Consider the following 57,671-nt stretch of genomic DNA (forward strand, 5'->3'; position numbering starts at 1 on the left):
AGGGAGTGTTCGGCAAAAAGATTACGCCGTTTGGCCGGGGGATCGTCGGTTTCCTGGTCAGCGCACTGGTCATTTGGCTGGCGCAATTCATTGTAAGCGGCGTGTCGACAAGCATCATCGGTGCAATCTTGGCCGCTCTGGTCATCGGGATCATCGACCTGTTCATTCCGGTGAAAACGCCGTTTGAAAGCGGGATTTCCGGACGCGAACGAGCCAAGTAAGAAAATCAGCTGCGGCATTGTCGCGGCTGATTTTTTTTATTTCTTTGTTTCATGTATATATCGTTACTGCATTCGCCGCTGCGGATCAAGGGAAAAGTCCGTTTTTATATAAAAAATACATATCGGCCGCCTGAAAAATGCCAAATTCGCCGCGATACCCGTTCCATCGACCGGAAATGATTAGAGATCTTCCGTTTCGTTCATCAGGAAACTGTCTGTGATCCTACTCACATTCCGCTTCATCGTTCACCAGAGGTTCAAGATGTTGTCACCGGTTCGTCACTGCAATTTATTTTATTTTTGTTAATATTAGGGATGTAAGGCACAGATCAAACCATGGAAGTTGAGAGGGGACTTATTTTATGAAAAAATCGATCGTTTTGGCCGTAGCCATCGCGTTGGTATTCGCATTATCCGCTTGCGGAACGAAGGATCAGGCAGCTCCTGCCTCCACACCTCCGGCAGGAAACAGCACGCCGGCAGCAGGCGGCGCTGCAGCCGACGTGAAGCTTGTGGCGAAAAACTTTGAATTCGACCAAAAGGAATACAAAGTGAAAAAAGGGCAAACTGTCAACATTTCGCTTGAAAACAAGGAAGGCATTCACGGCGTCGAAATCAAAGGCCTGAAAGTGAAGCTGGACAACAATGCGAAAACCGCTACCTTCAACGCCGACAAAGAAGGCTCGTACGATATCATTTGCACGATTCCTTGCGGCGCCGGTCATGTCAACATGAAAGCAAAACTGATCGTAGAAGCGTAATTTGCACGCGATCGCCTGGCATAAGCAGAAGACTTCCTCACGAGCGCTTTTCTTGAGGAAACGAAGTTTTGCAATCGCAAAAAGGACCTTTATCCCACTGTAGGTGGAGATGGAGGTCCTTTTTGCGAGCTGTACATAGGAAAGGCGAGCCGCGTGCATCGCCTGCCAGATCGGTGTAGTGCGGCGGAAAGTGCCGATCCGGCATAACAAGCTGCGGTATAACGCCATGTGCGAATGATCGCATCATACTTTCACTTTATCGGCCGTTCCCTTATGGTTATTCCACAGCTCCTGCAGTTTATCCGTAAGGATCGGCGTATGCTCCAAGATGTAAGGGGCGAGCTGCGACTGCTTCAGCAGCTTTTGCGCCGTGTCGTTCGGCAGCACCGTCATCACGTGAACGGCGATGACCGCGATCAACAGCGCTTCGGCCAGCCCGAGCGCTGCGCCGCTCCATTGATTGATCTGCTTTAGTCCGGGCGCGGATGCGAGCAGGTTGAGCAGCCGTCCGGCAATGCTGAACGCAATCTTGACGCCGAACAGCAGGACGGCAAACGCAAGCGCATTGTATATGTATGTATCGAGCTTCAAGTCCTTGGCCAAAAATTCGTACTGCTGGTACGTCTCATACCCGGCCAAGCCGAGCGTGTCTCTCAGAAAAGGGGCGACATCATCGTAAAACGCGAAAGCGACGATATATGCGATGAACAGGCCGACAACCGACACGATTTGGGCCACGAATCCACGGGCGAAGCCCAAAACCGTGCCGGCAGCGACGATGACCAGAACGGCCCAATCCAATCCGTTCATTGCCCAGTTATTCCTTCTCTACGAGCTCGATCCACTCGTTGTATTCGACCTGCAGCTTCTCGTATTCCGATTGGAGCAGCTGCAGCTCATGGAACACTTGCTCCGCCTTCTCCTGCTGCACGGTATAATCCGCTTGAAGCGCATCATACCGCTTCTTGTGCTCCTTTAGTTCATCCTGCTGTTCGTCAAACAATTCGCTTTGCACTTCGATCTCCTCACGCAGCAGGGCAATCTCCTGCTGCAGCTGCTCTGCCCCGACTGCCTGCCGGAGCAGCTCCGCTACGCGGGCTTCCTGTGCCGTGAGCCGCTGGTGCAGCTGCTCACGCTCGCCAACCGCGGCTTCCTGCCGCTGCTCGAGCGCAGCGCATTGCTCCTGCAGCGCGCGTCCGAGCTCCTCAGCCGCTTCCCGTTCGCTGTGAAGCCGCGCAAGCTCGGCTTCGCGATCGGCCAGCAGCCGTTCGATTTCGGCACTGCGTGCCTGCTGCTGGTCGGCAGCCTGGAGCGCCCGCGCCTCCTGCACCGTAAGCCGCTGTGCAAGCTCCGTATGCTTCTCCTCCAGCTCGCTGTAAATCTCCAGCTGCAGCTCCAGCTCCTCCTGCTGCTCATGCAGCTTCAGGCGCAGCTCGTCCGCATGCGTAGCCTGTTCCTCGCTGCGCTTCTGCCATTGACTGCTGCTCTCTTGCAGCTGCAGGTTGTACGCCTGTTGCTGCGCAAGCTGCTGTTCCAAGCTTCGCGCACGCTCTTCGCGTTCCGACAGCTCCTGCTGCCGCTCCGCCAGCTCACGCAGACGTTCGGCTTCGCTGGCCTCCAGCCTCCGTTCGAGCTCGGCCAATCGCTGCTCGTGCGCTTCCTCTTGGGTCCGGGCGCGCTCCTGCGCTCCCGCAAGCTGCCGCTGCAGCTCCCCGGTGCGTTTGGCAAGCTCCCGCTCCAGCTCGGACTGCCTGTCTACACTGCTAACCTGAAGCGTTGCATGCTCCGCTTCGAGCTCGTCATACAGCTCCTGCTGCAGCCCAAGCTCTTCCTGCTGCTCGCTATACCGGCGCTGCAGCGCTTCAAGCTCCTCTTGCAGCCCGTCCCCGCGCAGCAGCAGATCCCGCGACTGTTCCAGCTGTTCGCCCAGCTGCTGCTGCAGGCGGCGGCGCTGCTCCTGATGCTCCGTCCGCTCGGCCTCCTGCTGTGCGAGGGCTTCGCGCAGCTCGGTTTCGCGCGCCGCGAGTTCGGCCGCGGCCGTTTCTTTCTGCTGCGCGAGGGCATTGCGCAGCTCGGTTTCCTTCGCCGCGAGTTCGGCCGCGGCGGTTGCTTCTTGCTGCGCGAGGGCTTTGCGCAGCTTGGTTTCCTTCGCCGCGAGTTCGGCCGCGGCGGTTGCTTCCTGCTGCGCGAGTGCTTTGCGCAGCTCGGTTTCCTTCGCCGCGAGTTCGGCCGCGGCGGTTGCTTCTTGCTGCGCGAGTGCTTTGCGCAGCTCGGTTTCCTTCGCCGCGAGTTCGGCCGCGGCGGTTGCTTCTTGCTGCGCGAGGACTTCGCGCAGCTCGGTTTCCTTCGCCGCGAGTTCGGCCGCGGCGGTTTCTTTCTGCTGCGCGAGGGCATTGCGCAGCTCGGTTTCCTTCGCCGCGAGCTCAGCCGCGGTGGTTTCTTTCTGCTGCGCGAGTGCTTTGCGCAGCTCGGTTTCCTTCGCCGCGAGCTCAGCCGCGGCGGTTTCCTTCTGCTGCGCAAGTGCTTCGCGCAGCTCGGTTTCGCGCGCCGCGAGCTCAGCCGCGGCCGCCGCTTCCTGCTGAACGAGTGCCTCAAGCAGCTCGGTTTCACGCGCCTCGAGTTCGGCTGCGGAGCTTTCCTTCTGCTGCGCAAGTGCTTCGCGCAGTCCGGTTTCACACGCCTCTAGCTCGGCAACGCGCGATGACTCCGCTTGCAGCGCTGCCGTCAATCGGGTGCGCTCGTCTTCGAGCTGCCTCTGCAACTCGCTTACCTTGCTGTCGCTTGTCTCCTGCAGTTCCTGGTAGAGCGCCTCCTGCAGTTCCGTCTCTTGACGCAGGCTCGTCAACTGCTCCTGCAGCTGGTCGACTTGCACGCCAAGCTCGCCATACAGAAGCTCCCGCTCTTCCAGCTGCCTGGTCAGCTGCTCCCGTTCGCCCAGTGCTTCCAGCAGTCTCCGGTCGAGATCGGTTGTACGCTTTTCCTGCGAAGCCAGGCGTTCCTTGAGCTGCTTTTCCGATTCGGCCAGCTTGGATAACTGCGCGTCGCGATCCGCCAGACGGGCCCGCATGTTCTCGCGCTCCAGCGTCTGCTCCGCGGCCCGATGCTCGAGCGTCCGCTTCGCCTTCTCCAGCTCGGCAATGCGCTGTTTGCGCTGCGCCGTTTCTTGCTCGTTCGTTGCCGCGGCCGTCTCGAGCTCCTGCGCCCGAGCTTCGGTCTCGAACAGCTTCCGCTCCAGCTCTCCCGTCAATGCCTGCAATCCGGTCAAGCGCTCGCGATCCGCCGCGTGCTCCGTCTCCAGCATTTCCCTGCGCTTGTCGAGTTCGCTAAACTGCGCCGTTACCCGGGCGAGCTCCTCGGCGGTCGCTTCGCGCTGCTGCTGCAGCGCATCCCGCTCCGCCGTCAACGCTTTCAAGAGCTCCTGCCCGTCGCTCAGTTCCTGCTGCAGCTGCGCATGCTTCTCGCTCAGCGCGGACAATTCCTCCTTCGCCTTCTCCAGCAGCCGCAGTCTCGCTAACGACTCCTCCAGCTCCTGCTGCATCCGGCTCCATTCGTCCGCCATGTTGACCGCGGCCAGCACGGCAATTTTGGGCAAGTCCAGGCGGGGGCTGCTTTGTGCAATTCTATGCATTTGGTCGTTTACAATCGCGACCACTCGTTTTATATAAGAAGGGCTGGATTTGGAAACCAGCTTATACTGGGTGCCATAGATGTCGACGGTCATCTTGACTTTCTCTTCACCGCTCACAGACGTTGCTCCCCTTTCCACGACAAAAAAAATTCTCCGTATCCAAGAACATTCGATACGGAGAATCGTTTTTCCTGCTCATAACACTAATGTTTTGTCGAAGCTTTTCCAGTTTATTTCCTAAGCTCGGCGCCGAAGGAAGTCTCCAGATCGGCCACGACGCGGGCATGCAGCTCGCTGACTTCCTCGTCCGTCAGCGTACGCTCCGGCGTCCGGTATACGAGCGAGATCGCAACGCTTTTCTTGTCCGCTCCAAGCCGCTCGCCTGTGTAAATATCGAATACTTGAATCGATTCGAGCAGTGCTCCGGCAGTTTGCTTCGCTTTGTCCGTCAAATCGCCGACCGCCACGTCGATCCCGACCACAAGCGCCATATCGCGGCTGATCGCCGGATAGCGCGGCAACGGCTGGTATGTGAACGACTCCTTGGCCAATGCGGCAAGCGCGTCGAACTCGACTTCGAGCACATACGTGTCGGAGAGATCCTTCTTCTGCTGCAGCTCGGGGTGAAGCTGGCCGATCGTTCCGATCACCTTGCGCACGCCGTCCAGCTCCACCTCAATATTCGCCGTGCGGCCCGGGTGGAATCCTTCCGGCTGGGATTTGACATACCGCAGTCCCTCGATACCGAGATAGCTGACCAGCCCTTCGAACACGCCTTTCAAATCGTAAAAATCGACAGGACCCGGTTTGCCTGACCAGTGCAGCTCGCTGCGTTTGCCCGTTAACAATATTCCCAGCAGCAGCTTCTCCTGCGGCAAGCCGCTCAGCGTCTCTTCGCCGGTGACGAACACGCGGCCCAGTTCGAACAAAGCGACATCGTCCGTGTTCCGGTTGCGATTGTACGCCGCCGCATCCATCAAGTGCGGGATTAGGCTCGTGCGCAGCGTACTGCGGTCCTCGCTCATGGGCATGGCAAGCGTAACCGGCTTCGCCTCGCGGTAAGCGCCGGCATATTCGCGAATTTGCTCGGGATGGGTGAACGAATACGTGATCGCCTCATGCAAGCCGCTGTTCGTAAGCAATGTGCGGGCGATACGCCGGATTTGCTGTTCTTTCGTCAGTGCCCCCGGGGTCGTCACGACGTTCATCAGCGTCGTTGGAATGTTGTCGTAACCGTTCAGCCGCGCAACTTCTTCAATCAGGTCGACGGCGCGCGTAATGTCTCCGCGGCGGCTTGGCACGTGTACAAGAAGCGTATCCTGGCCCGAAATCTCCAACGGAAAGTTCAATCGCTCGAATATCGCCGTCACTTGATCGGCCGTCAAGCTGGTGCCCAAATAACGGTTAATGCGGTCGACCGTGATTTCGATCTTCACCGGCTTATGCTCCGCGCCTACCGCTTCGACAACGCCGGACGCCACTTGGCCGCCGGCCAGCTCCGCCATTAATGCGGCCGCGCGGTCCAGCGCCGGAATGACCGCTTCCGGGTTCACTTCCTTCTCGAAGCGAAGCGACGCTTCGGAGCGAAGCCCGAGCTGGCGGGACGTTTTGCGCACCGTACCGCCGTCAAACTTGGCGGATTCGAGCAATATCCGCGTCGTGCCGTCCGTCACTTCCGAGTTCAAGCCGCCCATAACGCCGGCAAGCGCAACCGGTTTGACGCCGTCGGTAATAAGCAGCATATGCGGCTCCAGCGTACGCTCCGTCCCGTCGAGCGTCACGAGCTTCTCGCCCTCGCTCGCAAGCCGAACATCGATATGGCCGTTCGCCAATTGATCGGCGTCAAACGCGTGCAGCGGCTGGCCGTACTCGAGCATCACATAGTTGGTGATGTCGACAATATTGTTGATCGGACGTATGCCCGCCGCCATGAGACGGTTTTGCATCCACAGCGGGGACGGCCCGATGCTTACGCCCTCGATCAGACGGGCCGCATAGTGCGAGCACTGCTCCTTGGCGCTGATGGCCACGGAAATGCGATCCGCCGCTTTTACCGAGCTATTCTCGCCTTGTTCGCGTTCCGGCAGCTTTACGCCGCGACCGAGAATCGCGCCGATTTCGTACACGGCGCCCAGCATGCTCAAGCAGTCCGAGCGGTTCGGCGTCAGATCGAGCTCCATGACTTCGTCACTGATCGCAAGCACATCCAAGATGCTGTCGCCGACCGTCGTGTTCTCCGGCAAGACGAGGATGCCTTCCTGGATTTCCTTCGGCAGCAGCTTGTCGTTCAATCCAAGCTCCTTCGCCGAGCAGATCATCCCTTGCGACTCAACGCCGCGCAGCTTCGCCCGCTTGATCACGAGACCGTCCGGCAGCTTCGCGCCGACGATCGCCACCGGCACCTTTTGGCCCGCCGCCACATTTTTCGCGCCGCAGACGATTTGCAAATCTTCGCCCTGCCCCGCATCGACGATACATACGCTGAGCTTATCGGCATCCGGATGCTTCTCGCGCGATTTGACGAAGCCGACGACCACCTTCTCCACACCTTTGTTGCGGTTTTCCACGAAATCGACTTCAATGCCGCTGCGGGTGAGCTTCTCCGCCAGCTCCGACGCCGTAAATCCGCTCACATCCACATACTGCGACAACCATTGATAAGATACTTTCATCGCTACTTCACGCTCCTCTCTTATAACGATAAAGAAAGCCTGCGTTCCGGCCGTGCCGGACACTATTTCTTTATCTTGCAGAACAACTGCCTTTTAGACGCGGTTCATCGCCGCTGAATCCACCTAAGTGTGAAAGTGTCATGCGACATTCTGAACCAAGAAAAACTTCCGCTACAACGTTCTGCACTTGAAGGACAGCCCTTGGGAGTTTTTCTTATAAATGAACAAACTGCTTCAGGAACCGCAGGTCGTTCGTATAGAAATGACGAATGTCTTCAATGTCGTATTTCAGCATGGCGACCCGCTCTACGCCGAGGCCGAAAGCAAATCCGCTGTATTCTTCCGGATCGTAGCCGGCCATCTCCAGCACGCGCGGATGCACCATGCCGGAACCCAAAATTTCCAGCCAGCCCGTATGCTTGCACACTCGGCAGCCATGGCCGCCGCACATCGCGCACGTGACGTCGACCTCCGCGCTCGGTTCCGTGAATGGGAAGAAGCTCGGGCGCATCCGGATTTGCGTCTGTTTGCCGAACAGCTCCTGCACGAACTGCAGCAGTGTCCCTTTCAGGTCGCTCATGCGAATGCCGCGGTCGATCACAAGCCCTTCGATCTGCGTGAACATATGGGAATGCGTCGCATCGTCGTCATCACGCCGGTATACACGGCCCGGGCAAATGATTTTGACCGGCACATGGCCTTTCATTTTTTCCATCGTGCGCACTTGCACCGGGGACGTATGCGTCCGCATCAAAATCTCGTCCGTAACGTAGAACGAATCCTGCATATCGCGCGCCGGGTGGTTTTTCGGCAAATTGAGCGCTTCGAAGTTGTAATAATCCTGCTCCACTTCCGGCCCCTCGGCGACCGTGTAGCCCATCCCGATGAAAATATCTTCAATCTCCTGGATGACCTTGCTGATCGGATGCACCGCACCGCGGCCAACCGGACGCCCCGGCAGCGTAACGTCGATCGTCTCTGCGGCAAGCCGCGCATTCGTCTCCGCTTTCGTATACTCGGCCTGCTTCGCTTCGAGCACTTCCTCGATCGCGGCGCGCACCTCGTTGGCCACCTGTCCGATCACCGGACGCTCTTCCGCGCTTAATGCGCCCATGCCCCGCAGTATTTCGGTGAGCGGTCCTTTTTTACCCAAATATTTGATTCTGAATTCGTTCAACTGCTGCTGGTTCTCTACTTGCCCGAGCTCCTGCAGCGCCTGTTCCTTTAAAGCAAGCAACCGTTCCTTCATGTCTCATGCACCCTCCTTAATTTCGTTATGCCGCTGGATCGCCGAACGCCAAAAAAGGCCTTTCCATCCCCGTTGTCGACAACTGACTCTGCTTCGCAGCATGAGTAACAGTTGCAACGTAGTTGACAACTGACTCCGCTTCGCACGAGTAACAGTTGCAACGTAAGGGACGAAAAAGCCGTGGTACCACCCTTGTTAGAAGACGGACGTAATGCCCGTTTCTCACTTCATTCTAACATAACGGTTCGTTAAACGACCGGTTCCTCCTACTTGCCGCGCGGCGGGGCCGCGGGTTTCAAAGGACTGCTCGGGAGCGAACTTCGGCAGCCTGAATTCTACGGGGACGCTCTCAATCTTCGGCGTTCCCTCCCTGTGAAGAAGCACTGCTTACTTTTCTCCGTCAAAGCATTTTGGCTTTATGGATTTAACAAGTATTATATGCAAACGCAAGGCCGGATGCAAGGGCAGTTATGGGAACTTTTGCTCGAGAAGACACATCGGATAATTGCCGCGACGACGTTGTGCTGCGGTTCTGTCATATGGAATAACCATTCCACCCACGCGGATCTTGCAGAAAACGGTTGTTTATATGAGAAAGGGAAGCCGTCTCCCCAATACATTTTCGCCCATACCATCGTTAGCTGAATTAACGGCTCATTTTCTAATGTAAGTTATTCAGGTAGCTAATGTTAAATAACATCCAGTTTTTGTGTATAATTAAGAAGAATAAACCTAGGAGGTGAAGGTAATGAGTCTAGAGGAGAAGTTGATACAAGACTTTTTAACCTTACCAGAAGATAAGAAACTTGAAGTTATTGATTTTGTTGAGTTTTTAAAGACAAAAATTCAGAACAATCTTGAAAACATGATGGACGATATTATTAGTGAGAACCGAGAAGCTCTTGAGGAGCTGGCAAAATAATGAAAACTCTTGAAGTTGCTCAAATCGTTACTTTTCATAAGAAGATCGTAAAGGCAACTGGTGGATCAGACGGTATCAGAGATCTAGGACTGATTGAAAGTGCGCTTAATAAAGCATTTACAACATTTGATGGCCAAGATTTATACGAAGGAATCTTAAAGAAAATTTCTGTAATTGTCTACGCTCTAATCAAAAACCATGGTTTTGTAGATGGAAATAAGCGTGTTGGCGTTTCGACAATGTTACTGTTGCTGAAATTAAATGGAATAACTATAAAATATAGTCAGCAAGAATTAATTGAGGTTGGGCTAAGGACAGCAGAAGGTGTATATAAGGAAGAGGATATAGAACAATGGATATTGAGACATCAGGTTTAAGTGAACTTGATGTCTTTATTATTATAAGGGTATTTTTGGAAGCAAACTTGGAGAAGGCCGTTACATCATCTAACACCGTATTCACGCTGCGGTCGCTAAACTCTCTTGGTTGCCCGGGGTTTTTCAGTGATGTAATATTAGACAACCCTGTGAGCTTAAGTCCTTGCGGACCCGGCGCTGTCGCGTCATAAGGCTCTCGGATTCTTAAATACAAGGTTAATCAAACAGCTGATTCACCTGCGTGAGCTTCCGGTACGATTGCAAATTATTTCGAAAACGAAATCGTATCTGCGTCATCATTCACAGAGGAGGCGATGGTTTTTATGACGGAAATTATGGTGATTCGACACGGCCAATCGGTTGCGGACATTGAAAAAAAGTGCGAAGGACGGGCTGACTTCCCGCTCACATCGCTCGGGATGGAGCAAGCACATGCATTAGCCGAGTGGATGAACGAGCGCTGGCGGCCCGACGCGATCTATTGCAGTCCGCTGAAACGGGCAAAAGAAACCGCTGGCGTCATTACCCTCGTAACCGGAATCGAAGTCCGGTACGACGACGACCTGATGGAGCGAAACAACGGCGTGATCGCCGGCATGCCGATTGAAGAAGCGCGCAGGCTGTATCCGATTCCTCCGGGAGGCCACAAGCGGCACTACGCCCTCGAGGGTGGAGAGACCGAAATCCAGTTTCGTGCCCGGGCGGAAACCTTCATCTCCAAGCTGCAGGACGACATGATCCGGCACCCGGAGCGGACGAAGCTGTGCATCGTTTGTCATGGGGGTACGATAACGATGCTTTTCCGCAGCTTCTTGAACCTTCCTTATGATTCCAACGTCGTTCTGCGAACGGGTGACACCGGTTTTCATCTCTGGGCGATCGATAACGGCAACAAGTTGATCCTTGCCACGAATTCGCAGGAGCACTTGCCGCACCATTTGCGGTTATAAACATGTTGACGGCCAAGAAGGAGTGCCTATTCGCATGGAAAATGCAACAACCCTTTACTTTGTCCGGCACGGGCAAACGGAATGGAATACGCAGCATCGGATGCAAGGGCGAAAGGACTCGCCGCTGACGCCGCTTGGCGTTAGGCAAGCCGAGCAGCTCGGTGAAGCGCTGCGGGACGTCTGCTTCGACATCGTCTGTGACGGACGCCCAAAATTGTCTTATATGGGGATGTTCGATATGATGAACGATAATACCGTTATACCCCCACTCGCTCGAATAGAAAGGGTCCCATACAAGAAGCCGCCCCACGGTATTCCCGGAGGCGGCTGTTTGATCATTTTAGTACCTGTCCGTCATTTCCCCACATGCAGCAAGAACGTCTTTATCTCATAAGGCTTGATGAAGCATGCGACTTCATCGCCATCATTCACATCTCCGATCGGCCGTTCCATCAGATCTGTCTCCTGCCAGCCGGCAATAGCCGCATCGCTCGTGAGGCGAACGTCCCCACGGATACCGGCGAACTCGTGCAGCCGGACGATGATGGCGTCGTGATCCTCCGCTTTTTTGACGGCATCGATCATGACGTGGCCAGCTGCCGCTTCCGACAAACGAAGCAGCGACATGGATGGCTGGCGAGGCGCGCCTAGGGCCGCAGTCAACGGATTATTCAACGACCAGGCGGCTTGCACCGTCCCGGCTTCGTGCCAGTCGCCGGCATGCGGGAACAGCGCATACGTGAATTCGTGAAGCCCCTGATCCGCGCGCGGATCAGGTACCATGGCGGATTTGATCAGCGACAGGCGCATGACGTTTCCTTTCACATCGTAGCCGTATTTGCAGTCGTTCAGCAGGCTGACGCCGTAGCTCCGTTCCGACAAATCGGCCCACTGATGGCCGACCGTCTCGAATCTCGCATAATCCCAGCTCGTATTCCAATGCGTTGGACGCTTCACATTGCCAAACTGAATATCGTACGTCGCTTCCGTGGTCCGAACGTCTACCGGGAATGCGACCTTGAGCAGTTGGCGCTGCTCATGCCAGTCGACGCGCGTATCGAAGTCGATGCGCCGATTGTCGGCGTACACGATCATCCGCTGCACGATCGACGAATTGCCGTATTTCCACTCAAACCGTACCACGGCACGGAGCGGACCGTTCTCCTCGACGGCCAGCTGCTGCAGATCGGCGATCGAGCGCATTTTTTCCGTGTAAAAAATATCAATATCCCATGCCTCATGGCGCCCCTTCGGCTTATCCTCGAATACCTGCAATTCGTTGCCGAGCGCGCCGGGCGACAGCACCTCGCGTGCATTCTCCTTGTCGTAAATACGCGTCAACCGTCCGGATACGTCCCACGCGATAGCATACAGCGGGGTTTCGATGCCATGCTCCGAGAGTTGAAACGGATTAACTTCCGGGTTTGCCGCCGCTTCCGGAACGAAGCGAACGGACGTGTACCCCATCGGAGGCACCTCGTCTACACGAACCAGCCAATCGCCTCCAGCGCGCTGTGCCGACAGCGGCTGCCCGCCCGCAGCAAGCCACACGCCGTCTTTTTCCAGATCGCCGATCACTGGAACGACGACCAGATCGCCGCGCTGCCAGGAAGCGCTATTGAAGACTGTGACCGCCGTCTCTTCTTTCACGGTTAACGCTTGCTCCGCAAGCTCCCGGGCCGTGCCGGCGATGCGGAACGCTTCCGCATACTCATGGCGGCTGTCCTCGTACACCTCGCCGATCGAAGAGCCGGGAATGATATCGTGGAACTGATTGCGCAGGATGATTTTCCACCCTTCGTACAGCTCCTTCTGCGGGTAGGATTCCCAGCCGGAGCGAAGCACGCTGCTCAAGACGCCGAGCCATTCGGTTTCGCGGTACAGCAGCTCAAGCTTCCGGTTCGCGCGTTTATTGTACGCCTGGCTCGTGTACGTTCCCCGATGAAGCTCCAGGTACAGCTCTCCATCCCATGTATGCACGTAGCGGTCCGTCGAGGTGATCCGCTCGCGCAGACGGTCGAAGTAATCGTCCGCCCGCCCTGTCGTCACGTTCGGTAAGCCCGGCATGCGGGACAAGCGCCTGCGCATCTCCAGCATCGGTCGGTTCACGCCGCCCCCGCCGTCCCCGTAACCGTAAGACAACAGCAGCTCGCGGTTCAGCTCCTTGTCGCGGTACGCGTCCCATATGCCCTGCACCGAATTCGGCGTAATGCTGCCGTTGTATGTATAATAAAACGCGCCTTGGCTGCTGCCGTTGTCGGGGGTCGTGATGAAATGCGTCAGCACCTCGGTGCCGTCGATTCCCTTCCAATGGAACGTATCATGCGGCATGCGATTGTACTGGTTCCAGCTGATCTTCGTCGTCATGAACATGTCGATGCCGGATTTCTTCAAAATTTGCGGCAGCGCCCAGCTGTAGCCGAAGACGTCCGGCAGCCACAAATACCGGCATTCCGCGCCGAACTGCTCGCGGAAAAAACGGGTACCGTACAAAAGCTGCCGCACCAGCGACTCGCCCGACGTCAAATTGCAGTCGGCTTCAAGCCACATGGCGCCGCCTGCTTCCCAGCGGCCTTCTTTCACGCGCGCTTGAATCTGCTCGTAGATGGCCGGGTAATCGGACTGCAAATAATCGTACAGCTGAGGCTGCGTCTGCAAAAAGACGTAGTCCGGGTAAAGCTCCATCAGGCGCAGCACCGTGGAGAACGAACGGGCCGCCTTCTCCCGCGTATGCTTCAGTCTCCACAGCCACGCGACGTCGATATGCGTATGGCCGATGCACTGCACGGTCACCGGATGATGCTTCGGCATCGCGTCAAGCTGCTGCTGCAGCACGTTTTGGGCAGCGTATAACGATTCGTAAAAACCATCAGAGCCCGGCACCGACCAGTCGATTCGCAAGAATGCACGGTCCAGCGCGGACAGCAGCTCATGGTGCTCGGGGCGGTTCTCGCCCAGCAGCTGAACGGTCTGGAGTGCCGCAAGACTTGTGTAATACAAGTCGTCAACCGCTTCGTCGAGCCAGCCGACCTTGGCCATGCGGATTTCGTTCTCGATCGGCGCCGCCTTGCCATAGCCGTTCAGTCCGGACCACAGACGCGCATGAAATTGCAGCGTATGACCGGCCGTGTCAGTGGGCAAAAATACTTCCTCATGATTGCTGTCGACCCCTTGGTACGGCTTGCCGTTAACAAACAACAATGATTCAAAACCACTGTTGTTGCCGCCGCCTCCGCTGCGCCCGAAGTCGAACCGGCCGACGATTTTCTTACCCTGCCATGCTGCAGGGACATCGAATTCATACGCGAGCCACACATACAGGTCCCGGCCCTTGTACCGGTCTCCTGGCACGACAGGCTCCCACAATCCGTTATCCGGCGGCGGGTACGCTCCGATCGCTCCGTCCGGGTCGGTCTGTTTGCGCAGGCCGGTTACCGGCCGCTCCTCCCGATAGCGGAACCCCGCCAATTCGTTAATGCGGGCGGCAAGCTTTTCTTTCGTCCAAAACATGGGCTTCATCCTCCATCCATAATATAACACGTGTTATATATGCTTAAAATGTTGTTTGTAATGCGTTTGCGGCACTGCGCGTCTTTCGGTCAAGCAAGATTGGACGTTGCCTTGCGACAGCCGCGCAGCGCCGAAAATTGCGCTTGGGGTACTTGTTCGCGCTCCCTTTACCGCGACCTGCGCAGCGATGGCAGTCGGGCCGGGCGAGCGACCAAGCCGGTTCCAGCGGCGCACAGCTCTTCCTGTTCTTCTATGCTCGGAGAAAGGCAGCTTTGGCGCTTCAACCTTAGCCGCCGATGGTACGGCCGCGCCTGTCTCCTGCTCCCAATGGACTTTTGCCATATCGCTGCAAACAGGCAAGCCGCTGCGGCATCGTACGAACCGCATGACTTACATGCTTTCTCTTCGCATCAGCTTCGCCGGCAGCCATATACGCTCGGTATCGTCCAGGCTCCGGGCACCTTCGATGTATTCAATAATTCGTCGGCCGGCGGCTTCCCCCATCTCCGCATAAGGCACTTCCACGGCGCTCAAGGAAGGAACGAGCCCTTCGTTCAGCTGCTCCGTATTATCCGCCGCCATGATCCGCACGTCTTCGCCGATGCGCAATCGCAGCTCGTACGCCGCGCGATACACCGCCACCGAAGCGCGAGACCAATTCGTGATCATGCTCTTCGGATGCGAATCATGCCGCAAAAGATCAAGCCACCACGTCCGGTCCTGCGGCCATTCCTTCCACTTGCGGCGGATGAGGCGCGGCTCAAGCCCCCTCTCCTTCATCCAGTCGCCATAGGCTTGAACCCGGCAGCGGTCTCCCCAGTTCGGTGTATACTCGGCCCGGCTGTAAATTTCAACATATACCGGCGGCAAACCTGTTCGCGTCCAAGCGTAGCCTAGCGCCATGCGGATGCTCTCGGCATAATCCATCTGAACGGACGCGATCTCGCCATTCTCCGGGTAGCCCTCGACAGAAACATACGGAATACCGAGCCGCAGCACCTCCCGCTTCCATTCCTCATCGCAATAGCCCGTCGTATCCTTCGTAACGATCCCGTCGATCCGGCGCTGCTGGAACAGTTCGAACAGACGGTCCCGGCTATCTCCTCCAGCCCCTGCGCTGCACAGCAGCACGTAAAATCCGCGTTCGCCGCATACTTTCTGCAAGCCCTGCAGCATCTGGGCAAACAGCGGATTTTGCAAATCGCCGTAAGCAGCAATGCATTGGCTGCGCCCGGTTCGCATGCCTTTGGCCTGGACATCGACGGCGTAACCCAGCTCCTCGATCGCTTTCAGCACCGCGCGCCGCTTCTCCTCGCTTACGCCGATCCCCGGCGTATGATTCAGTACGGCGGACACGACGCTGCGGGAAACGCCGGCCCGCCGGGCCACGTCAAAACTGGTGACTCGCTTCATCAATAACACCTCTTCTCATAACATAACACGTGTTATAACGCGCGTCAATCCGACGTAGTACCGCGGGTGTTTGAAGCGAACACTTTTTCAAGGGATGGGGGAATATGATTTTCATTGTGCGCGAACGTCAGTATCGCACTACTGCACTGCAGCGCTGCGCCCCCGCAGGTCGAGCCCGGGAAGCGCAGCGCGCGCGGCCCTCGACGCGCATTGCGGTACTGCGCAGCGGTCGATCGAACCCAGCGTACAAAAAAAGGAAGCGAGGAAGCCGCACCGCTCCTCCTCGTTTCCCTCTACTTTACTGCTGCGCTCCCAAGCTTTTCAGCAGCCGAGCCATATCCGGCTTGTCCCGACGTTCCGCTAGTTGCAGCGGCGTAGCGCCGTCTTTCGGAGCGGCTGCATGCAGATCGGCGCCGCGTCGCACCAGCAATTCCACCATCTCCGCGCTGTCTCCACCGGCCGCCCAGTGCAGCGGCGTGCCCCGGAAGTGGAAGCCCGACGGCATCGCGTCGATTGCGGCTCCGCGATCGAGCAGCGCAGCGGCGCTCTCGATCCGGTTGTTGATGACGGCATAGATCAGCGCCTGCTCCAGCCGCTCGTCGCCGGGCGTTTCAGGCGGGAGCGCGCCGTTGATCGGCGCCGCATGCGCACCGGCGCTCGGAAGCAGCCGTCCGTCTGCGCCGAAGAAACGCGGCAGCATGCCGGTGAGTCCGAGCCCGGCGGCGAATTCCAACGTGACGACCGCGCCGCGTCGTACCAGCATTTCCGCCGCATCGCGGCAGCCGTAGAAGAGGGCTTGCGCCAACGGGCGCATATCGCCGTCCAGCCCGTCTGCCGATGCGCCGTTATCGATCAGCAGCTCGGCCATCGCAGCATCGTTCGAGCTGACCGCCCACTGCAGCGATGTCTCCCCTGTGTCCGGGTCGACGGCGCGTGCATTGACGTCGGCCCCCGCGGCGAGAAGCGCACGGCCGGTCTCCAGCTCGCGCGGAAAATGTCCCGGCCAGTCGCATAAATGGTTCAGCAGCGTACGGCCTTTTTGCGACCTTGCGTGAGCCAGCTCTGGATGCTCGTGCAGCAGCCGCTCGAGCGTTTGGACGTCCCCCGTCTTGACAGCATGAACCGCCGATGCAAATCTTTCCCCCAGCTCACCTGCTCCCAGCGCGTCTTCGATCTCGATCATGGATTCATCTCCCGTATTTCTTTTTCATGGACCCGCCGCGCTTCTCTCGATAAACTCTTTTTTCCATCATATCACGCCGTATCTGCCTATCCTATTTTTTTATCGGCCGCAGGCTATTTTCGCTCCAACGCTTTGCGGCCTCGCGGCCAGAGCTTTCGGACGATCGCGGCTCGATTGTGCCGAACGATGAGCCCGATCACAAGCGCTGCCGCCGCAACGGCCGCCGCCATCCCCGCATACCGGGAAATCAGATGGAGCAGCTGCTCGATGTTCCGGCCGAACACATGGCCAAGCGATACATACAGCATAACCCACGCCAACCCGCCGATATAGTTGTAGATGAAAAACGTGCTCCGCTTCACTTTCAGCATACCGGACACATATCCGGTAAAATGCCGCAGGCCGGGGATAAAGTAACTGACGAGAATAAGCTTGTCTCCGTACTTGTTAAACCAGCCGGATATTTTCTCTCTGCGCTCCCGGTTCATGAACATATATTTGCCGTATCGGTCAAAAAAAGGCGTTCCGAGCTTATAGCCCAAATAATACGTAAGCGTCGTCCCTGCGATTGCGCCTACATAAGAGCAAAGGACGATGACAGACAAATGAAAGCTTCCGTAAGTCGCCATATGACCGGATATGGCCATGGCCAGCTCTCCCGGAAACGGCAGTGCCAACGATTCCGCAAACAATCCGAAAAATAAAACGAAGTATCCGTACTGCTCAAAAAGCGCATTCATCGATTCCATAGAAAACTCCTCCAGGCTGATTCGATCCTCTTTCCTCTGCCTAGTTTAGCTAAAATGGACGCTGTTCTGAACGGTCTGCGGTTTAGTTTGGAAGCTGGACCATGGTCTTGGAGGAGCTATGACTTGAGGCTAATGGGGATGGTTTGCCGGAACAACGGCATGCCCAAACAACCGGCAGCACCATGCAGCCGGTTGTTACGTGCGTCGTCTGATGAAATTTAGAAGCGAAAGATTTAGCCAAGCAGCTCAGCCAGCCTTGGCTCAATGCGCGGAAACAGCTGCAGTGCGTTGCGATAAAATACTTCTTCATGATGCTTTTCCGGTATGAGCCGTTTCACGAAATCGATATACACGTCGATCGGGGCGAGCGGCCAGTCGGTGCCGAACAGCATTTTCTCATAATGGTCGGCATACACGAGCGCTCGGCGAAAATGGTCCATGAACAACGGCTCGTTCATGAAACGGTCGAATTTGTGTCGGTTGCCTACGACGAGGCCGGACAAATCGGCGTACACGTTCGGATTCTTGGCGACGACTTCGGCTGCGTCCATCACCCATGGATCTCCAAGATGGCAGATCATGAAGCGGACATCCCGCTGCTGGTAAGCCAGTTCATCCACCGTGAGCGGGTGCGAATATTTCAGCAGCCCGTTCATGGAATACGTGTCTCCCGTATGAATGACGACCGGGACGTGGTACCGCTTCGCCAGTTCATAGACTGGTCCGTACACATGATCGGTGACGAAGTAATGGTAATATCCCGCATACAGCTTGATGCCGGCAACGTCGGCGGAAGCGAGGCGCTGCTCGATCTTATCCAGCTCCTTCTTGCCTTCCGTCGAAGCGAGCCGGACCGGATTGATCCCGACGCACTCCATAAGAAAGGGCGGCATCGTTTCGACGAGGTCGAGCCCCATCGGGTTCGCCGCCTGGGAGTCGGGGAAGGCACCGCGCGTCCGTTCCTGCACGCCCATCCCGATCCCGAGAATGACGTCATTGCGGTCGAATTCCCGTTTCAGACCGCTTGCCGAGTAATCGACGCCGGAAAGGTCCCGTGCGGTGGAATGAAAGCTCTCGATGTCGGATAAATGGATATGAATGTCGATAATCGGCATGACTACCCCCTATAATTGATCTTCAAAACGAAGCTCCGCCAATGCCCGCAGCTCTTTGTATGTCAACGGCATGTCGGCAAAAGCGAAAAACACGGGAGCTGTCCATGCGGATGCCCCGGCAGGCAGCGGGCGGCTCTGCGAAGCGCTGTATTCCACAAGCTGGTTGTTCGTGTACGCCTGAGCGTTCGAGCCCGGATACCGGCTGACGGCATGCACGATCGTCTGCCGATGATCGGAGCCGTAGCGGATCAACCCTTCCGATGGCAAATCGCCGCCGACTTTGCCGCAGCGGTGGCGAAATTCACCGCTGGCTTCCATCCAGCCGTCAGCCAGCGACCGCCCGGGATGGATGAAGCTGTTGATCGTGCTTCGGAATGAAGTGTAGGACATTCCGGAGCGGTTCGTCAAGCGCGTGCAGCAGCAAAGCACAGGCGCTCCCGGAAGCAGCAGCGCGAACAAGCTGAGCTCGATGCCGCGGTTTTTCTTATGCTTCTCGATATGCGTATGCAGCGCGACGCCGCTCCACGCGTTCCCCAGGCTGTCGGTAAAAGTGACGAATTCGGCGCTCCGCCGCTCTTCCTGCTGACTGAGCGGCGACATCCCTTGTACAGTGGCGGAAATGCCGCCGTGCCAAGGGTTCCACCACGAACGCGGGCCCGCTTCCGGGAAGGAACTGTCGAGCCACGGTTCGCCGTTGAACGAGAGAGAATGCAGCGCCGCGCCGAACTGCGGCGACGCCTCGAAAGCGAGCGGACCGTTCGAGCAGCAGTACGTGTCCCCGGCAGCACTGCGGCGAATTTCCTGTACCACGGGATCTTGCGTGACGGGAATGAACGCAGTACTTCGTTCGAAGCGCAGCTCGCCGGTTTCAAACCGCATGCGAACCGGCTCGATCGTCCCGGGCTGCCGCTGCGGGAGTGCGAATGCCGCCGTAGAAACGGCATCCATCTGACGGAATGTCTCCTGGATCGTCTTTGCCGCAAGCGCATCGCTGTGGAACGACAAGGTCATGCTGCCGTTCAGCGGCTGGTTGCGGTGCTGCCGGATATGCAGCTTCGCGTCTGGACCGATGAACGGATTCCCTTCGTTCACGCTTAATTCAAAGTGATCTTTCAGCAGCGGCCGCACCGGGTCTCTCCGCTTCTGCGCATACGAGCGGAAATCCCACCAATCCGTATACGTGCCGGTGGCAAGGAAAGTGGACGGAGTACGAATCGTTTCCCCGGCAGCGAGCCGGCCAAGCTCATGCTCGATACCGAACTGCCACTCAATCCGTACAAGCTTTGCGGAAGGATGCCAGCAAAATCCCGAGGACAGCTTCTCGCCGCGGCTGAACAGCCAGTTCTCGGAGATACGCTCGACTTCCCAATCGTCGAAGCCCGAAGCGTGCCGGTCCTCCAGATCATAGTAATGCCCGTCATACGGCAGAACCAATCGGTTTGATCGGTGATAGAACGGTTCGATAAAGTACAGTTCCTCATCGATCGCCTCCGCCGATTCGTTCCGTATTTCAAAATAACGCTCCGCCATCCCGTTGGCACCGAGCTTCGCGACGAACTTAAAATGAACCGACGGGTAATCGTCCGAACGATACTCCGCCTCCAGCGCCATGACGTCCCCATCTTCGTACATGCGGACCGATTCCGCCTTCTTCTTGGAAAATTCCGCCGAGTACGGTTTTCCGATGCGCGGAAACGTCCATACCGTCTGGTTGCTCCCTTGGAAATGGGACGGTCCCACATCATTGTTCGTCTTGTTCAGCTTCAGCGTATGCGGACCGTTCACAACAATCCAGTGATCGACCGCATCGCCGCCGAAGCGACCGGTATTTCCTTTAAAAATACCGTGGAGCCTGCGATTGAACGTGATCGCCGCTCCGCCGGCGCTACCCGGCGCGGCTCTCATCTCTATAGTTTGGGAGTAGAGCCCGAATCGGTGCAAAGTATATGCGATCGGCACGGTCGCCTTTTCTTGGGCAGGAATGCGGACAGATACGCGGGCATCTTCGAATTCGATAAATTCGGAGGAGGGAAGCTCGAATTCGAACAGCGCCGGCTCTTTGAAGTTATTTTCGAACGTCAGCAGCGCTTCTCCCGGAACTCCTGCGTATTGCTCCTGCCCTTTGACCTCCAGCTTCACGTTGGCCGGAAACTTGGGCTCGATCCCAGTACGGAACTCGGCCTTTTTCCCATTGATCGTCCAACGAGACACAACGGCCGGGTGCGTTTTCCAATCGCTCTGCTCCTCCATCACCGGATCGAGCTGAAACTCGCCGACCACGACCATGATATCCGGCACTGTCACCGACTGCTCCAGCTCGAATCGGATGTTTTTGTCATCCTGCCCCCGAATCGCGCATGTCAGCGGCGCGCCGGATTTATTGCGGATCACGTAACGGACCGGATACGCGCCGCCGAACACCAGGTCATGGGTATCGATTTCGGTATGAATCGAATAGTCCGGCGTTTCGATCAGCCGTATGCCTCTGCCTGTCTTCTCGAATTCCACGCGAAGCGATGTTTCGTCCTTGCGCCATACGTATTCGAAATAATCGAAGCCGTGCTCCGACCGTCCGTCGGGCCGGATGTCCAACGGTCGAACACTATCGGCGTACCAATCGATTCGTTCCAGATAAGGCTGTAACGCTTCCGTCTTCAGTACGGTCGGGATGAAATTCATCAAGTGCACGGAGTTGTCTTTCTTTTCCCAGAAAAATCCGCACTTCTTGTACATCGGAACCGCTTTCGTATTGCCGGCCCAAGTGAACAGATCCAGCCTCGGCCATCCCATGTCCACCGTCGTCTCAACCGCTTTAAGAATAAGCGCTTTGCCGACCTTGCGGCCGTGATAGTCCGGCCTCACATTGAGCAGCGGTACGTACAGCGCCCCTTCGTCCTGCTTGTAGTGGGAGAAGCTGCAAAAGCCGACGACCTCCTCACCGTGCATCGCAAGGAATACATTTAGGTTGCCTGCATTGTCCAGCTCCCGGGCAACGCTCTCGGCGCTGCGGACGCGGCTGCCCCCGCCCCAGCTTTCCTGACTCACATTCCACATATCTGCGACAGCTTGGGCATAGCGCGGCTCGTATTCTACGATTTGTACAGAGTCCAGCACATGTACGGATTTCATGATCCACCTCTCATCCGGATATTTAATTTTCCATTTTAAGGAATGAACTTCCTTTCATTGTAGGTTTGGCCGATGACCCGGTAAAGTGAATTTTTATTTATAACGATGTGGCCCCCATGAATGCCATGAATGCCCCCTCATTTTCTAAGCAATTTCTAATTTACGTTTGCGAGAATGGGTTCAGAGGAAGGAGGTAACGATTTGTGTTAAGACGCTTGCGCAACCGCGAGGGACTGACCGCGCTGCTGTTTCTGCTGCCGAGCTTAGGCGGGTTTGCCGTATTTTTCCTAATTCCGTTCATTATGGGGATTTATTATTCGCTGATGGACAGCCCTGTTGACGGCTCGTTCGCGGGACTGGCCAATTACCGCGAGCTGTTAAGCAATCCGGTATTCCGGCGTGCGGCTGTGAATACGCTGGTGTTCACGGCGCTCTGCGTACCGCTGAACATGGCGCTGTCGCTTGGGCTGGCCATGCTGCTGAACCGCAAGCTGCCGTTTCGCCAGACGTTCCGGATCGCGTTTCTGGGGCCGCTCGTCGTACCGGTCGCCTCGGTCGTGCTGGTCTGGAAAGCGCTGTTCGATCTGCATGGATCGCTCAATGGATGGCTCGTTTCGTGGGGGATCGCGCCGAAGGATTGGATGGAAAGCAGTGCGGCGTTATTCGTGGTCATCGTGGTCTATTTGTGGAAAAATATCGGCTACAACATGCTGCTGTTTCTTGCCGGGCTGCAAAACATTCCCGCGGATTACTACGAAGCGGCGTCGATCGACGGCGCCGGGAAATTCCGGCAGTGGCGTTCGATTACGCTCGTCTATTTGACCCCTACCGCCTTTTTCGTATTCATCATGTCGATCATCAATTCATTCAAGGTGTTCCGGGAGACGTACTTGATCGCGGGCGATTATCCGGACTCGAGCATTTATATGCTGCAGCATTACATGAACAATATGTTTAAATCGCTCGACTATCAAAAGCTGACCTCCGCCGCGTTCCTGATGGCGATTGCGATCGTGCTGCTCGTCTGGATTTTGTTTCTGGCGGAAAGACGCATCAGCAGGACGCTCGGATAACGGGCTGCGCCGCTTGGAAAGGAGATTTCGATGGAAACAAGCAAAACGCAGTGGACATCCTCAGTCCGAAGCCCTATGAACGGAAAAAGCGGCGGTCCCGGCGCTGCGCCGGTCATTCGCCCGATACTGCGCTTGTCCCGTTTCGGCCGGAATGCCAGGCAAATCGCGCTGGCCGTCATTCTCGCAGCGATCACGCTCATCCTGCTGTTCCCGATGGCGCTGACATTCGCGAATTCGTTTATGACGGAGTACGAAATTACGAACCATTATGCCCCTCTGTCGGGAGACATGACAAATTCGGCAAATGGAAACGAGAGCGCATTCGTCCATATGAAATGGATTCCTGAACGGGTGACGCTTTCGCAATATTATACGGTGCTGATCGGCAGGCCGCATTTTTTGTTCATGTTCTGGAACTCGGTCAAAATGACGGTGCCGATCATCGCTGGCCAAATTGTCGTCGCCTCGCTCGCAGCGTATGCCTTCGCCCATTTGCGGTTTAAACTCCGCGAGCCGCTGTTCTTCCTGTACATCGTCACAATGCTGATGCCGTTTCAGGTGACGCTCGTGCCGAATTTTATCGTAGCGGACCGGTTGGGCTTGCTCGGCTCGCATTGGTCGATCATATGTCCGGGCATCTTCAGTGCGTTCGGCGTCTTCCTGCTGCGTCAGTTCATGACGTATGTCCCCGGCAGCTACATCGAGGCGGCGCGGGTGGACGGAGCGAGCCATCTGTACATATTCGCCAAAATTATGATGCCGATGTGCAGCACGGGGGTGGCCTCCCTCTCGATTCTCGTGTTCATCGATAACTGGAACATGGTGGAGCAGCCGCTCATCTTCTTGAAGGAAGCGATGCAGCAGCCGTTGTCTGTGTACTTGTCCGTCATCGGCGAAGAGGAGCGCGGAATCGCTTTTGCCGCTTCCGCGATTTATATGCTGCCGCTGCTGCTGATCGCCCTTTATGCGGAGCGGTATTTGGTCGAAGGTATCCAGTTGTCCGGGATCAAAGGGTAGTTGCAGAAAGCCCCCAGCGTACACCCTTGGCAAAACTCAGCTGTTGCTTACGAAGTGGCTTTCCTTACAGAAAGCCACAGCGTATGCTTTCGAAGCCATTTTTGCCCCTGGCAAAACTCTTAGGAGGAAAAAAATCCATGAACACAACAATGGCCGTTGCAGACGAAGAACGCGTCAAGAAGCAAGCCATTCGGCGGGCCATTCTCATGTTCGTCCTGGTTATGCTCGCATTGACGTTCTTCTCGAATACGCTGCTGAGCCTGTCGCTCGCAGAGGTGACGGTGGAGCAAGCCGTGGCCGGCGTCTTGTCGCACGAGGTGTCGGGCACGGGAACGGTAGAGGCTGCGGAAATGGCCGATCTGTACGTCGAGACGAACTGGGCCGTGCAGGAGGTGAACGTCGAGGCCGGCGATCAAGTCACAGCCGGACAAGTGCTGGCCGTGCTCAAGACGCGAGAGGCCGAGGATTCGCTACAGGACAACGAAGCGAGATATGCGCAAAAGCAGCTGAGCCTGCAAAAGCTGCAGGACAGCTATGCGGAAGCGTTCCGCAGTGCGGACGACAAGCAGCTGCGCAATATCGCCCGCGATATCGAGACGGCGAAGCTCGACATGCAAATTCTTGAGCGGCAAATCGCGAGCACACGGCGCCAGCTTGCGGAATTTTCGCGGATCACAGCGCCGGCCGCGGGGATCGTCACCGAGGTAAATGCGGTCAAGGGCGCGCCGGTCCCCAGCGGAAAGGCGGCCGTGCGCATCGCCGACTTGTCCAAAGGCCACAAGCTGAAAGCGACGATTGCGAGCGTCAAAGCACAGTACGTGATTGCCGGAGACACAGCGGAACTGATGTTCTCCGCGCTGAACAACGCGAAGATCAAAGCGACGGTCACCGAGATTCGGGATGCGGCCACCCCGTCCGGTTCGGCCGGTTCAGGCTCATCCGCGTCGTACGGACAAGAACGGAAGGAACTGACCTTCCGGCTGCATGACGATCGACTAAAGGGCGGAGAAACCGGCGAGTTCAACATCGTCAAGAAAACGTCCACATTCCGCGCGCTGCTGCCAAACGATGCGATCCGCGAAGACGATCAAGGGAAATTCGTGCTTATCGTCAAGGAAAAAAAAGGACCGCTCGGCACCGAATACATCGCGCAGCGCGCTTCCGTACAAACCGGAGATGCCGACGACAGCAAAACCTCCATCGACAACGGCGTTACGCCGCTCGATAAAGTGATCGTCTCCAGCAGCAAGCCGGTGGCCGACGGCGAACGGGTGCTGCTGACCGTTGGAACATAACGATGCGTAAGGAGATCAATGCTATGCCGCGTTTCCGATTAGCCGATTGGCTGGTGTTCGCCGGCGTGCTGCTGACGCTGGCAAGCGTAGGGCTGCTATCGTCCGTAATTGCCGACTGGGAGCACGTGAACGGCCCGCGCGGGATGCAGAAGCTGACCGTCCATCTCGACCGGTCCGCCGTATCCTCCGGCACCGCAGGGCTTGAGCTGAAAGCGGCTGAGCAGCTCGCCGCCAAATGGAGCCCGCTGCCGGTCGCCTATTCAGCCGAAGGACACACCGGCGCGTCGTTCGACGGTGTCACGGTGAACAGCGATGTGTTCGGCGTAAGCAACAATTATCGTGATTTCACCTCATTTCCGATGAAGGCCGGCACGTTCTTCACGCCGACCTCCGTCGCCGAGCATAGCCGCGTCGCGGTCATTAGCACGCAAGCGGCCGACAAGCTGTTCCGTTCCGCGCAGGTAATCGGCAAAACGATCGAGCTGTACGGCGTGCCGTTTTCCGTCGTCGGCGTGTACGACAACAACGTCTCCCTGCTGCGGCACATGTCCGATGACGGCGTCCCCGACCTGCTGATTCCGGTCACCGCCATGTTCGGCGTGAACCGCGAAGCGCGGATCGATACGCTGCAGCTGGCTGCGAAGCCGGGCACGGCGGCCGTGAACGGGGAGGCTCAAGCGGCAGCGGCGCTCAAGGCGATCGGCGCCAATCCGTCGCCCTATCGCACCCAGAACGACATGCTGTCTCACGTGCGAATCATCCAGTGGCGGTCCTTGCTGCTATTCCTTTGCGGCGCCGCCGCCCTCCTCCTGCTCTTGCGGCTTGCCGTCAGGCAGTGCGCAGCGGTGTATACGTCCTTGTGCCGCAAGCTGACAGCGCTGGACTGGCTTGATGCGATCCGGAGCGAACGGCGCATGCTGCTGCTGCGCGGCCTCGCCGTCCTCGCCGTCCTCGCGCTGGCCGCCGGTGCGGCGGGCTTGTGGGGGCTGATCCGCTTCCGCCTGTACGTTCCGCTGGACTGGATCCCGGAGCAAATCATCGACGTCTCGTTTTACTACGAGAAGCTGCAGCGCTTATGGCACCAGCAGGCGATGCAATCGGGCTATGTTCCCTCGCCGCAGGAGCGGCTCACCAGCGCCGCCGGCCAGCTTGCAGGATATCTCTTTTTCGCAGGAACGATCCTCGGTTTACCACTGCTTCTGCTAGGCGTCCGCTTATGGACAATGAGCCGGGTGCCGGTCGTATTGCAGCTGCAGCGGCTGTTTCTCCATATTCCGGTGACCGGCGCCGCCGCATTCGCCATCGCCCGCTGGGCCGGCATGGATTATTTGATCGACCCGCGGGAATACGCCGTGTGCTGCCTGCTCTATATCGCCGCGGTTTTTCATTATAACAACCTTAAAGGGAGTGAATGATTCACATGTTAAATATCCCAACACGTAAACCTTCGGTCGCCATATGCTCGCTTGCATCCATCCTGGCCCTTGCCGCTTGCTCGGGAAATCAGGCCGTTCCCCCTTCCTCCAATCCAGGCGGCGCATCCGCAGATTCGGCAGCGAAAACCGTCACGCTGTCCGTCATGACGTCGGATCGTTTTCTTGAGCTGGCCAAGCAGCAATTCGAGCAGGCGCACCCGAACATTACAATCGAAATCAAAGAATACGTCGCCGCTCCACCCGCTCCGGCAGCAGGCAAAGGGCAAAATATGGTCGTCATGAACAAACCCGACCCGCAAAACACCGAGAAATTCGTCAGCTCGGTAGGCTCAGAGCTCATGAGCGGCAAAGCATCGGACCTGATTGTCATGAACGGACTGCCTTACAAAAAGTATGCCGACAAGAAGCTTTTGGAAAATATAAGCGACCTGATGAGCAAAGATTCCTCATTCCCAAAAGACAATTACTATACATCCGTGTTTGATGCGATGAAATACAACGGCGCCTTATACACGATTCCGGTCAAATTCGGATTAAACATGTGGCTTGGCAATCAGGCCGTTCTGGACAACGCCAAAATAGACGACAGCAAATGGACATGGAGTGATTTCAAAAAAATCGCAAGCGGCTGGCTGACGGATAAAAATAATGACGGAAAGCCCGATACGTATCCGCTCGGTAAAATCGATCCCGCTCAGCTGGTTACGACCATGCTTGGCAGCAGCTTTTCCAAGTTCGTCGATACGAACGGGAAAAAGGCGAAGTTTGATTCGCCGGAGTTCATCAACCTGCTGAAGCTGGCCAAATCGATGTACGACGATCAAATCATCCCGGCCGACAATGTGGACAATGTCATCATCCAACCGAAATCCAACATCATGATGTACATGGATATGTACTCGATGCCGAAGATGTCGTTCGATGGAAAAGCAGGCTATTATAACTTGCCCTCGGAAAACGAGGCGAAAGGCACGGCATTTACGACCTCCATGCCGGTTGCGATCAACAGCAAATCGGCGAACAAGAAGGAAGCGTGGGAATTCATCAAGTTCTTGCTGTCGGATGAAATGCAGTCCGCCAAAGAATTGAACGGCTTTGCCGTCAACAAAAACGGAGCGAAAGCGCAGCTGAACAGCTTAAAAACGTTAGGTACGGGCGAAGGCGGGGCCGGTAAAGGATTGCGGCTCAATTTAAACGGCAAAGAATTGGCGCTGCAAGCCGCGACCGATCAGGAAATCGCTGCGATGGAGAAGGTGCTGAACAACGTCAAGGTATATGCCGAGACCGATTCAAAAATTACAACAATCGTGTCCGAGGAAACCGCCTCGTTCTTCCAGGGTCAGAAATCGGCGGAAGACGTCGCGAAAGTCGTTCAAAACAAAGTGAGCACCTATTTGCAGGAGTAACAGCCGCAGGCGCGCACGCATCGGCCCGCAGCCGTAGGCGGCAACTTGCTTCCGCTAGCGGGCCCGCGCTGCCATGCGACGTGCGAAGAAGGAGGATGGTTCATCATGAAGGTTCAACGTTCGATCGCGGTTTGTTTCGTTCTGCTGCTGCTCTTGCATGCCTCGGTGATGCCGGAGGGGACATACGCCGAATCTGGAGAGGCTCCGCTTCCGGCGGAACGCGCAGCCGATTCTCCATCCATCCGCTCCACCGTATTGGGAAAAGCCGTGCTCGGGGACGCAGGCTCCATTGAGCTGAAAGACGCGATGCTGCTGCCCGGCGACGATGACGGCATGCTTACCTTTACTTTAACCGTGAGCAACGGCGGGCCGAACGAACTCGATTTCCTGAATTACTGGGTTCGTCTGCAATCCGATTCCGGCGATTCGTTCACGACCCATTTGCTGCCTCAGGATCAAAATAAAAACACCATTCCGGCCTATACCAGCCGGGAGTTTCGCTTTTACGCGAAAGTAGACCGCGCGATCGGTCTCCACAATCTCGTATTCACCTTGATACAGCTGGACTTTTCGGCAGCCGGCTACGAAAGGACGCTCGCCCGGATCACCGTTCCCGATCAGTACAACCCGGCGGCTCCAGCCGGAGAAGCGCTTCGCTTCAGCATCGGGGGCGTTCCGTTTGTCGGCGCCATCGTCCGCAACGCCGTCAGCCGGAACAACGATTATTACTTGCCCTCGCTCGATTTCGAAATGACGAGTGCGGGCACGAACAGCGTGAAGCTGCCGGACCTCTCCTTCGCGATTCGCACGAAGAAAGGCCAGACCTATCCTCTGCAATCGACCGTTTTTGCGAAAAACGCCGACATCCAGCCGATGGATAAAAAGGAAGGGCGGCTCACCGGAGCCATTCCGCGTGAGGCTGGTATGGACGGCTGGGAACTTGTTATCTCGCAGCCCTTCGCCGGGAGCGGCAGCGGCGATAGCATGACCCTGCCCGCCGCCTTCTTCGAAGTGCCGGCCGCGGTGGCGAAGGACGTCTCCATCGGCAACGATTACGACTTTAAGAGCAAGACCGGGACGTATACAGCCCGACTGACGTCACTGCAGCGGCTGCCATGGGACGATCAAGATATTTTGGCAGCGACGATGACGATTGCCAATCCCGGAAGCGAGCCGCTTCCGCTGCCGGACCTGCAGGCTTATTTCAAGCTGGAAGACGCCGTGACGATCGAAGCGCAGCTTATGCGCAGCGACCGGATTGTCAGTCTGATGCCAGGGAAGCAAGTGACGTTTCAGATCGCCGGCAAAATCCCGTACACCGGCGAATTCCAGTCCGTACAGCTGTTTTTGCAGGAGAAAGAAGCGGATAACCATGTTAACGACTTGCTCACGTTCCATCATAACCGCGAGCTGATGAGCATGACCGTCATCCCCGCTGCCGGGACGCGGACGCTGAACGATACGGGCTTCAGCGCCGCCTATACGATCCGGGCCGTTCATACGTTTCAGGGCTATACCGGCGACCTGTTCGCGATTCAAATGGAGGTGGAGAATCTGGAGAAACGCTCCGCCGAGCTTCGAAAGCAAGTCGCCCAAATTCGGGCGGCGGACGGCACGGTCTTCCCTGCGCGCATGACGGACGTCGGCAAGCTCAACCCCCGGGGCCAAGCGCTTCAAACGGTTTGGACGACCCTTCCCAGAGACTATGACACGGACGGCATGCAGCTGATTATCGGCGATGAAGTGTCTGTTTCCTCTTCGTCCGGTTCGAACGGGACCCGGCCGGAAGGCTACGTCAATGCCGCAGTCTTCCAACTGCCCGCGGAGAGCAAGGAACCGAAAGCCGGGTTTGCCGACCTGGACCTCTACCCTTATTCGATCACGCTAAGCCATATCGGCACGCAGATCGATTTTACAACGGGCAAAGCGCAGCTCAGCTTCGATTACGAATTGAAGAAAACCGCTCCTGTCGAAGCGGACATGAAAGACCACAAGCTGATCGTTGAGCTTCAGGATGAGCTTGCCATGAGCGGCAAGGAATTGCTCATGAGCCAGACGTACGATGTAGGCGGAACGGACGCGGCAGCGTCGCTTCAGCTTGGAGCGCATGATGCGACCATCACCTATACGAACAAAGACAAAATTTATAGCATCAAGGACATGAAAACATACCGTTTGAATGTCTACCATCAGTTTCAAAACGGGCAAAAGAAATTGCTTGCGACCGAAGAGCTGGACTGGTTCGTTTACGCCGACTAAGTCATGCGGATTTTAATCTAGCCTTCATGTTTTCCCGATATACTGGGAACACGAATGAATCCGGCCAGAAGCAAACACAGGGGGAAGACGGATGAAACTGCTTGTCGTCGAAGACGACGTTCATTTACTGCGAACGATCCAAACGCTGCTGGAGGAAGAAGGGTACCACGTCGATCCGACCAGCTGCGGCGAAGAAGGCTGCTATTGGGCGGAACAAGGCATCCATGATTTGCTGGTGCTTGATCTGATGCTGCCGGGAATGGACGGCTTCCAGATCGTGCGCCGCCTCCGCGCCAAGCAAGTGCTTACGCCGATTTTGTTTCTTACGGCGCGAGACAGCGCCAATGATATCGTCAAAGGCCTGGATACGGGAGCCGACGATTACATGACCAAGCCGTTCGAGGTGCCCGAGCTGCTGGCCCGCATACGCGCCCTGCTGCGCCGTCGCGGCCCGGTGGACAACGAGGGCGGGATATCGTATCAAAAGCTGGTGCTGATGATGCGTACGAAAGAAGCGTTTATCGGCGGCGACAAGGTGGATTTGACCCAAAAGGAATTCGAGCTGCTCGAATATTTCCTGCGCAACCGGGAGCAAATCTTGACCCGTGAGCAAATCTGCACGCGCGTATGGGGGCTGGAGTCCGATGTCGGCTCCAATGTCGTCGAGGTGTATATCTATTATTTGCGTAAAAAGCTAAAGGCGCATGGATACGATCATATGATTCAAACGGTCCGAAACGTCGGTTACATGTTAAAGGAGAACGCGGCATGTTCAGGAAAATCCGTACCCGGCTGACCGTACTTCATGCGGCCGTCTTCTTCGTTATTCTCGCCTGCCTCGGCTTGATCATATATACCGAACTGCGCCATCAGCTGTATGTTAAAGTGGATGAGTCGCTGCGCTCCAGATTGCAGGGGGTGCAGGTGTTCTACACTTCCTCCGACTCCAGAGTGCCGGACGAACGCGAAGAGGACGATCTCCCCGGAGGCGCGGCCGTAAAAAGAACAATGATCCAAATCCAGGGCATCGATCCGCGGGTGTTCCTCGTGCTGTGGGACGAGAACGGCACGCCTTATCCAGTTTTGGCCGGAACCCATTACGACGAGGCGGTGGATGTATTCAAGCCATACCGTTCGGTCCGGACGCCGGAAACGGTCAAGGTCGGCGATCATTACTACCGTCTGATTGGAGTCGATTACGACCCTGCTTCCAGCGAGAGTCTGAAAATAATGGCCGACTTGTTCCGCGCCAAGCAGCTCTCCCTTGGCCTGCATCTCCCGGCTACCGGACCTTCCGGCCCCATCGCGTCGCGCATTGTATCGGTGCAAGCGATCAGCATCGTCGATTCCGAGCAGAACATCCTGAGAAAACTGCTCGAGCTGATGCTGCTCGGCATCGCCTGCGGCGGCGCAGTGACGGTACTGGCCGGCATGTACCTCGCCAATCAAGCCCTGCTGCCCATTCGCCGCTCGTGGGAGAAGCAGCAGCAATTTGTTGCCGACGCCTCCCATGAACTGCGGATGCCGCTGTCGATCATCCGGGCCAATGCGGAGCTTGTATTCCGCCATCCGGATCGTACAATTCTGGACATGAGCGAGCCGCTGTCCATGGTGCTCTCCGAATCGACACGGATGGGCAAATTGACCGATCAGTTGCTAACCTTGGCCCGCGCCGATTCCGATCAAGACGAGATCATCCTCAAACCGCTGCACGTGGACGAGATCATCCATGAGGTGGCGCAAAAATTCGAGCCGCTCGCCGAGTTGAAGCGGCTGCGGCTGGAGACGAAGCTGGAGAGCGGACTCGAAATGCGGGGAGACCGCGAACGGCTGCATCAGCTATTCGTCATTCTGCTGGACAACAGCATGAAGTTTACGCCGGAGAACGGCATGATCCACATCGCTGCCCGCCGGCAAGGACAGTTGATCGAGGTCTACGTGAAAGATACGGGAACCGGGATCGCCGCCGAAGATTTGCCGCGAATCTTCGATCGCTTCTACCGAGGCGACAAATCGCGAAGCCGCAGCACCGGCGGAACCGGACTGGGTCTGGCGATCGCGCATTGGATCGTATCGAGGCACGGCGGGGATATCGCAGCGGCAAGCGAATCCGGACAAGGCACGACGATGACGCTGCACTTGCCTGCCAGCCCACGAAAATCCACTTCATGGCCGGACGGCGGCTAACCGATAATCGGGCTTCAAGCCTTGTTGAAACATTGGTGCCTTATGTCAGAAGCCGCCGCCTGCTCTCGGCGGATGCGTTCAGAGGTCTGCCTTTCTGGTGTTTGTTCAGCCGTCCCACGTCGTATTGTCGACTCCTTAAGTGTCGTTTAAGGAAACTCACGGTCCGTAATGCGCTCTGCTTCCTCTCTACAAGAAATATAACTAAAGCCAGTCAATTCTGTATGAGAATGACTGGCTTTTATTCATCTGGTGTCGCGATCCATTTTTCTCCCCATTCGCGCATTTGAAGGAGTATTGTCCGATACTCCTTGCCCTTTTCCGTTAAGGAGTACTCCACGCTTATAGGGATTGTTGGGAATACTTGACGATTTACAATTTTATAAAGCTCTAAATGTCGCAGGATATCTGTTAAAGACTTGATGCTAATGTTGCTCAAATTTCTACGCAGCTGATTGAAGCGCTGAGGACCATAATATAATTGAGAGATTACGAAGAACGCCCATTTGCTGCCTATCACTTGTAACGCTTCATTAACAGCGGCAAGGCATATTTGCTCATCATTTCGGTTCAAGCTATCACTTCCTTACATGTAACTTACCATTCGTAAGTACAACTAAACAAAGTGTCTTCTTACAAAGATATATTATTTGATTTAATATTTCAATTGGGTATATCACTCCCCAAGGAGACTTGGCGAGGTTTAGAAAAGCCCCGACAAATCCATGAAGGAGGAAGCATATGGCTTCATTTAATAAGACGGTTTTAGTTTTAGGAGCTACCGGCCAGCAAGGGGGTGCGGTAGCGGCACATCTACTGACTGATGGTTGGCAAGTACGTGCATTCGCTCGTGATACTTCAAGTAAGGCAGCCCAGGCTCTTGCACAGGCTGGAGCTCAGCTTGTCTCAGGGGATATGGGCGAACGTACTTCGCTAGATGCTGCTATGCAAGGAGTGTACGGGGTCTTCAGCGTTCAACCCCCGATATGGGAGCCTAGCGATGCCTCTACAACCGTAGAGATTCAATTGGGTAAAAATGTAGCTGATGCGGCAAAAGATGCCAGGGTTCAACATTTCGTCTATTCATCGAATAGCGGCGCTGACAAACAGTCCCGCTTTCGTTACTTTGCCAAGTGGGAAATTGAACAATATATTAAGTCGCTTGGACTTCAAGCAACGATATTGCGCCCTTCTGGATTTATGGAAAGTTACGTTAGCCCTTTTTATGGTGTTCAAAATGGAACATTAGCAGAAGCCACCAACCCGGACGTGCCTGCAAAGTGTATAGCTGTGGATGACATCGGTGTATTTGCCATGCTTGCCTTCAAACATCCCGATAAATTTTTGGGTAAAACGATTGAAATCGCCGGTGATGCGTTGACACCACCTAGTATTGCCGCGGCCTTGACTCGTGCGACTGGTCGCCCGGTCAACTACGTCCAGATTCCTATAGAAACTGTACGTCAGCATAACGAAATCTTGGCCCGAATATATGAATGGTTGAACGGAGACGGCTACGAAGTAGATTTTCCGACATTGCGCAACCTTCACCCTGGTCTTATGAATCTCGACACTTGGCTAGAGAAGAAGGGTAAAGCGATGTTCGAAGTTCTTTTTCGTTCTAACCAAGCAAGCGAATGAACATAATATTCTCATTCAGGTGGAGACGGACTCTCCACCTTCTTAATGCCCATTGCGTGCCCATTGCGGGTGCGTAGCGAACGAAAGAAGCAACCCTGCTTGGTATCGATCTTTTCACCTTGATTGAGAAATTGAAGAAGGACGAAGTTGCCGATAGAAAAAAGATCGACCGTACCGCGTGTTCCGAAACCGATCAAGCTTCTACTCGACGCGTATCAGAAACAGCCTCTGTTCGAAGCCGCCTCGTTCCGCCTTTTTGTTCTGCCGGATCGTTTCAAATTGCTCGATCGTTACGCCCCTGCTCTGCAACGCCGCATAGACGAGCTCGACGAGATCGGCCAATTCCTCCACCCGATCCGCGCCTTCCGCCGCCATATATTCATCAAGCTCCTCCTGGAGCTTCTTATCCAGCATTCGCTTATATTCCTGCTCGTCGAGCGTGCGGTACTCCGCGCGCTCCCCGTTCGCTTCGATGATCTCGGGTATGCGATCCCTTACGAGTTTATAATATTCGGTCATTGGGCCGGCTCCTTCGCAGGTTGTAAAGTCTTTCCTTTATCATTATAATAGAACATATGTTCCATGACAAGTCATCAGGTATTCCTTAGTGTCCGTCCCCTATGCGGCGGATCCATATAACGGTTAACGTTTTGTAATTTTCCCATAATGTACTATGATAAACTTGATTCCATTATTGGATTCGAGCGACGGCATAGCAGCCCTTACTTTCACACCATTCGTGAACAGCAACCATAAAGGAGTGGAACCCATGGCTCGTGTATTATTTATTAATGGCGGATCGGAAGGACATATCAATCCGACGATTGGCGTGGTCCAAGAGCTGATTGCCCGCGGAGAAGAGGTCGTGTACTTTTGCGTAGAAGCTTTTCGGGAACGCATGGAGAAGACAGGCGCTACGGTGCGAACATTTGACGATCAGAAATTTATAAAAGCCTTTATCTCGGGCGGCAGAAATTATTTACTCGAAAGAATCAACGGCCTATTGCTTACGGCGGATGTCGTCATACCGACCGTTCTGGAACAGATCAGAGGAGAGCATTTCGATTACATCATCCATGACTCCATGTTTGGTTGCGGGCATCAGCTTGCTCAAATTCTCAAGCTTCCGGCCATCAGCTCCTGCACTTCTTTTGCCCAAACAAAGGCGTCATTCGATCAAATGCTCGAGCCTTTCTACACAAAAGTCCCTGCTGAAATAACAAAACCTATCATCGATACCTATCACAGCCTAACGGCCAGGGTGAAGGAAAAATATGATGTGGAGATCCATTCCCCTTACGAAGTGTTTTGCAATCCTGCGCCATTGACCATCGTTTATACACCGCGGGAGTTTCAACCCGATGGCGAAGCGTTCGACCCATCCTATAAATTTGTAGGTCCCTCCATCGCTTCACGCGCGGCTTCGGAAAACTTCGATTTGAGTACAATCAAGGGGAAACATCCGATTTACATCTCCCTGGGTACCGTCTTTAATCAAGCCATTGATTTCTATAAGCTTTGTTTTGAAGCCTTAGGAGACACCGATCATACGATTGTCATGTCTGTCGGAAAGAGGACGCAAATCTCCGACTTGGGGGAAATTCCCGATAACTTTATCGTGAAAAATTACGTTCCGCAAACGGATGTACTGCAATACACTGCGCTATTTATTACCCACGGCGGAATGAACAGTGCCAATGAAGGTCTCTATTACGGGGTTCCGCTCATTGTCATCCCGCAAAGCGCGGATCAGCCGATCATTGCCGGGCAGGTCGCCAATCTCGGAGCAGGCATGACATTGCAAATGCAAAGCTTGACGGCGCCTCAGCTGAGGGAAGCCGTAGCTCATGTATTAAGCCGCTCTACTTTCAAGCAAGCAGCCGCGGAGCTAAAGGAGTCATTCCGGAGTTCAGGCGGATTCCGCCAAGCGGTGGATGAGATCATCGAGTTCAGCCGTCAACATCGTCGCTGAATGTAAAAACGTTTGACACTGTGCACAATAGATTGGCTCGCATGACATTCGGTATGCGCCGGTCACTCGCGGCCGTGAGTTATCCGTACATATGAACTAAAATGAGGACCTTGCCTTTGGGCGAGGTCCTCATTCGGTCTAGCTGATGATCGGGTTAAAAGAACGTCAGGAGCTCCTTCTTGATCTCTTCGTTGGTTCCGCCAACCACGCGTTGGAATTGCGGCATCCCGAAGAGCGCTTGAATCTGCTCCGGATAAGTCTGATGAATATGGCGCAGCTGAATGGCTTCATCGAACTTCGCCGGGTGGGCGGTCGACAGGACAACCGTTACTTCCCCCGGAGGCGTCAGCTTGTCTGAAGCAGCCGCTCCGCACGCCGTGTGAGGATCGAGCAGGTATCCGTATTTTTCATGATACTCGCTTATCGTGTCCAGGCACTCTTCATTCCCGACGCTGTACGCTCCGAAATCGGCCTGCACTTGCTTAAGCGCGTCACCGATGATGTCGATGCGGCCTTCGGCTTTGAACCGGGCCATGAACGAGGTCACGGCTTGGCTGTTCTCCCCGCATAAGTAATACAGGTAACGCTCGAAGTTGCTTGCGACTTGAATGTCCATGGACGGGCTGTGGGTGCCGCGGAACTCGCCAGGCTGATATACGCCATCCTGCACAAAGCGCGCCAAAATATTGTTCTCGTTCGTCGCCAAAATCAACCGGTCGATCGGAAGTCCCATTCGCTTGGCCAAGTAACCGGCGAAAATATCCCCGAAGTTGCCTGTCGGTACGCTGAAATGGACCTTCTCCGAAATCCCCTGGTCCGCCAAACGGAAATAGGCGTAAAAATAGTACACGGCTTGCGCCAGAATCCGGGCGATATTGATCGAATTGATCGCGCGGAGATGATAGCGATGCTTGAATTCAACGTCCGCGAACAGCTCCTTAATGATGCGCTGACAGTCATCGAAGGTGCCTTCTACGGATAAATTCAGCACATTGGCGTCATCGACCGTAGTCATCTGAAGCTCTTGTACTTTGCTCACTTTCTGATGCGGGTGCAGGATACAGATGCGGATGCCTTCTTTTCCCCGCACGCCCTCGATCGCCGATGCGCCCGTGTCGCCTGACGTCGCACCCAGAATGTGGATGATGGAATTCGTTTTACCGGAAATATACGAATAAAGGTTACCCAGGAATTGCAGAGCAATGTCCTTGAAGGCGAAGGTCGGCCCGTGAAACAGCTCCAGCACATACCGGCCATCATCAAGACGGCGGACCGGCGTTACGTCCTCGTGACGGAAGGTCGAATAGCTGTCGTCGACCAGCTTCTTGAGATCTGCCCGCGGAATTTCTTCATTAACATATAAAGAGAATACCTCCAGCGCAAGCTCCGGATAAGAGAGCTTCTGCCACTTCTTCAGGAGGTCTTCCGATAGTTTAGGAAGTTGCTCCGGGACAAGCAGGCCGCCGTCGTCGGCCAGTCCCATTAATACAGCGTCGATGAACCCGATCGGGGACACTTGGCCCCGAGTACTGACATATTTCATGTAAAATCCCCTCATGTGAGTTATTTTTTATCTATTGTATCAAAAAGTTGCGCAACTAGATACATGCGATCCTTCCGGAAACCGCATGACAAACGCTTACATGCAAAAAAGAACGGACAACTCTTCGTTTTTCGTCTGCATAAACCATTTTCGGCAGGCCGCTTTGCCGGAAAAAGGACCCCCTGCGAGTTCTTTGGGCTACGGTTACGAAGCGGAGCATTTGCCGCTGTCACAGCTGCCGCTACTACCGGGTGACAAGTGCCGGGAAAATTTTTATAATAGAGGAACTAGTAATTTAGACCTATTACAGACTAGAAGGAGGCACTCCGTCCCATTATGCTCAACAGAACGATTCTAGTAGTAGCCCCCGAGAAATATGCGAAGCAGGCTCGTCAGCTTGCCCATCAGATCAATAAGAAGGAAGACTTCAATAACGCCGTCTTCTGGACCGAGAAGCATTACCAGGACAATGAAATGCAGCTTACCAAAGATAATTTGATCATCTTCATCGGCGATGCGAAGGAAAATAAGTTTACCAAGGATTATATCGACCTGATCAAGCCGGTACACAGCGACGGCGGGATCTGCTACGGCTATGATCAGAACAAAGCGTTCGTGTATGCGGATGAGAAGCATTTTGACAGCAGCACGTTCCAGATCATTAAAAATCTTTATGATAAGTCATCGATTAAGGATGCGTGGCCGTTGCTTTTACCGATGGGGCCGGCAATCTTCGTGGCGAACAGCATCCGCAAAATGTTCAAAGAACATCGTTCCATTGCAAACCAGAAGGAGCTTGCAACCGCCGCAGCTGTACAGCTTCTATTAGATAAAGGGTGGAATCAATGGGTAAACCAACAAGCGGGGTGAACGCTTCTGATTTCGAGACCAGCTTCCGGCTTGGTGCGGAGGCATGGGCAGGCAGTCAAGGAGCGTCTTATGGCGCACAGTACACGAATAACGTAGAACAGGCCATTCGACAGGCAACGGATGCGCTGCGGCAAATGGGCGACAGTACCGGAAATAAGGGACTTGATTATGCCAAAGGCGACATCGCCGAAATCTGGCATGCCGAGACCTTTAACATCGATGCCTCCCGGCTGGGAAAAACGAATGTATCCGCCCGTGCGCCTAGAGATACCGGAGCGGCGGATATTCGATTCGGTTCTTCGCCCGATCTCAAAGACGCGCAGCTGAAGTACTATAAGAACGGCGAGGAAACCGCCAAAGCGATCAGCAATCCCAAGTACGGCCAAATGGAAAAGGTTGTGCCTTCCGATCAGCTGGAGGAAGTCAAGCGTACGGCCGAAACACTCAAGCAAAAAAATGAACTGCGCCGGCCTGAGCAGGCTAAACAGTATGAGCACACCGCGAAGTCGGCATCGGATCGCCTTAAGGAAGGCGGTGTGGAATCGAAGCCTTTGTCCGAAGCAGAAGCGAAGCAAATGGCTAAAGAGCTTCGGGATGGGACCTTTGATCCGAAGAAATACGGGCTCCATATCGATTCCGTTGTCAAATGGTCCGATATCGCGCGACAATCCGGGCAAGCTGCTGTCCATGCCGCTTTGTTCAGCCTGGCGCTGAAGTCCGCACCTCTGATGATGGATATGCTAAAAAAGGCCATGCAGGAAAGTGCGGTCGACCCTGGGGAATTCCTTTTGAAGGGGATTGATGCCTTTCATGACGCGGTGTGGGACGGTCTTCGCGGCGGAATCGCTTCCTTCCTGACGATCAGCTGTCAGAGCGGACAGATCGGCTCCATGTTCAAACAGGCGTCCCCTGACATTATAGGCGCTGCGACGGTCGTAGCTGTCAATGCCATCAGGAATGCGATCAAGCTGTCGCGCGGGCAGCTTACCGCAAGTGAATTCGCAGATGCCTGCCTGATGGATTCGATCGTCGTTTCCTTCGGTCTGCTGGGAGCGGCGGCAGGGCAAGCGCTTATACCGATTCCGCTGCTTGGCTCACTCATCGGAAACTTGATTGGCGGTCTCATCGGCACGCTTGTTTACCAAGGCAGCAAAAGTCTGATCATGACATTAGCCATTGATCGCGGCTGGACCCTATTCGGCTTTGTCGATCAAAATTATACGGTTCCGCGCGAAATGCTGGCGAGAACCGGCATTCATCTCATCAAGCTTTCATCCATCCAACTTAACCCATTGCAATTATCCACGATTCAACTGCATCGTCTGTCCGTTGGCCGGATTCAGATTGAGCCGCTGAGCCGTGGCTTACTACGCGCGAATATGGTTGGTTATATATAAAACAGCGGCAGTCCAGGACTTCGTTTCCAGTCCAAGACTACCGCTGTTTTTTTATTACCGGGTCGGTCTATCACTTATTGCAGAGGATTTCGATGCTTCCAAGCTGTAATCTCTAGGCTCTACCCAAGGATGACGCCGCAGGAGCAATTCCGATGACTGCCGGGAAAGGCAGTCACCTCTCTCCTATTGCGGGTCGATCAACTGGGACTGGACGAGCAGACGGTACAGGATAACCGCCGTTTCCGCCCGGGTCATCTGGCTTTGGGGCAGAAGCCCTTCTTGACTGCCCTGCACCAGGCCGCTTTGCACGGCTTCCGCCGCTTCCCGAAGCGCCCACTCATTGACCTCCCCGCTGTCCTTAAAGCCGGACAGGATCGATTGCGGATCGGCTGCCGTCAGCTCGACCGGCTTGCCTGCAAGCTTCATCGCTCTGGCGATGATGACAAGCGCTTCTTGTCTCGTAATCGACCGGTCAGGCCGGAACGTTCCGTCCTCGTAGCCGTCGATCAAGCCGTAAGCTTTCGCCTGAGCGACCGCGCCTTCGAACCAATCCGTCGGAAGAACATCCCGGTATCGCGATTCCGCTGCGGCATGCTCCGATAAGCCCAACGCCCGAATGATCATCGCAGTGAATTGCGCCCGCGTCACCGGAGCATCGGGGCTAAACTGCTGATCGGTCACTCCGTTCACGATCATGCGCGATGCCATGTTGTTCACTTCAAGCCGCGCCCAGTGGCCGGCAAGATCCGCGAACGTCTTCATGTGGGAGATGGCCGCATACGTGCTGTTCGTCAAGCTGTTGATCCGCAAGTAGCTCTTGCCCTCCCGCGTAATGATACTCGTCGGTACGTGATACACCGTTCCGTCCGCCATGGCCACGACAGCCGTAGTAATGCGGCTTGCATCCACCTCCGGCGGAATCGGTATTTCCCGGCTGACCATGCGCTGGAACTCGCGAATCTCGATCGTTCTGCCCTGATATACCGCTTCTACCGTAAAATCGATCGGCGGCATCACGACGGTATATTGTCCTTCTTGCGCCCGGTTGTGTATTCGCTCAACCAGCTGCTCCGGCGCTTCGGCGATCACAATACGCAGAACGATATCCGACAAATTCGCCTGGCTGCCGAGCTGCGCCATCAGAGAATCCAGCGGGAGGCCCGCCAGCGGCAAAGCATAATTGCCAAGACCGGACTGTACCTGCAGTACCGCTTGCCGATCCGCAAGCATCTCGAGTATGCTGCCGTTCAACACCGCTTCGACTCGATCTGCGCTGCCTTCAACGCGTACGATCAACGTTGGGGGCTCTGTCGATTGCTTCAGCTGCTCTTCGATGCGTTCCGTATCGAGTGTCGCCGTAACCACCGTTTTCCCGTCAATAATCTCCGTTGTGACCGTCCCCAAATGCTCCACCGGCGTGCCGTTCCAATCACCGGTCAAGCCGTCGTCTTTGGGCGGTTCGGCAGGCAGCGTTTCCCCATCGGAACCGGACGGACTGGAGGAATCGGAATCTCCCGGGCCCGGCGGCTGCGGTTCGCGATAAACCGTCACTACATACGCTTGCACCGTTGTCCCATCCGCTGCTGTAACAACAACAGCAATCGAATTGGTTCCCGATTGAAGCGGCAGAAGCGGGCTTGCGCTTCCGCTGGTCGCTTTCATCCCATTGACGGTCAGTGCCGCAAGCGAGTCGTATACGACCGCCGTGACCGTCGTGGCATTCACCTCGTTAGGCACAGAGACGCTATAATGGTACACGTCTGGATGGAATGCCGGAATCAAAGAACCTGCCGATACGTGCAGCGAGACGAGATCCGCCCTGTTGGAAGGTCCCGACGGCGTTCCCTTCGGCACAATCGTCACCTGGACCGTTCCATAACCGACCGCCGCGAGGCTGTCATAGACAGCATAAGTGACCGTATCCGTTCCAAGCATGCCTGGCCGAGGGGTATACTTAAACGCGCCCGTATGCACATTCAAGATTTCCAACGCGCCACGCGTTCCTTGCCGGCTGACATCGAACGTCACTCCGTCGCCATCGGGATCATGTCCTTCCAATGTGCCGTACCCTACCGAATCTGCTGCCACATTCAACTGCACCTGACCCGCAACCGGCGGTTGATTGCCCGCTCCCGGGCGAATAATCGAAGTGACCGTCACGGTACGAATCGAGGCATGACCCAAAGCGTCCTTAACATAAACCGTATACATGCCGTTTTCATTCACGATAAATGCGGCGGCTTCCCCTGGCGCAGGTGTAATATCATTGCCCGCCCTGTCAAAATAACCAGTATCTCTTGACCCTTGCGCCCATTTGATAACCGATACGGAATTGCCAGCCCCGTAGACGGAGGCCGTCACCGTGATCTTCGCCTGCTCATTCGCCGCGCCAACCGGCGCAACTGCAAGCTCTATAGACGGCGCCGTACGATGAATGTTGGCGATCTGAATCGTCTGCACCGCTTCACTGCCCGCCGCGTCTTTCGCATACACCGTATAAGCGCCGTTAGTGGTCGCCGTAAACGATGCAGTTCCTCCGACAGCGTTCAAGACGGCTCCGCTTCCCGCGAAATAGCTTCGATCCCGGTTTCCTTCTGCCCATTTGAGCTGTGTCAGCACGTTGCCTCTATCCGTTCCGTATACCGTGGCGGTCACGGTTACCGTTACGTCTCCGCTCGTCGGACCCGATGGCGAGGCCGTTAGTTGCAGCACAGGCAGATCGCGGATGATTTGCGTTACGGTTACTTCCTGCACCGATTCATTGCCTGCCGCGTCTTTCGCATATACCGTATACGCACCGTTGGTAGCCACCGTAAACGATGCGGTCCCTCCGGCGGTGCTCAAGTCGGTCCCGCTTCCCGCGAAATCACTCGTGCTCCGGCTTCCTTCCGCCCACTTGAGCTGTGTCAGCGCGTTGCCTCTATCCGTTCCGTACACCGTGGCGGTGACGGATACCGTTACGTTTCCGCTCGTCGGGCCCGATGGCGACACCGTTAACTGAAGCCCCGGCAGATCGCGGATGATTTGCGTTACGGTCACTTCTTGCACCGTTTCATTGCCTGCCGTATCCTTCGCATATACCGTATACGCACCGTTCGTGGTCGCCGTAAACGATGCGACCCCTCCGGCGATATTCAAGTCGGTTCCGCTTCCCGCGAAATCACTTGTGCCCCGGCTTCCTTCCGCCCACTTGAGCAGTGTCAGCGCGTTGCCTCTATCCGTTCCGTACACCGTGGCGGTTACGGATACTGTTACGTCTCCGTTCGTCAGGCCCGATGGCGACGCCGTTAGTTGAAGCTCCGGCAAATCGCGGATGATTTGCGTTACGGTCACCTCTTGCACCGCTTCGTTGCCTGCTGCGTCTTTCGCATACACCGTATACACGCCGTTGTCGGCCGCCGTAAACGATGCGACCCCTCCATCGACGTTCAAGTCGGTTCCGCTTCCCGCGAAATCACTTGTGCTCCGGCTTCCTTCCGCCCATTTGAGCTGTGTCAGCGCGTTGCCTCTATCCGTTCCATACACGGTGGCGGTTACGGTTACCGTTACGTCTCTGTTCGTCAGACCTAATGGCGATGCCGTTAGCTGCAGCTCAGGCAGATCGCGGATGATTTGCGTCACGGTCACCTCTTGCACCGCTTCATTGCCTGCCGCGTCTTTCGCATAGACAGTAAATGTACCGTTGTCGGTCGCCGTAAACGATGCGGTTCCGGCCGTCAAGTCAATGCCATCGCCGCCGCTGAAATAGGCAGCCGATTGCGTCCCCTGCGCGTAGCGCAGCGCCGTAATCGTATTGCCCGCCTCTTTGCCGTAGGCGGATGCGGTAACCGAAACGTTCACATCCAAGCGTGTCACGGCATTTGGCGTTTGAGTCACAACGATGGCCGGTGCCGTACGGCTGATGTTTACCATTGCTTGCTTCTGCGTCTGGCGGCCTGCCTCGTTCACGGTCTTAAACGAGATCACCGTTTGGCCTTCCGCGGTAATGTCGATCGGACCTGTGTATTCAGCCCACGTGCTTCCGCCATCAAGCGAATATGTCGTAGAACGGACGCTTGCGCCGCTATCCGCAGCCGCTTCAACGGTAACATCATTCGTCGTCCAAGTTCCGCTCACATACGGCGTCCCTGCTGCGGTCATGGTAACCGACAAATCAGGTTGAAGCCGGTCGATATTAATTTGTGCATTCCGCACGGTGGTATTGCCCGCAGCGTCAACCGCCTTGCCCGATACGTGATAAACCCCATCCGTTACGGTAACCGGCGACGTATAATCGGTCCACAACGTTCCGCCGTTGAGCGAATACTGCGTTACAGCCAGACCGCTGCCGCCGATATCCGAAGCGTTAAGCTTGAGCACGACAGGCTCGGAAGCCCATGTATTATCGATGTATGGCGTTCTGTCTCCTTCAAGCTCCATCCCCAGCGCCAGGCTCGGATGAACAGTATCCACCTTGACGGACCAGCTGCCGTCCGCCGTATTGCCGGCATGATCGCTTGTTCGCGCACGAACGGCGTACACACCGTCGGTCACGGTGACCGGAATCGTGTAATCGGTCCACGACGCTCCGTCATCAAGCGAGTACTGTGTTACAGCCAGACCGCTGCCGCCTGCATCGCTCGGATTCAACGTAAGCGTCACCTTGTCCGTCGACCATGTTCCGACCGGATAATTCGTTCCGCTCGCCGTTTCGACCGCTGCACCGAGTGCTGGGGCAGCCGTATCGATCTGAATCGTTACTCGATGCGTATCTTCCAATCCTGCGTTGTCGATCCCTTTCAACCAAACCTCGTGCGTGCCGTCCGTCTGAAAGTTGAGCGGTGCGGTATAGTTCAACCACGTCGCTCCTTCGTTAAGCGAATATAGCTTCTGATTCAGGTCGCTGCCGCTGTCCATGAACGAAGCATTCAGCGTAACGGCTTGCTTGCTCCACTCGCCGCTCGCGTAAGTCGTGTTGTCCTCTTTTGTCAATACGGCCGTGGTTTGCGGAGCGGTTTGGTCGATCTGGACAGCTCCATTGCGGGTAACCGTATTTCCCGCCTGGTCGGACGCTTGGATCCGCACATCATGCGCGCCTTCGGCAGATACGGTCACCGGTTCCGTATAATCCGTCCACGTCGCTCCTCCATTCAGCGAATATTGCGTACGTGCCAGCCCGCTGCCGCTGTCGGAAGAAACCGCCGACAAGGTTACCGGCAATGTCGTCCATGTCCCGGGGATGTACGGCTGATTATCCGAAGTCTTCCAGTCGACCGTCAAGGCGGGAGCCGTTTTATCCAGCTTGATCGTGTATGACTTTTCCTCCAGGTTTCCCGCTTGATCGGCTGCCTGAACCTGCAAGGAATACGTACCGTCCGCCGTCAGGCTCAGCGGAACGGAGTAATCGCTCCAGGCTGCCCCTTCATTGAAGGAATACTTCACGCTCTTCAAGCCGCTGAGCGTTACTTGATCCTGGGCCGATACCGTGATCGTCACGTCTTTGGCCGCCCACGTCCCGTCGGTGTACGCTGCATTGTCCGAGGTGATGTCCGCCGTTAGCGTCGGCTTCGTTTTATCGATCTGAATCGATTTCGTCTGCAGTACCGCGTTTCCGGTGTTATCCGCCTGCTTGTACACGATCTTGTGCGTACCTTCCGTCGTAAAGCTGGCCGGCCCCGGATTCCAGGCAGCCCCATTATTCAAGGATACGTCGACGCCTGCAACCGTAACGTCTTGGGCCGTCCACTCGCCACCCTTATATTCCGCACCATCCGAAGTCTTCATCGGAGCGGCCGGGCTAAAGGGCTCCACCGGAGAAGCCACGGCTCCAAATTCAGGAGACGATGCGCCGCCCTGGTTGCCGGCAAATGTCGTGTTCGTCAATGCCGGATTGCCGTTCTGTACGAACAATCCGCCGCCGTATCCGCTGCTCGACGTGTTGTTCAGAAACTCAACGTTCGTCAAGCTGGTCACCTTTTGAAAAAAACTGAGGAACAAACCGCCGCCATCGCTGTTCGCGGTATTTCCTTTGAACGTCGTGCCCGAGATGATGGCCGGGGCATTCAAATACAAGCCGCCCCCAATGCCGTCGTCGGATACGCCTTGCGCCGCGTTGGAGTCGAACAAACTGTTCCGGATCGCGATCGTGCCTGACGCAGGGGTTGCCGACAGCACCGCCATCCCGCCTCCCAGTTGCTTGGAAGCCGTATTGGAGACAAACGTTGCCTGATCGGCCTCAATATCCAGATCACCTTCCGCATACAGGCCGCCGCCGCGTTCACCCGCCACGTTGGCATTGAAGGTCGTGCTGGTCAACATCAGCTTGGCCGTCGCCGGCCCGGATACGTACACGCCGCCGCCATAACCGGGATTCGCGGAAGTCGTCGTCATGTTATTGCGAATGACGGCGTTGGTGAACGTCAGCGTATTGCCCGCACCCAGCTTGACCGCTACGCCGCCGCCCCCGTAACCGGAAGCGTCCGGCGCCGCCTTGCCGCCCTGCAACGTCAGCGCCTGGAAGGCCGCGTTCACGCCCGGCTGAATCTCAAACAGCCTATGGCTTCCGTCTCCCTCGATGACTGTTGCCGAAGCGTCGCCCGTTGCGTTGCCATCCGCGCCTGTGAGCGTGATATGGCTCGATATGACAAGCTGCCCCGACGTCAGCTTATACGTCCCGGGCATGATTCGAATCGTATTCGCGCCTCCGGCCGCATTGCTCTGCTCGATGGCGGTACGCAGCGTGCATTGTCCGGGATTGGAGGGATCAGAGCAGTTCCCTGCCGAATCATCCGTTTTACCTACGGTAAACGAAGCCGCCGAAGCTTCGGTTCCGATCCAGATCGAAGCAAACAGCAGCGCCGTCAGCAGCGTTCCGGCTTTGACGGCCCTTCTCGCGGGAGGGTACCTGTTCTTCCCCAGCCTTCCCGTCTCTCGCTCCACTTCTTCCATTAATACCATCCCACCTTTCTCCCGACGCAGTCATCACGACCTGGGAGGGAATACCCCTTGCAAAGCGATGATGAAGGTAAGCCCGAGATAAGGCTGCATGTTGTTGTGCGGCTGACTGCCCCCTGCGGGGAACATCGCATTCGGATGCATCGATACCCAGTCCTGCGCGCCCGGCGTACCGTACGCTTGCCCGGTCTCCGCTCCCGGCGTATCCGCCCACAGCGTATTTCCAGGCGACTCCGTATTGCCGGCCAACGATGCGCCGTACACCTGGTGAGCGTGTCCGGGAATTTCGTTCTGCAGCAAAGTAACCGTACGGGTTCCCGCGGATTGGCCGAGCTCATACGAAGATAAGCCGGGGCCTTGTCCTTGCCCCAAAGGCACACGGCCCTGCAAATCCGGCAGCGCGAAATTGGACTTGCCGTCTCCTCCGTAATTCGTTCCCAACAAGGAAAACAGCGCCGTGTTTTGCGACAGCGGAAGAATCTGCCCGTTGCAAAAGGCCCAGCCCTTCGGCGGGAAGTTCCCGGCAAAAATGCGAATTTCTCCTACAAAAGGATCTGCCATTTCATACCTCCTCTCCGGCTAAGTTTGAGATGGGAAAATTCCAATAAGCGCAATACAAAAATTAACCGTAACGTAGGGCTGCAGATTTCCGTGGGGCTGGCTGCCGCCCACTTGACTTATGGCGCTCGAATGAAACGCGCTATCCCCCGGCACTAAAGCGCTCTGGGTGTTGTAAGAGCTGGCGGCGGTCGTTGCCCATGTCTGTCCCGACACCGTCTTGGCGGCAGCAATGCTGCCGCCAGCTTTCACAGCGTGCGTATGCGCAGGCATTTCGCTGATATTCAGCGTATGCGCTTCCTCGCCTGCCTTTTCCCCCAAAGATATTCCCTGCCCCCAATGAACGGGCGCCCTGCCGCGCAAATCGGGAAGGGCGAAGTTCGTCCGCCCGTCGCCGCCATACGTCGAGCCAAGCAAGGAAAACAACGCCTGATTTTGAGCGATCGGCAACAGCTGCCCGCTGCATTGCGCCCATCCCTTCGGGGGGAAGTTAAAAGAAAACAGCCGGATTTCGGCCAAAAAGGGTTCGGCCATTCTATGTACCTCCTATTCCGATGCAGCTCATGCCGGCATCTATTACGTTGGAGACGGGTATATTCCGTAAAGGCTAATAATGAAATGAATCGTCAAGTAAGGCATCATGTTGTCGTGAGGCTGGCTTCCTCCGCTGGGGGAGACGATGTTCGAGTGCATCGGCTGCGCCGTTCCCGGGGAATTGCTGAATTGACGAAGCGTCGATTTGGCCCACACCGCATTGTTCGGACGGTTCGTGTTGCCGCGTTTCGTTTGTCCGAGCATCTGGTGATTGTGGTTGGGGATTTGATTCGTCGTCAGCGTAACCGTCTCGACACCTCCGGTTTGACCGATGGGATATGCGCTCAGTCCGGGACCTTGTCCCATATGAATCGGAATGCGTCCGCGCAAATCCGGCAGCGCGAACGTCTCCTGGCCATCGCCGCCGTATGTCGTGCCGATCAAATTAAACAAAGTATCGTTCTGCGAGATACTGAGTATGCTGCCGTCGCAAAACGCCCAGCCGGCCGGGGCAAAGTTCCCGGCAAAGATGCGGATTTCTCCGATATAAGGCTGCGCCACACGGGTCCCCCTTTCGTCGTTTATCGATTGCCTTGGAAAAGATTGAACACGATCTCGTACCGGAACCCGTCCGCTGCCTGGCCGACCGGCACCATGAACAATTCGAGCTCCCCAAGCTGCTCATGCACTATCCGGTACGTCTGCTGCGGAAGAAAAACCGCAAGAGGCCCCTGAAGCAGCAGCGAAAACTGCTCCACATTCGGCGAAACCGCTTGTTCCGATACGTTAACCAACTGCAGCGTCACTTCCTGATCGCCGAGCGGGATGCGAAACGGCGTGCCTACCGCCTCTCGAAATGCGGATATAGAATAAGAACTCATTTGCCGGCTTACGCCTCCCCGATGTTTATTGTGTAACGGGATGCCATTGCATGACATCGTACATTTGGCTCGTTTCCGAAGTACGGAACCCGAGCCGCTCATATAGCCGTCTGGCCGGATTCGTATGCAGCACCTTCAGCTGAATCGGTTTGCCGCAATCCGCTGCTTCCTGCTGCAGCCTCAGCAGCAGCTTCGTGCCGATTCCGCGGTTCCGGCAAGCGGCCAGCAGCGACAGGTCGACCAGTGCGATCGCATGCGGCTGTTTCACGGTCACGATTCTGCCGATGGGCTGGCCTGCGTCCCGGACCGTCCGATACTCGGCTTCCGGATACTGCATCCGGTAAGCGCGCCTCTGCATGTCAAACTGCATGGCAAGAAAAGCCTGGACCTGCCCATCTCCCCAGCCGAAGCGCTGCACCTCCTCGTTGCGGACATCAGCGTACAGCACGCGCAAAAACGATTCATCGGCAGGAACTTCGGCCGTCAAAACGAGCACTTCCCCCACCCCAAGACCCAGAATGATTGAAACTATATTCACATATACTTTTCTATTATATTACTGTACAGTAAATATATCATAGTGAAGATATGACTACTTGCAATCATAGATTACGGGAATGCATAGGACTTTAATCCCGCTTCAGGAGGCATAGGATGAACGAGAAGAAAATAATGTCGCGCCGCTCGTTTTTGGCATACGTCGGCTCGGGAACTGCCGCGCTGCTCGCCGCTTCTTCGGGTCTAAGCCTGTTCAGCGGCAAAGCTCTGGCAGAGGAGGAGGCAGGCGCGCTGTTTACTTACCCGGAGGATACAGTAGCTGCCGCCAAGGGTCTCATCAAGCCGTCCAGCCAGGACGAGTTGCTGCTTCCTCCCGGATTTACATACGATGTGCTTGCGGCTTACGGCGACCCGATCAACGCCAAGGGAGATACCTTCGGTTTCAATAATAGCGGGACAAGCTATCATCCGGCGGGCGACTCTTCCAGCGACGGGCTGCTTTGGGTCAACCACGAATCGGCCGACGCCTTCTGGGTGCTCGGCGCCGCGCAGAACGGCCATTACAGCGCCGCGCAAATCGAGAAGCTGCTCTACGCGCAAGGAGGAACCGTGCTCGGCATCTCCCGCAACGCATCGGGAAGCTGGGTCATGAACCCGTCGTCGCCCTATGCCCGCCGCATAACCGGCCTTGACGCCTTCGAGCTTGCAGGTCCGGCGCGCGGAGCCAAGGCGGTTCACGGCGCAAGCCGGGTACAGGGCACGTTCGGCAACGGAGCCGGAGGAACAACGCTTTGGGGGACGCAGCTTTCTTCGGAGAACCAAGCTGCAGATACGGCAAGAGAAGCCGGCCTGCCGCAAACCCACTACGGCTGGGTTATCGAGGTCGACCCGGCGGATGCCCGTTTCCCGCTGCGCAAACATACGGCATTAGGGCGTTTCCGGCACGGCGCGACCGTCATGAGCCTCGCCAAAGACCGGCGCGTCGTCGTTTACATGGGCGACAGCGCCGCCTATGCTTGCTTGTACAAATATGTTAGCAAAGGCACATTCGATCCTGCGAAAGGAAAAGCGAACGCCGACCTGCTGACCGACGGCAAGCTGTACGCTGCGGATGTCGTCCGCGGGCGCTGGATCGAAATTACCGTACAGGCGGTGCGCAGCGCCCTGAACAATCTGCTCTACAGCCTGCCATCCTCGCTCGGATACACGCGAGAGGAGTTGCTGGAGCTGTTCCGGGAGGAGGCCGACGTGTACACGTACACGAGCGAAGCGGCGCTTATTCTCGGCGCGACGCCGACGGATCGCCCGCAAACCGTGCAGACGAGTCCGCAGGCAGGACTGCTGTTCGTCGCCCATACGAATAATACGGACCACGGTAACCTGCACGGCCAGATCAGCCGATTGCTGGAAAATGGCGGCGACTGCGGCGCGCTCGATTTCAGCTTCGAGACGGTTGCGGCCGGAGGGCTGCAAAGCGGATTCAGCTCGCCGAGCGGTCTAGTTACCGATCATTTCGGCAATCTGTGGGTTTCCACCGGCATGGCCTCGGATCAGCTGAATCAGGGCGCTTATGCCGAGTTTCAAAACAACGGCCTATTCGCCGTCATGTCACCGCTATCCGCCAACCGAAAAGTGATGCAATTCGCCTCGGCTCCTTCCGAGGCGGCATTCGCCGGCCCTTGCTTCACGCCGGATGAGAGAACGATGTTTGTAGCCGTGCAGTACCCGGGAGCAACTGCAAGCGAAAGCTCCCTTCCGGCCAGCACATGGCCCGCCGGGACCGGCGGCAAGCTTCCGCGGCCTGCGATCGTAGCCATCCGCGGGTTTTCCTATTAGCCGCTTGATCCAAGCGGCTCCGGCCGCGGCCACGCAGCGAAGAATGCGCCCGGGATTCGATCGCACCGGGAAAACAGCCCGCTGGTACCATGCAATGCCGCAAGGAAACAGCGGGCCCGTTCCGCTTCGAATCATCGAGCCCAATACGAAGGACCTCAATTTCCACAAGCAGTGGAAATTGAGGTCCTTTTTGCTAGATTAACGGGATGCTTGAAGCCGAACGAACATCCGAGAGACAGCCCTTGCCTTCGACAGGTCCTCCCTCTACGCTTCGCCGCTCATCCACATGAGGGTCGTCAGCCTCTCCTGCTCCTCCTCCGACGGCAGAGGGAGCAGCTCCTTATGCACTAAATATTCCATCACGGCGAACACAATCGCAGTTCCGTCGCTGATCGCTTTGGTCACGATATCCTTGCTGGATATATGCGCCGGGGCAAACGATTTCCATAGCGCGATGAAATCGTCATGCACCTGTTCCAGATCGGCTCTCGCACCGGCCTCCTGAAGCAGCTGTTCCAGAATACCGATAAATGCCGTGTATTGATCCGCCTTGAAGAACGGGATCAGGCATGCAAGCGTTTCGTCTTTATACGAAACAAACCCCTTCTTGACCATGCGCGTGATGCGTTCTTTATCATACTCCGAGTGGGCGGCTCCGGACTCCATCAGCCGTATGACATGATGCATATCGACGATATCCGGCGCATTGAAATCGCGCCACTTCCTCCCGGACCACCACGAGTCCATTTGCAGAGCGAAGTACTTGCCCGTACTGCGGCTTTTGATCCCGTTGGACGCATATTGCCGTACACGCTCGTAATCGGGAATCGAGGCTTGATACTCCTGCTCTTCGTAGCGGATTCTCGCTTGCACCGTATACTTGCCTCCGTCTTTTCTTTCAACCGGCCCGTAGCGCGCGTAATATTCCCGATCTTTGACCCGGTTATATTGATAGTTCACGGCGTAAGGAACAAATGCCCACAGCAGAAACGCGTCGCTGCAGCCGCTGCCATGAAAGCCGATGGCCTTCCAGTCGCCCAGCCTGGCATGGACGGCCTCGTACAGTTTCTCCGCCAGCGCCGGCGCCTTCGCCTTCAAATACGCCGCTTGCGCGATATTGCTGCTCATGTCCCCGATGATGAAATCGGTTTGGTATTTATCCTTGCCGATTTTCCGCAGCAATCCGGCGTATTCGAATTTGTGAATGCAATCCTCGACATACGCGCAGGATACGCCCAGAGACCGTGCAATCTCCTCGATCGTTGCCGGCTGCCGGTAAGCGGCAACGGCAATATTGTGCGAGAGCAGCGACCCAAAATAGTTGCCGGGCTCTCCTCCCGGCCCCGGGCTTCCGCTGTGGCCTATCCACAGCCGCACAGGCTTCAAACTTAACGTGCTTGTCCCTTGCTCCAAGCTCATCGCCTCCTTCACTTTATTGCGCGCTTCATAGAGATGCCATTTGACCGTTCCTTGCGGAATATGCAGCTGTTCGGATATCGCCGTCACGCTCCTGTTGTCGTAGTAATACATCACACTGATCGTCCGATGAAGCCGATTCAGGAAAGCCATCTCGCGCTTCATTCGATCCAGGATTTCGCGCTGCACATGCTGCTCCTCGGGGCCGGACGCGGCGTCCTCCAGCTGCAAGCCGTCGATATCGGACGTCTGCCAATGCCGCTTTTCTCTGGAAAGGTAGTTGGACCAGGTGTAGCAGCATATTGTATGTACCCACGCGTCCATGCTCCCGATCTCGCGTCCCGGCTGGAGCGATTTTAAGAGCGCCAGCATAATGTCCTGGGTCAAATCTTCGGCCTGATGATGATTACCGGTCTTCCGCATCGCAAAACCGAATATTTTTTTGGCATACCGTCCGATCTCGGAATCGGTCAAATGATGCATTAGCGTCATGGATAAGACCCCTTTTGAAGCGTTCTATTCATTAAAGTAGGAAATGGAGGTCGCCGGTTGGAGAACAGGCAAATATTTTTCGCATCTTATTCATGATTCGGCCATACGCGATCAATCCAATGATTTCCCAAATATACCAAGCGTCTGTTCGCTTGTGAAGCGAAAAAAATGTTGCCAGTCGATTGGGATTTTATGCTATAATCTCCAAAACCGCTTAGAGGGAACGGAGGATCATTCCGATGCAAACGAAAATCAATGCGAATACGGCCGCCCCCGGCCCTAGCCCCGTCGCGCAAAACGGTACGATGTTCACCATCCTGATCGCCGTCAGCATGGTGCATTTGCTGAACGATACGATTCAAGCCGTCGTCCCGGCCATCTTCCCGATCGTCAAAGACTCATTGTCGCTTACGTATACGCAGCTGGGGCTGATCGCCTTTGCGCTGAATTTGACCGCTTCCGTCCTGCAGCCTGCCATCGGGATGTACAGCGATAGAAAGCCCCAGCCTTATTTGCTCCCGCTCGGCGTCGTCGCTACCTTGCTCGGCGTGCTCGGTCTCGCGCTCGCAACCGGCTTCTGGTCCATGCTCTGCTCGGTTGTGCTCGTCGGCATCGGCTCGTCGGTCTTTCATCCCGAAACGGCAAAAGTCGCCTATTTGGCGGCAGGCGCAAGAAGAGGGCTGGCCCAGAGCATATTCCAGGTCGGCGGCAATGCCGGTCAGGCGCTTGCGCCGATCATGACGGCCCTCATCTTCGTGCCGCTCGGGCAAGCCGGCATTATGTGGTTCACCATCCTGGCGGTGATCGCGATCGTCATCCAAACTTACACCGCACGGTGGTACAGCGGCAGGCTGCGTTCGGCCGCAGCCGGGAAACGAAGCCGTCAGGCTGCGGGCGTAACGGGCGCACGCCGCGGGAAAGTCGCTTCGGCGGTCACCATCCTCGTGCTGCTGCTCACCTCCAAGATGGCTTACTTGGCCGGAATGACGAGCTTCTACTCGTTTTACCTCATCGACCGCTTCCAGCTTTCCGTTCCGCACGCGCAGTGGTGCGTGTTTGCGTTTCTGGCGGCCGGAGCGGCGGGCACGTTCTTCGGCGGTCCGCTCGCCGACCGCTTCGGACGGCGGAACATCATCTGGTTCTCGATTATCGGCGCACTGCCGTTCGCCTTCTTGCTGCCGTACGTTCATTTGACGACAAGCATTATCTTCTGCGTCTTGATCGGCTTTACGATCATGTCCAGCGGCTCGGTCAACATCGTCTACGCACAGGAGCTGCTGCCCGGCAGCATCGGGACCGTATCGGGCCTCTTCTTCGGCCTCGCATTCGGGGCAGGGGGGCTTGGCGCAGCCGCGCTCGGCGCGCTCGCGGACACGACGAGCATCGCGTATGTTATCAAGCTGTGCGCGTTCCTGCCGCTGATCGGGCTGCTGGCCATCTTCCTTCCGTCCGACCGGAAGCTGAGGCAGTGGGCGGAAGAAGCGGAACCGAGCGATATGTCGCAATAATGCTGACGTAACTTGTTCCAAACGGACGGATTCCGGATTCCGCAGCGTTGGCTGACGGCCAGTCACGCTTGACCCGTAGCAAGAAGAAAGGAGCCTCGTACACGTACGGGCTCCCTTCTTCTTGGTAATGATCCCCATTGCGCGCTTGCGAAAGCGGCATTTGCGCTGCGTGGCCGCCCCTTGGAGCTATAGCTTCCCTCCCGGAAACCGTTCCGCAGGATGCCTCACCTCTACACGCTTCAAGCCAACTCATGCTACAATAGATTTAATCGATCGCATGCCGGTCCCGAGAACGCGCTGCGGCGCTGCGCGGCGGTGGCCGAACCCTGCACGGGCCCAAGCTTTCCTACTCCCCTATTGGGAATTGTTTTACGATATTATTGCTGGAGGCAGCCATGATTACAGTCCCGGGCTACCAAACGCTTCATATAGTATATGAAGACGATTCGATCTCGATCGTTCATGCCTTTTCCATGCGCGACCAGCAAGTCGTTCTGATTAAAGCCGTCAAAGAAGGCCCCCGCATGATGATTGAAAATGCGAAAATGATCCATGAGTACGAATTGCTGTCCAGGCTGGACATCCCCCGCCTTTTGAAGCCGTGTTCGTTATTCCGGCACGAAAATGCGATGGTTCTCCTGTTCGACATCATCGAGAGCATTACGCTGCGCCATTACATGAGCATGCGCGCCGTTTCCCTGGACGCCTTCTTCGACATCGCCGTTTCGCTGCTGGACACCGCTGCCCGGCTGCATGACCGCAATATCGTGCATATGAATTTGCGCCCGGAAACGATCCTGCTCAAACCGGATTCCCTGGAAGTCTGGTTGACCGGCTTTAACGACGCCGTTTCACAGCAGCAGCTCCCTTTCAGTTCATGGAGCGACGGAAGTCCGCCTTATATGGCCCCCGAACGAACCGGAAGAATACGGAATACCGTCGACGCCCGGACGGACTTATACTCGCTGGGAGTCGTATTCTACGAAATGCTCAGCGGCTGCCTGCCGTTTCAAGCCGGCAGCCCGCTTGAATGGGCATACGCCCACGCAGCCAAACCGCCAAGCCCGTTGCGCGGCATAGAACACATCCCGCCGCTTCTCGCCGACATCGTCATGAAGCTGATCGCCAAGCATCCGGACGAGCGTTACCAAAGCGCCTTCGGGGTGAGCGCCGATCTGATGCGCTGCCGCGAAGCCGTTCGCAGCGGCACCGAAGCCGACTTCGAACTGGGTGCGTACGATGCGTGGAAGACGGACGGCGCGAGACGGGCGAGCGATGAGGCAGACCCTGACGGCGGCAAGCCCCTATCGGCCGATGCGCAGCACAACTTGCCGGATTCGGTCTTGACCGTTCGCAGCATGCCGCTGCGGCAAGGCGGGGCGCAAGGCACACCGCAATCCGGTTATGCGCAAATGCTCGACTTATCTGCCGTGCTGCATGCGTCCCGTTCCTTCGTGCAGCAGCCGGATTTGGAGCAACTGGTCGCGGAGCTGCTCAAGATTGCCATGGAAACGGCCGGAGCGGAGCGCGCGCTGCTCATGACACGGCAGGGAGACGACTGGTCTGCCGAACATGTATCGCAGTCGCTGAACGGATGGTCCATGAAGCCGATGGCTCAACCGTTGAAGGAGTACGCCTCGATTATCCATACGGCGGCGCTGGAGGCTGTTCGCACAGCGCAGCACATGGTCATCGACAACGCGGAGACCGAGCCGGGCTGGGCGAATGACCCTTATGTCAAGGCGCAGCGGCTGAAGTCGGCGCTCGTCTTTCCGATCAAGCTGCAAGACAGCCCTGCGGCCGTGCTGTATATGGAAAATCGGCTGACCGCCGGCGCCTTCTCCGGACGCCATCTGGACATGCTCCACATGCTGTCCGTGCAAATCGTCTACATGAAGCGGCTCCAGGCGGCGACGAGCAGGTCTGCGGCACTTCCGCCGGCGACAACCTCTCTGCTTAGCAAACGGGAGCTTGCCGTGCTGCAGCGGATGGCCTCCGGGATGTCCAACAAAGAAATCGCCGCGCAGCTGGATGTAACCTCCGAGACGGTGAAGGCGCATATCAAAAAAATTTTTGACAAGCTGAACGTGAATCGCCGTGCACAGGCCGTACTCACGGCCGTCAAGCTGAATATATTGCATTCCGAAGATTATGCCGATGAAGCAGCCCGAGAGTAATCGCGCATGGGCTGGCGAAGAGAATCGCGCGGGCTTTCATGCGATTCGGCACGTGTCTGTTATTGCTTGATCATACCGAATGCCCAGAGCGCGGCGATGGAAGCTTGGTGAACCCAGTTCGCTTGAAGCAGCGCAATCGCCCGTTCATCCGGACCGTCAGCTTGGCGGCTGTAAGCGCCACGCATGTCTTTGCAGGCGAATCCGTGCTCTTCCAGCAAGGAACGGAGCTCCCACGGCATCATCGAATTATGTACGACCGGCTCGCCGTACAATCGCCGATAGGCCGCCTTACGCGGCGTTACCGAAGGGCCGAGCGTCACCGCTACAACGAACCCTCCAGGCTTAACGACCCGGGCTATCTCTTTCACAACCTTGTGCGGCTGCTCCGACCATTCCAGCGAGGTGCAGGCGAATACTCCATCGAACGCCCCATCGGCAAAAGGCAGCGGGTCGCAGTCGCTTATGTACGCTTCCACTTCTCTCTTCAGAGCCGCCTCGATCATTTTGGGCGACTGGTCCACACCGACGGCTTCATAACCGCGTTCCTTCATCAGCCTGCTGCTCTCGCCGGGACCGCAGCCCAAGTCAAGCACCTTCAAGCCCGGCGCTGGCGCAAAATCGTAAAAAAATTGAAGCAGTTCCGCCCGAGGCCCCTGCTTCCATAACTCGTTGTTCTCGTCCCACTTTTGCGCCTGCGCATCGGCTAAGCGAATACTGCTTTCCGTCCAGTTCAATGCATTCGTCACCTCGTTATGAAATCGAATAAATACCTTACATATTATACCATATTCGAAATTGGAGCGGCGAATGGAGCAACGTTCTCAGCAAGCATGACCGAAGCACAGCTGGCGAAGTACCCGACTGGC

The 57,671-nt window shown here is 56.2% G+C and carries 42 protein-coding genes (1 of these 42 only partly in view); 21 read left to right on the forward strand and 21 right to left on the reverse strand.

Going from position 1 to position 57,671, the window contains the following annotated elements; translation table 11 throughout:
- Together KXG62_RS08250 and KXG62_RS08255 are read left to right on the forward strand one after the other, a co-directional pair.
- On the forward strand, positions 1–221 hold the 3' portion of the coding sequence (locus tag KXG62_RS08250) for a phage holin family protein (protein WP_218091469.1). Its footprint begins 148 nt before the window's first position; only the last 221 of its 369 coding nucleotides appear in the window; its start codon lies off the left edge, out of view; the stop codon is at positions 219–221.
- Positions 222–583: 362 nt separating this feature from the next.
- Positions 584–982 (forward strand): cupredoxin domain-containing protein, encoded by a 399-nt coding sequence (locus tag KXG62_RS08255; RefSeq protein ID WP_218091470.1) that lies wholly within the window; start codon positions 584–586, stop codon positions 980–982.
- A 243-nt stretch (positions 983–1,225) separates the two neighbouring features.
- On the opposite strand, the gene KXG62_RS08260 is transcribed toward KXG62_RS08255, so the two are convergent.
- The 4 genes from KXG62_RS08260 to pheS all read right to left on the reverse strand — a co-directional run bounded on the left by KXG62_RS08260 (position 1,226) and on the right by pheS (position 8,531).
- Positions 1,226–1,792 carry a CvpA family protein gene (locus KXG62_RS08260; RefSeq protein ID WP_218091471.1) on the reverse strand — a complete coding sequence of 189 codons (567 nt, stop codon included), beginning with the start codon at positions 1,790–1,792 and terminating at the stop codon, positions 1,226–1,228.
- Positions 1,793–1,799: 7 nt separating this feature from the next.
- Entirely contained in the window at positions 1,800–4,727 is a 2,928-nt protein-coding gene (zapA, locus tag KXG62_RS08265) for a cell division protein ZapA (RefSeq protein WP_218091472.1), read from the reverse strand.
- Between the two features lie 113 nt (positions 4,728–4,840).
- Complete coding sequence (gene pheT, locus KXG62_RS08270; protein ID WP_218091473.1) at positions 4,841–7,282, reverse strand: phenylalanine--tRNA ligase subunit beta; 2,442 nt, start codon at positions 7,280–7,282, stop codon at positions 4,841–4,843.
- Between the two features lie 214 nt (positions 7,283–7,496).
- Positions 7,497–8,531 carry a phenylalanine--tRNA ligase subunit alpha gene (pheS, locus tag KXG62_RS08275; RefSeq protein ID WP_218091474.1) on the reverse strand — a complete coding sequence of 345 codons (1,035 nt, stop codon included), beginning with the start codon at positions 8,529–8,531 and terminating at the stop codon, positions 7,497–7,499.
- Positions 8,532–9,279: 748 nt separating this feature from the next.
- Between pheS and KXG62_RS08280 the strand changes: the two genes are divergently transcribed.
- From KXG62_RS08280 to KXG62_RS34615, 4 genes are all read left to right on the forward strand, one after another.
- On the forward strand, positions 9,280–9,453 hold the full coding sequence (locus KXG62_RS08280; protein WP_218091475.1) for a DUF2281 domain-containing protein: 174 nt from the start codon (positions 9,280–9,282) through the stop codon (positions 9,451–9,453).
- Entirely contained in the window at positions 9,453–9,830 is a 378-nt protein-coding gene (locus KXG62_RS08285; protein WP_218091476.1) for a type II toxin-antitoxin system death-on-curing family toxin, read from the forward strand. The genes KXG62_RS08280 and KXG62_RS08285 overlap by 1 nt, the downstream gene beginning before the upstream one ends.
- 323 nt (positions 9,831–10,153) lie before the next feature.
- Positions 10,154–10,780 (forward strand): histidine phosphatase family protein, encoded by a 627-nt coding sequence (locus tag KXG62_RS08290; RefSeq protein ID WP_218091477.1) that lies wholly within the window; start codon positions 10,154–10,156, stop codon positions 10,778–10,780.
- Positions 10,781–10,814: 34 nt separating this feature from the next.
- Complete coding sequence (locus KXG62_RS34615) at positions 10,815–11,174, forward strand: histidine phosphatase family protein (RefSeq protein ID WP_218091478.1); 360 nt, start codon at positions 10,815–10,817, stop codon at positions 11,172–11,174.
- On the opposite strand, the gene KXG62_RS08300 is transcribed toward KXG62_RS34615, so the two are convergent.
- The 6 genes from KXG62_RS08300 to KXG62_RS08325 all read right to left on the reverse strand — a co-directional run bounded on the left by KXG62_RS08300 (position 11,135) and on the right by KXG62_RS08325 (position 21,879).
- A complete protein-coding gene (locus tag KXG62_RS08300; RefSeq protein WP_218091479.1) occupies positions 11,135–14,290 on the reverse strand; it encodes an alpha-mannosidase in 3,156 nt (1,051 codons plus the stop codon). The genes KXG62_RS34615 and KXG62_RS08300 overlap by 40 nt on opposite strands.
- 390 nt (positions 14,291–14,680) lie before the next feature.
- A complete protein-coding gene (locus tag KXG62_RS08305) occupies positions 14,681–15,703 on the reverse strand; it encodes a LacI family DNA-binding transcriptional regulator (protein WP_218091480.1) in 1,023 nt (340 codons plus the stop codon).
- Positions 15,704–16,001: 298 nt separating this feature from the next.
- Positions 16,002–16,886: an ankyrin repeat domain-containing protein gene (locus KXG62_RS08310; RefSeq protein WP_218091481.1), complete on the reverse strand. Its 885-nt coding sequence runs from the start codon at positions 16,884–16,886 to the stop codon at positions 16,002–16,004.
- Positions 16,887–16,999: 113 nt separating this feature from the next.
- Positions 17,000–17,635, reverse strand: coding sequence for a DedA family protein (locus tag KXG62_RS08315; protein WP_218091482.1), 636 nt, complete (start codon positions 17,633–17,635; stop codon positions 17,000–17,002).
- A 233-nt stretch (positions 17,636–17,868) separates the two neighbouring features.
- Positions 17,869–18,750, reverse strand: a complete 882-nt coding sequence (locus KXG62_RS08320) for an amidohydrolase family protein (RefSeq protein WP_218091483.1) — start codon at positions 18,748–18,750, stop codon at positions 17,869–17,871.
- 9 nt (positions 18,751–18,759) lie between these two features.
- On the reverse strand, positions 18,760–21,879 hold the full coding sequence (locus KXG62_RS08325) for a GNAT family N-acetyltransferase (RefSeq protein ID WP_218091484.1): 3,120 nt from the start codon (positions 21,877–21,879) through the stop codon (positions 18,760–18,762).
- Positions 21,880–22,082: 203 nt separating this feature from the next.
- Between KXG62_RS08325 and KXG62_RS08330 the strand changes: the two genes are divergently transcribed.
- The 8 genes from KXG62_RS08330 to KXG62_RS34620 all read left to right on the forward strand — a co-directional run bounded on the left by KXG62_RS08330 (position 22,083) and on the right by KXG62_RS34620 (position 32,552).
- Complete coding sequence (locus KXG62_RS08330; protein ID WP_246627352.1) at positions 22,083–22,952, forward strand: carbohydrate ABC transporter permease; 870 nt, start codon at positions 22,083–22,085, stop codon at positions 22,950–22,952.
- A 30-nt stretch (positions 22,953–22,982) separates the two neighbouring features.
- A complete protein-coding gene (locus KXG62_RS08335) occupies positions 22,983–23,969 on the forward strand; it encodes a carbohydrate ABC transporter permease (protein WP_246627353.1) in 987 nt (328 codons plus the stop codon).
- Between the two features lie 137 nt (positions 23,970–24,106).
- Complete coding sequence (locus KXG62_RS08340) at positions 24,107–25,264, forward strand: efflux RND transporter periplasmic adaptor subunit (protein ID WP_218091485.1); 1,158 nt, start codon at positions 24,107–24,109, stop codon at positions 25,262–25,264.
- A 23-nt stretch (positions 25,265–25,287) separates the two neighbouring features.
- Entirely contained in the window at positions 25,288–26,679 is a 1,392-nt protein-coding gene (locus KXG62_RS08345; RefSeq protein WP_218091486.1) for an ABC transporter permease, read from the forward strand.
- Positions 26,680–26,684: 5 nt separating this feature from the next.
- Positions 26,685–28,106, forward strand: coding sequence for an ABC transporter substrate-binding protein (locus tag KXG62_RS08350; protein ID WP_218091487.1), 1,422 nt, complete (start codon positions 26,685–26,687; stop codon positions 28,104–28,106).
- Positions 28,107–28,211: 105 nt separating this feature from the next.
- A complete protein-coding gene (locus tag KXG62_RS08355) occupies positions 28,212–30,365 on the forward strand; it encodes a hypothetical protein (protein WP_218091488.1) in 2,154 nt (717 codons plus the stop codon).
- A gap of 91 nt (positions 30,366–30,456) precedes the next feature.
- On the forward strand, positions 30,457–31,161 hold the full coding sequence (locus KXG62_RS08360; RefSeq protein WP_218091489.1) for a response regulator transcription factor: 705 nt from the start codon (positions 30,457–30,459) through the stop codon (positions 31,159–31,161).
- A gap of 635 nt (positions 31,162–31,796) precedes the next feature.
- Positions 31,797–32,552 (forward strand): sensor histidine kinase, encoded by a 756-nt coding sequence (locus KXG62_RS34620; protein ID WP_425517337.1) that lies wholly within the window; start codon positions 31,797–31,799, stop codon positions 32,550–32,552.
- A gap of 238 nt (positions 32,553–32,790) precedes the next feature.
- Here KXG62_RS34620 and KXG62_RS08370 read toward each other — a convergent pair whose 3' ends face one another.
- The gene (locus tag KXG62_RS08370) at positions 32,791–33,123 is read right to left on the reverse strand and encodes a winged helix-turn-helix transcriptional regulator (RefSeq protein ID WP_218091491.1); all 333 of its coding nucleotides are present in this window, start codon (positions 33,121–33,123) and stop codon (positions 32,791–32,793) included.
- Positions 33,124–33,290: 167 nt separating this feature from the next.
- Between KXG62_RS08370 and KXG62_RS08375 the strand changes: the two genes are divergently transcribed.
- Complete coding sequence (locus KXG62_RS08375; protein WP_218091492.1) at positions 33,291–34,190, forward strand: NmrA/HSCARG family protein; 900 nt, start codon at positions 33,291–33,293, stop codon at positions 34,188–34,190.
- A gap of 201 nt (positions 34,191–34,391) precedes the next feature.
- Here the strand turns inward: KXG62_RS08375 and KXG62_RS08380 are convergent, their stop codons facing one another.
- Complete coding sequence (locus KXG62_RS08380; RefSeq protein ID WP_218091493.1) at positions 34,392–34,709, reverse strand: nucleoside triphosphate pyrophosphohydrolase; 318 nt, start codon at positions 34,707–34,709, stop codon at positions 34,392–34,394.
- A gap of 250 nt (positions 34,710–34,959) precedes the next feature.
- Here KXG62_RS08380 and KXG62_RS08385 point away from each other — a divergent pair, with 250 nt between their 5' ends.
- Positions 34,960–36,162 (forward strand): macrolide family glycosyltransferase, encoded by a 1,203-nt coding sequence (locus KXG62_RS08385; protein WP_218091494.1) that lies wholly within the window; start codon positions 34,960–34,962, stop codon positions 36,160–36,162.
- A 154-nt stretch (positions 36,163–36,316) separates the two neighbouring features.
- On the opposite strand, the gene thrC is transcribed toward KXG62_RS08385, so the two are convergent.
- Positions 36,317–37,705: a threonine synthase gene (gene thrC, locus KXG62_RS08390; RefSeq protein ID WP_218091495.1), complete on the reverse strand. Its 1,389-nt coding sequence runs from the start codon at positions 37,703–37,705 to the stop codon at positions 36,317–36,319.
- Between the two features lie 336 nt (positions 37,706–38,041).
- Between thrC and KXG62_RS08395 the strand changes: the two genes are divergently transcribed.
- Both KXG62_RS08395 and KXG62_RS08400 read left to right on the forward strand, forming a co-directional pair.
- Positions 38,042–38,575, forward strand: coding sequence for a hypothetical protein (locus KXG62_RS08395; protein WP_218091496.1), 534 nt, complete (start codon positions 38,042–38,044; stop codon positions 38,573–38,575).
- Entirely contained in the window at positions 38,551–39,972 is a 1,422-nt protein-coding gene (locus KXG62_RS08400; protein WP_218091497.1) for a hypothetical protein, read from the forward strand. Before KXG62_RS08395 ends, KXG62_RS08400 begins: the two co-directional genes overlap by 25 nt.
- 183 nt (positions 39,973–40,155) lie before the next feature.
- Here the strand turns inward: KXG62_RS08400 and KXG62_RS08405 are convergent, their stop codons facing one another.
- From KXG62_RS08405 to KXG62_RS08430, 6 genes are read right to left on the reverse strand one after another with little or no spacing between them, the layout of a single operon-like run.
- The gene (locus tag KXG62_RS08405; RefSeq protein ID WP_218091498.1) at positions 40,156–46,908 is read right to left on the reverse strand and encodes an OmpL47-type beta-barrel domain-containing protein; all 6,753 of its coding nucleotides are present in this window, start codon (positions 46,906–46,908) and stop codon (positions 40,156–40,158) included.
- 24 nt (positions 46,909–46,932) lie between these two features.
- Positions 46,933–47,466 (reverse strand): phage tail protein, encoded by a 534-nt coding sequence (locus KXG62_RS08410; protein ID WP_218091499.1) that lies wholly within the window; start codon positions 47,464–47,466, stop codon positions 46,933–46,935.
- Between the two features lie 18 nt (positions 47,467–47,484).
- Positions 47,485–47,997, reverse strand: coding sequence for a phage tail protein (locus KXG62_RS08415; protein ID WP_218091500.1), 513 nt, complete (start codon positions 47,995–47,997; stop codon positions 47,485–47,487).
- 42 nt (positions 47,998–48,039) lie between these two features.
- Complete coding sequence (locus KXG62_RS08420; protein WP_218091501.1) at positions 48,040–48,558, reverse strand: phage tail protein; 519 nt, start codon at positions 48,556–48,558, stop codon at positions 48,040–48,042.
- 20 nt (positions 48,559–48,578) lie between these two features.
- Positions 48,579–48,878: a DUF6916 family protein gene (locus tag KXG62_RS08425; RefSeq protein WP_218091502.1), complete on the reverse strand. Its 300-nt coding sequence runs from the start codon at positions 48,876–48,878 to the stop codon at positions 48,579–48,581.
- Between the two features lie 25 nt (positions 48,879–48,903).
- Positions 48,904–49,416, reverse strand: a complete 513-nt coding sequence (locus KXG62_RS08430) for a GNAT family N-acetyltransferase (RefSeq protein ID WP_218091503.1) — start codon at positions 49,414–49,416, stop codon at positions 48,904–48,906.
- Positions 49,417–49,532: 116 nt separating this feature from the next.
- On the opposite strand from KXG62_RS08430, the gene KXG62_RS08435 reads away from it, so the two are divergent.
- Positions 49,533–51,212, forward strand: a complete 1,680-nt coding sequence (locus KXG62_RS08435; protein ID WP_218091504.1) for a PhoX family protein — start codon at positions 49,533–49,535, stop codon at positions 51,210–51,212.
- Between the two features lie 264 nt (positions 51,213–51,476).
- Here KXG62_RS08435 and KXG62_RS08440 read toward each other — a convergent pair whose 3' ends face one another.
- Entirely contained in the window at positions 51,477–53,120 is a 1,644-nt protein-coding gene (locus tag KXG62_RS08440; RefSeq protein WP_218091505.1) for an RNA polymerase sigma factor, read from the reverse strand.
- Between the two features lie 239 nt (positions 53,121–53,359).
- Here KXG62_RS08440 and KXG62_RS08445 point away from each other — a divergent pair, with 239 nt between their 5' ends.
- Together KXG62_RS08445 and KXG62_RS08450 are read left to right on the forward strand one after the other, a co-directional pair.
- On the forward strand, positions 53,360–54,628 hold the full coding sequence (locus KXG62_RS08445) for an MFS transporter (RefSeq protein ID WP_218091506.1): 1,269 nt from the start codon (positions 53,360–53,362) through the stop codon (positions 54,626–54,628).
- 395 nt (positions 54,629–55,023) lie between these two features.
- Positions 55,024–56,805: a protein kinase domain-containing protein gene (locus KXG62_RS08450; protein WP_218091507.1), complete on the forward strand. Its 1,782-nt coding sequence runs from the start codon at positions 55,024–55,026 to the stop codon at positions 56,803–56,805.
- A gap of 59 nt (positions 56,806–56,864) precedes the next feature.
- On the opposite strand, the gene KXG62_RS08455 is transcribed toward KXG62_RS08450, so the two are convergent.
- Positions 56,865–57,539 carry a class I SAM-dependent methyltransferase gene (locus tag KXG62_RS08455; RefSeq protein ID WP_218091508.1) on the reverse strand — a complete coding sequence of 225 codons (675 nt, stop codon included), beginning with the start codon at positions 57,537–57,539 and terminating at the stop codon, positions 56,865–56,867.
- Positions 57,540–57,671: the final 132 nt, after the last annotated feature.

This window comes from Paenibacillus solanacearum (assembly GCF_910593845.1).
GTDB classification, from domain to species: domain Bacteria; phylum Bacillota; class Bacilli; order Paenibacillales; family NBRC-103111; genus Paenibacillus_G; species Paenibacillus_G solanacearum.

Bases quoted from the DNA above. Each gene is read 5' to 3' on its own strand.
- KXG62_RS08400 (WP_218091497.1), top strand. From the start codon at position 38,551: ATGGGTAAACCAACAAGCGGGGTGAACGCTTCTGATTTCGAGACCAGC.
- KXG62_RS08375 (WP_218091492.1), top strand. From the start codon at position 33,291: ATGGCTTCATTTAATAAGACGGTTTTAGTTTTAGGAGCTACCGGCCAG.
- KXG62_RS08305 (WP_218091480.1), bottom strand. From the start codon at position 15,703: ATGAAGCGAGTCACCAGTTTTGACGTGGCCCGGCGGGCCGGCGTTTCC.
- KXG62_RS08335 (WP_246627353.1), top strand. From the start codon at position 22,983: ATGGAAACAAGCAAAACGCAGTGGACATCCTCAGTCCGAAGCCCTATG.
- KXG62_RS34620 (WP_425517337.1), top strand. From the start codon at position 31,797: ATGTACCTCGCCAATCAAGCCCTGCTGCCCATTCGCCGCTCGTGGGAG.
- KXG62_RS08440 (WP_218091505.1), bottom strand. From the start codon at position 53,120: ATGACGCTAATGCATCATTTGACCGATTCCGAGATCGGACGGTATGCC.
- KXG62_RS08300 (WP_218091479.1), bottom strand. From the start codon at position 14,290: ATGTTTTGGACGAAAGAAAAGCTTGCCGCCCGCATTAACGAATTGGCG.
- KXG62_RS08260 (WP_218091471.1), bottom strand. From the start codon at position 1,792: ATGAACGGATTGGATTGGGCCGTTCTGGTCATCGTCGCTGCCGGCACG.
- KXG62_RS08285 (WP_218091476.1), top strand. From the start codon at position 9,453: ATGAAAACTCTTGAAGTTGCTCAAATCGTTACTTTTCATAAGAAGATC.
- KXG62_RS08315 (WP_218091482.1), bottom strand. From the start codon at position 17,635: ATGGAATCGATGAATGCGCTTTTTGAGCAGTACGGATACTTCGTTTTA.
- KXG62_RS08255 (WP_218091470.1), top strand. From the start codon at position 584: ATGAAAAAATCGATCGTTTTGGCCGTAGCCATCGCGTTGGTATTCGCA.
- KXG62_RS08350 (WP_218091487.1), top strand. From the start codon at position 26,685: ATGTTAAATATCCCAACACGTAAACCTTCGGTCGCCATATGCTCGCTT.
- KXG62_RS08385 (WP_218091494.1), top strand. From the start codon at position 34,960: ATGGCTCGTGTATTATTTATTAATGGCGGATCGGAAGGACATATCAAT.
- KXG62_RS34615 (WP_218091478.1), top strand. From the start codon at position 10,815: ATGGAAAATGCAACAACCCTTTACTTTGTCCGGCACGGGCAAACGGAA.
- KXG62_RS08410 (WP_218091499.1), bottom strand. From the start codon at position 47,466: ATGGCAGATCCTTTTGTAGGAGAAATTCGCATTTTTGCCGGGAACTTC.
- KXG62_RS08405 (WP_218091498.1), bottom strand. From the start codon at position 46,908: ATGGTATTAATGGAAGAAGTGGAGCGAGAGACGGGAAGGCTGGGGAAG.
- pheT (WP_218091473.1), bottom strand. From the start codon at position 7,282: ATGAAAGTATCTTATCAATGGTTGTCGCAGTATGTGGATGTGAGCGGA.
- KXG62_RS08320 (WP_218091483.1), bottom strand. From the start codon at position 18,750: ATGCCGATTATCGACATTCATATCCATTTATCCGACATCGAGAGCTTT.
- KXG62_RS08355 (WP_218091488.1), top strand. From the start codon at position 28,212: ATGAAGGTTCAACGTTCGATCGCGGTTTGTTTCGTTCTGCTGCTGCTC.
- KXG62_RS08325 (WP_218091484.1), bottom strand. From the start codon at position 21,879: ATGAAATCCGTACATGTGCTGGACTCTGTACAAATCGTAGAATACGAG.
- KXG62_RS08380 (WP_218091493.1), bottom strand. From the start codon at position 34,709: ATGACCGAATATTATAAACTCGTAAGGGATCGCATACCCGAGATCATC.
- KXG62_RS08360 (WP_218091489.1), top strand. From the start codon at position 30,457: ATGAAACTGCTTGTCGTCGAAGACGACGTTCATTTACTGCGAACGATC.
- thrC (WP_218091495.1), bottom strand. From the start codon at position 37,705: ATGAAATATGTCAGTACTCGGGGCCAAGTGTCCCCGATCGGGTTCATC.
- KXG62_RS08345 (WP_218091486.1), top strand. From the start codon at position 25,288: ATGCCGCGTTTCCGATTAGCCGATTGGCTGGTGTTCGCCGGCGTGCTG.
- KXG62_RS08310 (WP_218091481.1), bottom strand. From the start codon at position 16,886: ATGATCGAGATCGAAGACGCGCTGGGAGCAGGTGAGCTGGGGGAAAGA.
- KXG62_RS08450 (WP_218091507.1), top strand. From the start codon at position 55,024: ATGATTACAGTCCCGGGCTACCAAACGCTTCATATAGTATATGAAGAC.
- KXG62_RS08290 (WP_218091477.1), top strand. From the start codon at position 10,154: ATGACGGAAATTATGGTGATTCGACACGGCCAATCGGTTGCGGACATT.
- KXG62_RS08445 (WP_218091506.1), top strand. From the start codon at position 53,360: ATGCAAACGAAAATCAATGCGAATACGGCCGCCCCCGGCCCTAGCCCC.
- pheS (WP_218091474.1), bottom strand. From the start codon at position 8,531: ATGAAGGAACGGTTGCTTGCTTTAAAGGAACAGGCGCTGCAGGAGCTC.
- KXG62_RS08280 (WP_218091475.1), top strand. From the start codon at position 9,280: ATGAGTCTAGAGGAGAAGTTGATACAAGACTTTTTAACCTTACCAGAA.
- KXG62_RS08395 (WP_218091496.1), top strand. From the start codon at position 38,042: ATGCTCAACAGAACGATTCTAGTAGTAGCCCCCGAGAAATATGCGAAG.
- KXG62_RS08425 (WP_218091502.1), bottom strand. From the start codon at position 48,878: ATGAGTTCTTATTCTATATCCGCATTTCGAGAGGCGGTAGGCACGCCG.
- KXG62_RS08415 (WP_218091500.1), bottom strand. From the start codon at position 47,997: ATGGCCGAACCCTTTTTGGCCGAAATCCGGCTGTTTTCTTTTAACTTC.
- KXG62_RS08435 (WP_218091504.1), top strand. From the start codon at position 49,533: ATGAACGAGAAGAAAATAATGTCGCGCCGCTCGTTTTTGGCATACGTC.
- KXG62_RS08340 (WP_218091485.1), top strand. From the start codon at position 24,107: ATGAACACAACAATGGCCGTTGCAGACGAAGAACGCGTCAAGAAGCAA.